Source organism: Paradesertivirga mongoliensis, assembly GCF_024436395.1.
GTDB classification, from domain to species: Bacteria; Bacteroidota; Bacteroidia; order Sphingobacteriales; family Sphingobacteriaceae; genus Paradesertivirga; species Paradesertivirga mongoliensis.
Genome location: NZ_JAFMZO010000001.1, coordinates 173014 through 230684 on the forward strand (window position 1 = coordinate 173014; position 57671 = coordinate 230684).

The 57671-nt window shown below is 42.9% G+C and carries 31 protein-coding genes (2 of these 31 only partly in view); all 31 read right to left on the reverse strand.

Translation table 11 applies throughout. The features are described 5' to 3' along the window. A protein-coding gene (locus tag J3P43_RS00525; RefSeq protein WP_255897802.1) for a family 43 glycosylhydrolase crosses the window boundary here: on the reverse strand, positions 1-385 show its 5' end (the start). The gene continues 626 nt to the left of window position 1, outside the view; the window shows 385 of its 1011 coding nt (coding positions 1-385); it begins with the start codon at positions 383-385; the stop codon falls past the left edge of the window. Position 386: 1 nt separating this feature from the next. After that, the gene (locus J3P43_RS00530; RefSeq protein ID WP_255897803.1) at positions 387-3311 is read right to left on the reverse strand and encodes a glycosyl hydrolase 115 family protein; all 2925 of its coding nucleotides are present in this window, start codon (positions 3309-3311) and stop codon (positions 387-389) included. A gap of 43 nt (positions 3312-3354) precedes the next feature. Beyond that, a complete protein-coding gene (locus J3P43_RS00535) occupies positions 3355-6192 on the reverse strand; it encodes a glycosyl hydrolase (RefSeq protein WP_255897804.1) in 2838 nt (945 codons plus the stop codon). Between the two features lie 30 nt (positions 6193-6222). Then, on the reverse strand, positions 6223-7758 hold the full coding sequence (locus J3P43_RS00540) for a rhamnogalacturonidase (RefSeq protein ID WP_255897805.1): 1536 nt from the start codon (positions 7756-7758) through the stop codon (positions 6223-6225). A gap of 1 nt (position 7759) precedes the next feature. After that, positions 7760-9070: a rhamnogalacturonan acetylesterase gene (locus J3P43_RS00545; protein WP_255897806.1), complete on the reverse strand. Its 1311-nt coding sequence runs from the start codon at positions 9068-9070 to the stop codon at positions 7760-7762. Positions 9071-9181: 111 nt separating this feature from the next. Beyond that, on the reverse strand, positions 9182-10528 hold the full coding sequence (locus J3P43_RS00550; protein WP_255897807.1) for a glycoside hydrolase family 88/105 protein: 1347 nt from the start codon (positions 10526-10528) through the stop codon (positions 9182-9184). Between the two features lie 445 nt (positions 10529-10973). Then, entirely contained in the window at positions 10974-12716 is a 1743-nt protein-coding gene (locus J3P43_RS00555) for a RagB/SusD family nutrient uptake outer membrane protein (RefSeq protein ID WP_255897808.1), read from the reverse strand. A 27-nt stretch (positions 12717-12743) separates the two neighbouring features. Then, the gene (locus J3P43_RS00560) at positions 12744-15959 is read right to left on the reverse strand and encodes a SusC/RagA family TonB-linked outer membrane protein (protein WP_255897809.1); all 3216 of its coding nucleotides are present in this window, start codon (positions 15957-15959) and stop codon (positions 12744-12746) included. A gap of 28 nt (positions 15960-15987) precedes the next feature. After that, complete coding sequence (locus J3P43_RS00565; RefSeq protein WP_255897810.1) at positions 15988-17505, reverse strand: fasciclin domain-containing protein; 1518 nt, start codon at positions 17503-17505, stop codon at positions 15988-15990. Between the two features lie 71 nt (positions 17506-17576). Further along, positions 17577-19388, reverse strand: coding sequence for a fasciclin domain-containing protein (locus tag J3P43_RS00570; RefSeq protein WP_255897811.1), 1812 nt, complete (start codon positions 19386-19388; stop codon positions 17577-17579). A gap of 17 nt (positions 19389-19405) precedes the next feature. Next, on the reverse strand, positions 19406-20890 hold the full coding sequence (locus J3P43_RS00575) for a RagB/SusD family nutrient uptake outer membrane protein (protein ID WP_255897812.1): 1485 nt from the start codon (positions 20888-20890) through the stop codon (positions 19406-19408). A gap of 19 nt (positions 20891-20909) precedes the next feature. Beyond that, on the reverse strand, positions 20910-24179 hold the full coding sequence (locus J3P43_RS00580; protein WP_255897813.1) for a SusC/RagA family TonB-linked outer membrane protein: 3270 nt from the start codon (positions 24177-24179) through the stop codon (positions 20910-20912). A 16-nt stretch (positions 24180-24195) separates the two neighbouring features. Beyond that, the gene (locus tag J3P43_RS00585) at positions 24196-26424 is read right to left on the reverse strand and encodes a fasciclin domain-containing protein (protein WP_255897814.1); all 2229 of its coding nucleotides are present in this window, start codon (positions 26422-26424) and stop codon (positions 24196-24198) included. Between the two features lie 667 nt (positions 26425-27091). Continuing rightward, complete coding sequence (locus tag J3P43_RS00590) at positions 27092-27430, reverse strand: hypothetical protein (protein ID WP_255897815.1); 339 nt, start codon at positions 27428-27430, stop codon at positions 27092-27094. 288 nt (positions 27431-27718) lie between these two features. Beyond that, the gene (locus J3P43_RS00595; protein WP_255897816.1) at positions 27719-29083 is read right to left on the reverse strand and encodes an ATP-binding protein; all 1365 of its coding nucleotides are present in this window, start codon (positions 29081-29083) and stop codon (positions 27719-27721) included. A 1-nt stretch (position 29084) separates the two neighbouring features. Next, positions 29085-29771: a response regulator transcription factor gene (locus J3P43_RS00600; protein ID WP_255897817.1), complete on the reverse strand. Its 687-nt coding sequence runs from the start codon at positions 29769-29771 to the stop codon at positions 29085-29087. 255 nt (positions 29772-30026) lie between these two features. Further along, positions 30027-31130: an SGBP N-terminal domain-containing protein gene (locus tag J3P43_RS00605; RefSeq protein ID WP_255897818.1), complete on the reverse strand. Its 1104-nt coding sequence runs from the start codon at positions 31128-31130 to the stop codon at positions 30027-30029. Positions 31131-31235: 105 nt separating this feature from the next. After that, entirely contained in the window at positions 31236-32981 is a 1746-nt protein-coding gene (locus J3P43_RS00610; protein WP_255897821.1) for a RagB/SusD family nutrient uptake outer membrane protein, read from the reverse strand. Positions 32982-33031: 50 nt separating this feature from the next. Beyond that, entirely contained in the window at positions 33032-36229 is a 3198-nt protein-coding gene (locus J3P43_RS00615; RefSeq protein ID WP_255897823.1) for a SusC/RagA family TonB-linked outer membrane protein, read from the reverse strand. Positions 36230-36259: 30 nt separating this feature from the next. Continuing rightward, positions 36260-37939 carry a fasciclin domain-containing protein gene (locus J3P43_RS00620; protein ID WP_255897824.1) on the reverse strand — a complete coding sequence of 560 codons (1680 nt, stop codon included), beginning with the start codon at positions 37937-37939 and terminating at the stop codon, positions 36260-36262. 64 nt (positions 37940-38003) lie between these two features. After that, complete coding sequence (locus tag J3P43_RS00625; RefSeq protein ID WP_255897825.1) at positions 38004-39875, reverse strand: fasciclin domain-containing protein; 1872 nt, start codon at positions 39873-39875, stop codon at positions 38004-38006. Positions 39876-39883: 8 nt separating this feature from the next. Continuing rightward, on the reverse strand, positions 39884-41413 hold the full coding sequence (locus J3P43_RS00630) for a RagB/SusD family nutrient uptake outer membrane protein (protein ID WP_255897826.1): 1530 nt from the start codon (positions 41411-41413) through the stop codon (positions 39884-39886). Positions 41414-41430: 17 nt separating this feature from the next. Beyond that, complete coding sequence (locus J3P43_RS00635; protein ID WP_255897828.1) at positions 41431-44703, reverse strand: SusC/RagA family TonB-linked outer membrane protein; 3273 nt, start codon at positions 44701-44703, stop codon at positions 41431-41433. An 8-nt stretch (positions 44704-44711) separates the two neighbouring features. Continuing rightward, positions 44712-46967, reverse strand: a complete 2256-nt coding sequence (locus J3P43_RS00640) for a fasciclin domain-containing protein (protein ID WP_255897830.1) — start codon at positions 46965-46967, stop codon at positions 44712-44714. Between the two features lie 424 nt (positions 46968-47391). Then, entirely contained in the window at positions 47392-49437 is a 2046-nt protein-coding gene (locus tag J3P43_RS00645; RefSeq protein ID WP_255897833.1) for a RagB/SusD family nutrient uptake outer membrane protein, read from the reverse strand. 19 nt (positions 49438-49456) lie between these two features. Further along, positions 49457-53047, reverse strand: a complete 3591-nt coding sequence (locus J3P43_RS00650; RefSeq protein ID WP_255897836.1) for a TonB-dependent receptor — start codon at positions 53045-53047, stop codon at positions 49457-49459. A 151-nt stretch (positions 53048-53198) separates the two neighbouring features. Then, positions 53199-54239, reverse strand: a complete 1041-nt coding sequence (locus tag J3P43_RS00655) for a FecR family protein (RefSeq protein ID WP_255897838.1) — start codon at positions 54237-54239, stop codon at positions 53199-53201. An 82-nt stretch (positions 54240-54321) separates the two neighbouring features. After that, positions 54322-54915, reverse strand: coding sequence for an RNA polymerase sigma-70 factor (locus J3P43_RS00660; protein WP_255897840.1), 594 nt, complete (start codon positions 54913-54915; stop codon positions 54322-54324). A gap of 102 nt (positions 54916-55017) precedes the next feature. After that, positions 55018-55599, reverse strand: a complete 582-nt coding sequence (locus J3P43_RS00665) for a LutC/YkgG family protein (RefSeq protein ID WP_255897842.1) — start codon at positions 55597-55599, stop codon at positions 55018-55020. Positions 55600-55617: 18 nt separating this feature from the next. Then, positions 55618-57000 (reverse strand): lactate utilization protein B, encoded by a 1383-nt coding sequence (locus J3P43_RS00670; RefSeq protein ID WP_255897844.1) that lies wholly within the window; start codon positions 56998-57000, stop codon positions 55618-55620. A gap of 34 nt (positions 57001-57034) precedes the next feature. After that, positions 57035-57671, reverse strand: the 3' portion of a protein-coding gene (locus tag J3P43_RS00675; protein ID WP_255897846.1) for a (Fe-S)-binding protein. The gene runs 98 nt beyond the window's last position; the window shows 637 of its 735 coding nt (coding positions 99-735); the start codon falls outside the window, past its right edge; the stop codon is at positions 57035-57037.

Below are 57671 nucleotides of genomic sequence, written 5' to 3' on the forward strand. Positions count from 1 at the left end.
TAAGATACATATGATACAAACCCTCATGTTCAAAAACATCGGGCGCCCAATGGGTATAATCTTTGGTAGGCCTGAAGTTAATATTAGCCGTGTCTCTGTATTTCCATTCCGACCCGTCTTTTGATTCTGCTATTCCTATTCTGGTACCATGCACCCAGGTAACCCCGGTTTCGTTTGCTGCATTTGCTCGGCGGTTGGTGTAAAACATAAACCATTTCTTCTCCTTCTTATTCCATACAATTACCGGGTCGGCTGCACCGTCATAAATCGGGTCTCGAAACAAGGGCTTATCCGCCAGTCTACCTTTTTCCTTCTGGGCAAATAGCCCGGTGGGTATAGTCAGCACTAAAGCGAAAAGAAGGAAGAGCGGCGTCAGTTTCTTCATTTTATTTTTTTGTTTCGGCTACTGTGCTATAGGCTTTTTTAAATCCCCCCAGGTCAATAATAATTCTGTCCAGAACTACTCCCGGGTCGATCATATATACTTTGAGCGTATGCTTACCGGGGCTTATAGCTTCTGTTTTGATTGACCGGATCGCACTATTTCTCAGCACATTCTGTTTCCATTCTTCGCTGCGCCCGACTGTGGTAAAATCTACTATTTTGATTGGGCCATTGTCTATTGACACAGCATAACGCATCTTATAATCTGTATTAATAGGATGAGTAGGCAGGGTATATACGTACAGCTGGGGCGTAGCAGGACTTAAAGCGTAGAAATCATACTCTACAAATGGCGCAGTACTTTTCAGATCTTCCGGGTTTTGAAGAGCCGGAATAATTACGCCTTCAAGCGGCGAAGCCATCAGGGCCTTATCTGTATGACCCAAACCATCAACTGCTGTCCAGCTAAGATTTTGCTTTTTGCTTTCGCGACTGAAATTTGAGGCATGCATGGAAACATAGCCATTGTCCTCTACAAAACCTTTAAAACTTGCTAGTTGAGAAGGGATAGAATTATTCGCACCAACATTAACTTCAAGCGTTTTACCGTCAGCGCTGAAGCTGATTTTTCCATTCTGTCTTCCGCTTCTCGGAATTTTGGTCCAATCAACGCTTACCCAAAGTCTGGCTTCACGCTTGCCGGTTTGCGGATTCAAGGTTCCTGACGATTGAGAAAGCTTTATCCAGTCGTCTTTTTGCGCGGTCCAGTTCAGTGTTTTATCATCACTGAGGAAGATATCAATAAAATATTTCTTATCGCTAAGGCGATTAAAAGCCGGCAATGAAAACGCAGAACCATTCCCGGTAAGCGAAGAGTCTTTAGTGACGAAGCCCTCCGGAGCGATGCCCCAAACCTGATTCTTATCGACGAATAATTCTGGCAAAACAGGCTCTTTGTACACTGGTAAATCCCTCGGCTCCATTGACATCATATGCTTCCACTTACCGCCTGCAAGCTGATTGTTATAGTACTCGGTTTCCTTAACAATATCGTCGTACGCTTGCTTAGACCAGGCGGCGTAATCGGACGCACTGGCACGGTTTTGTTTCGCATAAAGGAATGCTTTATCCCTGTAAAGGAACTTTTTATTCATCAGCGAAGCACCTACCACAGGGTAATAAACCAGCTGATAAAAGGCGTCTGCATCTTTTGAACTTATTTGCGGCCGTAAAGAACTTACCTCTGATACCAGCTGATTATAGCTGTCAATCCGGCGTTGTGCCTCATCGCCATAAAAGAAGTGGTTATAATCTGAATATTTGGTTTGAGTAGTTGGCTCTGTCTGGCTCCAGCCCATAAATTCGGGACGGCGTTCAAAGGCAAGTTGATAGTATTTCCACAGAATGTCTGCTACTTTATCCGCTTTGTCGGCGCCGAAAACCTCGCCTGCCCAGTTTTTTAAATGACTTCTGGTATAAGAGCTGTTCTTAAAGGGCTCCGCCTGGTAAGCCATATCCATAAACATTTGGATATTATATTCGAGCGGCTTAATATCGCCCACATTAAGTACCCATAAACGATCCGATTTAGTTTCGTAAGCTTTCATCATTTCCTCTCTCAAGAGGCCTGGATGTGTGGAACTTAGCCACAGATAGTCGTGCGGGCGCCCCCAGTAAGAAGCATGATAGTATACCCCTGATCCTCCCGAACGCTTATTTTCTTTTTCGCTGTTTAGCCGGTGGATATAACCATAATTATCGTCTGGCCATACAACAGTAATGTCATCAGCCAGCTTAATATTCTTATTGTAAATATCGAGCACCTCTTTGTAAACGGTAAAAGCCTGTGGTATAGAAGCTACATTTGCGTTGATATGCTTTTTCAGCATGCCCCTTTGTTCATCGATAATTCTTTCGAGCAATGGAACGGCTTCCTGTATGCTTTTAACTCCCTCCATGCCGCTATCATGTACACCACGCATACCAAGGGTGTAGATAGCGTCATTACCTTTGCTTTCTTTCACCCGGCTTTCCCAATAGTTATATATTTTTTCCTTATTGGTGATATAATTGAAAGCGCCCATTGATTTGTCCCATTCGCCAACATTGTTTCTAAGCATGGGTTCGGCATGAGATGAGCCCACAACAATGGCATAATCAGCTGCTACTTTCGGGTTACCCGCATAATGATAAAATGCTTTAGTGCTGGGATGCATGGCCGGCCATATCAGGTTTGCCTTAAGACGAAGGAGCAATTCAAAGATCTTAGCGTAGGTTTTCGGACCGATATCGCCGGTTTTCGGCTCAAAGGTTTTTGCCGCCCATGGCTGTAGTCCCCAATCTTCATCATTTAAGAATATGCCTCTGAACTTTACCGAGGGTTGTTTCGAAACATAGCTACCTTTAATGTAAATCTCCTTTTGTTGTTTGGGGTTTACATCGGCCCACCAATAAAAGGGCGAAACACCGATAAGTTTCGACAGCTCAAATACGCCAAAAGCAGTACCCCGGGGATCGCTGCCTGCTATTACTAAAGCCTGTTTCACATTAGGTGCAGGGTTATTAAGCAAGGAGATGCTAAAGGTTTCCCATTTCCCTTTGATGTTATCCACCCGGAGCTTTTTCGAAGATATCAGTTTGTCTATCCGGGGAGATTTTCCAATAGTTCCTATCCACACCTGAATGGAAGAAGTACTGGTTCGCGTACTAATCCCCGTAACCAACTTGATATCATCTTTAAGCGCTTGCGCAGCGATACGCACCACTTCAGCATCCGAGGCATCGCTTAAGACCTGAGAGACCGCCCCACTTGCTGCAACCAGGGGGAAGGCACCCACCAGAGCTTTATTTGAAATCTGAATCTGCCCATTTACAGTCAGGCAAATACAACTAAAAATTATAATAAGACTTAGCTTTTGTTTCTTCATCCTTCATTAAACATTAACGCCGCATACACTCTTTTATGTGCCATCAGGGCTTATTAACCTTTAATGGCGTAAGAGTTACGGGGCCAATCAGACCAGACGCCCTGGGCTCCCATTTCGCGGCGGTAAAGTTACCATCTGCCCCGCGATTTGCACCTAACCGGGCAGGCATATTCGTATTATAAAATTTTTTCCAGTAAATATTATTCCTGTCGAGGTAAGCAGCCCGGTTTGCCATGGAGTTTGAGACTGCGACAACCAGCGTATTTAACCGCTTTATTTTAGATGATGGAATTTCCAATTGGTAAACCGGTCCGATCACTGTTCCAATTTCTTCGCCGTTTAATATCACTCTTGCACTCTCCTGAACATCGCCCAGGTTTAAAAGCCAATTCGCAGCTTTTCCTTTCGGACGTTTAAATGTTGTAGTGTAGGTGGCCGTTCCTGAAAAATCTTTAACACCTTCGGATGTAAAACTAGTCCAGGACTCCAGCTTTGAAACGTTCACTGCTGCTGGCAAAGTTGGGCCACCATTCGTAAAGATAACCCGCCATTTTCCGGCAATTGGTTGAGCGTTTCCGGCCACTGCGGTATAAGGATAAACCGGGCCGGTAGAACTTACACCTGAAGCATCAAGAATGATACTCTCTCCCTTGGGCAACTGAAGATAAACTTCAGCCTTGCCACCGGCTTTTCTGAAGCTGCCATAACCGGTCTTTTCGGTCATGGGATTAAATATCGCGATTGAAGACGCCTGGGTTTGTAAAGGAATCCAGTCGTTGATATCTTTTCCACTAGAATTTACGATAAAGTAATAGGTTCCCTTATCGTGCTTTCGGCGGATAAGCTGTAAACCTTTATCAACTAATTCCTCACGGTTTATTTTAATGGAGCTTAATGTTTTGTCCAAGTCATCAGCGATAATCACGCTGCCGTTTCCAACCGCCGCCTTTTTCGACGAGGAGAAGTTTAATCCTGAAATAAGATTCTTAAGCTCAAGCTGTCTTTGTTCTAAATTCCCCAGCCCTGGCACATCGGCGGGTGTACCTTTATAGAATATAACCGTGGCGCCGTCCCGGGCCAGCGATATAAGCTTCTGGATGGTCGCCAGAGGAATGTGTTTTGTCTGAGGAACAACAATCGTCTTGTAATTTAACCCGCCGGTTTGGATTGATCCGTTTGCTGCCGAGGTATTTAAGATCTGTGCGTCCGAGATAAAATCAAAGCTATGTCCTTTACTCTGTAATAAAACCGCGCTTTCTTCCAGACTGGTACCCCTAAAACCGTGACTTATTCCGTCGAAATGTTGTAACAGGGAGCGGCCCCGGGTAGCATACGTGTCATAGATAGGCAGGTAAAGCAGAATATCGTTATCCGGTTTACCTTTCTGCAAAAACGACTGTGCCCGCGCCACATAGGTATTAAGTTTTGAGAAATCGGTCCAGAAAGTGTTGTTAGGTGTAAAGTGAACGGCGGCGTAAAATAACCAGCCCGGCCATGCTTCGTTTTGAGGGGTGTAGTTTGCTCCGTGATAAAAGGTATGATTGACGCCACCGAGTAAGAAAAGATCCATTGCCTTTTTAACATCCCCCAGCTTTGACAGAAAGTGTTCGTTCTCCCAGGTTGCAGACTCCGAAGAGGTTAATGGCTTACCGGTGACATGCGCTGCAGAAGATGCAAACTTCAGTCGTAGAATATCAGAGCCTTCCGTTTCCGGGATATCTGTTGCGGCGTATAGGTCTAAAATATTAGCCGGCGAACCATGTGCCTGATTACGGATGATAGCTCCGCGTTTCTTTGCCCAGTCGTGCCAGGTTTTGGTATAATTTTCAAGAAGCAGATCCGACAAAGTCTCCCGGTAATCTGTTAATACGCGGCTGCTTTTTTCCGGAGTGTCTTTACCAAATAACGCCGGAAGATGATTCTTTAAATCGTATCCGCGACGGGTTTTGAACTCCTCGAAAAAACGTGGCGTCCAGTTAGATTCGCCCTGCGCATCATCAACTTCATATGAATCGTTGAAAAAGCCTCTCAGATTTTTTAAATCAGCGCCTTTAAATGCATCATCAAAGTATTTAAGATAATTATCGGTAGCCGCTTTTGAGAAATGGTCGATGGCATACCCTTCCCCACCCGGACCAGCACGCTCTACCATTTTTCCATGCCATCCTGCGAAAGCGGCGTATAAGTTCCAGTTACCCGAAGGTGCGGTCCAATTTAAATTGCCGGAACCGTCAACTTTGTTAGTTAAGTCTACAATTTGCCCAGCTTCGGAATAAGCCATCAACGCCTGCAAAGGTAAAGGTTTTGGAAAGCGTACCTGGTCAAAGGCATGCAATTGCAAGTTAGGATTGGAAGCAATCGGTTCTTTCAGCTTCCCTATTTCAATCTTTTCGCCCACTGCCCGAACCATAGGCTCCTGTATGTATTGAACGGGCTCAATTAGCTTTTCTCCGCCTTTAAGCGAATAGTTCTTATAGGCGATATATTTACTGGCATCTTCGTTGGTTACCCAAGGGCCACCGAAAGGCCATCCCGAAGCCTGCGCCATATCCACGCCCAAACCTAATCGTCCTCCCTCTTTTAATGTATGATTAAGCATGCTTAACCATTTTGGCGACAGGAAGTCAATGAACTGCTTTTCATACCCTTTTACTCCATAAATGGGAGTAATCTCCACACCGCCTAAGCCCACTTTACGATACTCTTCCATCATCCACGTCAGGTCTTTCTCGTTTACAGCACTACCTTCCCACCACCAACGCGTCCATGGTTTGTTAATCTGAGTAATTTCAGGCCATGCGGGTGCTGTCTGGGCAAAAAGGCTTGGAGCGCTGGCAATACATGCAGCAACAAAAACAACCTTTACAATACTTCTTTTCATGTTGAATGTCAGATTAAATTTATCTCAAACTTAATAGCTCTTATTCTTAACAGCTTTAATTTTAGTGTCCTTTATTATGTTTCCTCCGCGCAATTCAAAGTCTGATACATCTCTCAACACCATAATAGGGGCCTTGGGAGCCTTTTGAGCCTTCACATTGTTAAAAAGAATTCCTTTTACGTCTGTTAGGATAAACGCCGGACGGGTTTCTTTACCCATAAAGCTGATTTCCACATTATTTAGCTCGAAATTTTTAGCATGGCGGATAAAGAAGCCATAAGCTGGAATAACGCCAAATTTTTGCGGTTCGGGATACGTCTTCTCATGCTCAGGAACTTCCTTTTGAATAACGGATTCCGCGGAATCAATAGGGCGGTAAAATATCCGGATATTACTGAGTTTTACATCTTCGATATCATTTCCAGGCAAGCCACTGATAAGGCAAGAAAAATGTGAATCGGCATTATAGACTACCAGGTTACTGATATTAATGCGTCGTAATTCACCAATTGGCACACCAGCCGGGCCACGCATACGGCCTCCAAGACGAAGAAAAATCGGGGAGTTCACAATATCCCGCATGGTAACGTTTGTAATAGAAACGTCTTCCAACAGGCCACCGTCGACGGTTTCAAGAGCAATTCCTCGGCAAAATTCAAATACGCAATTAGAGATCGTGATATTTTTAAAGCCTCCGTTAGATTCGGTGCCGAATTTAATCCGTCCCGTCGGGCCTTCTTTATCTGGTACCATCTTGTATTCATCCCGTTTGTAGGTTCCGTTAATGAATGTACCCCGGTCGAATCCGGATACCTGGCAGTTGGTTATCGTTACATTTTCTGTTGCACGTGCATATCCCAATGCAAAAGAGCTTTTTAAGCAGATAGCATCGTCAAAAGGCGAGTTGATGGTACAATTAGAAATGCGTACGTTGCGGCAGCAGTCAATATCCATACCGTCGCGGTTGGTGTCCATTTTCAGGTTGTCGATGGTCATATTATCAACTCCCGTAGCCAAAATACCAAAGTGCCCGCCATAGAGAATAGTGAAATCTTTCAGAATCACATTCCGGCATAGTTTAAGGGCGATAGCCTTGTTGCCCACAGGATTACGGGGAGATGCATTTCTTACTAACCCTTTCCCGTAAATTGTACCTGGCCCCAGAATGGAGATGTTTTCCAAATTTTCACCCCAGATCAAACTGTTGCGCCAATGGCTGTGGCCAAAATCCTGATAGCCATGCTTATCGCCCCATTCGTTAGGTTCGGGTGCGTCATAGCCCATTCCGTCTTTAGGACTGGCGGCTAAAATGGTTGATCCCTGCTCAAGATAGAGCGTAATATTACTTTTAAGCCGGATCGAGTAACTTAGATAAGTACCCGCCGGAAATATAACCGTGCCACCACCAGCACTAGCAGCGGCGTTTATGGCCTTATTAATGGCATCAGAATCCACTGTGGTTCCATTTCCGGTTGCGCCATAGGCTTTAACATCATAGTTGGCAGCAACAACTAATTGTGAAGCTGCAAATAACAAGGTTAAAATCGCAAATGTTAGTCGTTTCATATCAGTTCCCGTCGGGTTTAATTTTACTCGCTTTAGGACTTGGCGGCCAGTTGAAATTTGCGAATACATCTGGTTTTGAAGGATCGAAAGGCGGCATGCTTACCAAATATTTTGCGATGGGAAGTTTTTGATCTTTAATCGCGGTAGCCACAATTTTTGCAATTTGATACGCTCCATATGTATTAAAGTGCGTGTTATCGTTCAAATTTAATTCGGGATAAATCACAAAGGCCTTTTTTGAACCTTCGACACCCATGGCTTCGTACATGGTGGTGGTAGCGGTAGTAAGATCAATAAGCGGAACGTTGAATTCTGCGGCAACTTTCTTCGCCGCGTCCGGATAATCGCCGTGCGAATTTCTCATTTTTCCATCTTCGCCAAAGGAACGGCGCGCTGTAGGCGTAAGGATAACCAGATGGCCACCTTTGTTTTTTACCTGGTTAGCAAAAGTACGCAAACGCTCGCTGTATGATTTGTAAGCGCCGTCATTAGGCCCCTGTTCTTTCTCATCGTTATGACCAAACTCCACAAAAAGGTAGTCGCCTGGCTTCATAATGCTTAAAATTTTGGCCAATCTTCTGCTGCCGATGAAACTTCCTAACGATAAACCCGATTCCGCATGATTCGATATCGCAACCCCTGGTTTAAAGAATCGTGGAATCATCTGTCCCCATGAGGCCCATGGTTCTTCATCCTGGTTAACCACTGTAGAGTTTCCGGCCAGGAAGACCGTTACCTGATCTTCTACTTTTTGTATTTCGATTGCGTTAACAGCCGTTTTAAGATCAAACTCGAGGGTCAACTTATCATCCCAATCAAGCTTTGTAAGTTCACGGGGCTTTAAACCAACCGTTGTGTTCTCGTCAATTTTACGGTCTTTAATATTTACGATGAAGGTTTCGGTTTTAAATTCGCCCGGGGCTGTTTGCACATTTTCCAGCATTAATCTGCGCGACTCGGACTTTATGGTGGTGGCTGTTTTTTCATTGGCATCGCCGAGAGTTACGGTAACCTTGTAGTTTCCTTCCGGCACCTTTACCGAAAAGTAAAAAGGCGTTTCGGCACTCACGAAATCACCCTTTAAAACATCACCACCCCTGTCTATCGCCTCTGGCTTTGTTCCTAAGTCAAATCCGTATCCTTTCTCTGCAGAATAAATCGTTTCCGGACTTACGGCAATATACCCTTTAGCCGCTTTCCCGGTACCAAAGTCGAACTTTAACGTACCTTGATTAGTTACTCCTGGCTTTTGAGCCGTACATGCTGTTAATAATGCGAGTGATATACTGATAAAAGCTAATGTTCCCTTCATAATTGTGTTTTAACTTGCCCCAGATCAACTGTATCCAAGGCAGAAAGCCTGCCGCTATTATCTTCGCTCAATTGCCGACAGCCCTTTTAATTTTGACTTTTTAATTTTTAATTATTTCACCATCTGAACCGAGCTATCGTTGATTTCATACGGATGACTTAGCAGCATTCTGTACATTTCAGCACCAGCCAAAAGAACAGGACCATAACTGTGTGCCGCATAAACGTTTACCGGACGATAATAGTAAAATGCCGGATCGAAAGCCATACCTGTACCCACGCATGTTCCTTCAACCTGCCCTTGAGCATTAACTTTAGTACTTACTGCATTCCAGGCTAATAGTGCCATCGGTCCGTAAGCCTTAGCATCAAGCCATCCTTTGTTAATAGCACGGGCTATACAGTAAGCGTAAATCGCTGTAGCCGAAGTTTCCAGATAACTATCGTTTCTGTCTATCAGCTGATGCCAAAAACCCATTCCGCTTTGGCGGGATGCTAATCCATCAGCATGTTTTTTCAGCATGGCTAGGATTCCGGCTCTGCCGGGATGATTTACCGGAAGTGCGTCCAGAAGCTCGATCTTTGTCATAATAGCCCATCCGTTTGCACGCGCCCAGTGGAACTGAGGATGTGGGTTCATATCCTGTACCCAGCCGTGCATGTAAAGATTTTTTTCGTTGTTAAACATTCGTTTAGCGAACAGATTGTATTGCTTTACAGCTTCGTCGAAATACTTCTTTTCTTTAGTTAAGACACCCATTTGTGCCAGAGCAGGCAAACTCATATATAAATCGTCTAACCATAAAGTATTAGGCTGAGGCCTGTTGCGGGCCAGCGTTCCGTCTTTCAAACGAAACTCCTTGGTCATGATATAGTTGAGGTAATTATTGATCACCGGACGCAGATCAGATTTAATCTGACCAGTACGTTGTGCCTTAATCATTGCGGCGGCCATAGATCCTGCATCGTCTAAAGCATGCGGATCAATCACTGAACGAACCGGCGTATTTGCACCCGGATTAGCTTTTAAGAAATCTTTATAATGAGACACCACGTCGGCGATGTAATTAATCCGGTTGATAGTGTAATCGGTATACTTCTTATCCCCGGTTGCAAATCCAGCCTCCAGCATACCCGTATAAGTTACGCCCCACTCATAGCTGATTAGACGGTAATCTCCCTGCTTAAATATAGCGTCGGCATTTGCCGACTTTAGATCTACTTCTGCTTTGCTAGTTCTATTTACCAGTTGCATCGGTGTACCGGCGTCAAGGTAATTGTATACCCTGTCGAGCACTGCTTTGATATCTGCCGGCTTGGTTTCGCCGTAAGGGACGATATAATCAGGTTTTAATAAATGCAGAGGTGTTGTTACATCGTTTCCTTTCGCAGTGGTGTACTGGGCAAAAGAGGGCGCTGCCGCAAGCATCACACCGCAGGAAAGTATTGCCTTAAGCATAGTATTTTTTCTAAATGGGTTTAAAATGATCATGGGATAAATTTTTATAATGAGGATTTAATGGAGATTCTAGCTTTGAAACTGAGCTCATATGCCCTTATTTGGAAAGATACCTTCATTGTGTGGTAATATAAAATTGGTTTAAACTTAGGGAATCCGAAACTAAGGAGTTTTGGGCTTTTGCCTATCCTGCTGTATCCTGTTTAAGGCATCGTAAGTAGAAAATATGGGGATTGAAACAGAGATGTTACTGTATCTTCAGTGGTGGTGTGGTCTGGGTCGGGCCAACTCGCCACCATAGGAATAACTAAGAATACTCAAAACCTGATTAGATGGAAGCAAATTAAACTAGCGTGTCTAACTATTTTTCATAGATCAGCATTTTGTATAAAAAAAAACGCAGATGCGATCACATCTGCGTTGGCGGTTTATAAGGGTGAGGCTATTACATCTTAAACGGCAAATACCAGTTAGCTTCATTAGACAACCGTGCTCGAACAGCTGCAGCTCCCGCACCATCGCCTTTCGCTTCAAATTTTGCCGCAATTTTATTAGCAAGATAATTAGGGTCTGTAGTCTTCCTGCGTAAGGCAGTTCTTAATAGATCCGGCCAGCGGTTCCCCTCAAATGCAAGTTCTAAAGCAGCTTCTTCCAGCAATAAGTCCTCCATGGCTCTTCTGAAACCAGCCTCGTCCGTAAATGGCTTTTGTGGATCTCCAGGATTACTCATATCGAAGTAAGAGGCCGAATCTACTTTAGCAGGAAGCAGCCCATTTGAACCTCTTATTCCATCATTTCTATACCAGGGGGCGCGAAAGGTCGGTGCGTCGCCATTTCTTGCGTCGAAATAGAACGGCGAATTCACATCCTTAACCGTTTGCATAATGTTAGTACGGTTACTTGGCAGTGAAGCGGGACGAAAAGTATTTTGTATACCAATATTTAACAAGGCGTCCGAAATTGAGTCTAATCCAACCTGATTTGCGGCTTCGGCCATTCGTAGATGAAGTAGTGGGGCACGGTACAAAATCCATTTACCGGCAGTTTCAAATGGTTCTTGAGGATTGTAATTGGGAATGAGTTTTATGATCTCTGGTAGGGCCTTAGAGCGATAACTGTTTTGAGCTCCCCTGTTTACATCTACCAGCGAATTTCCTATACGAGTTTGATTATCCCAATTCTGTATAGCTAGATTCGAAGCCTTTATCTGGTATCCTTCTGATGCAGAATACAAAGCAATAAACGGGTTTTGAGGAGCAAAGCCTTTCGAAAAAGGAATTTGCCAAATTATATTATAATTAGAATAGCGCTCGTTGTAAGCCGCTGAAAACATATCGTCCCAATTTCCACCTACGAGCTGCGACCGCCAGCCGCTAACCTTATAAGTTTCATACCATTGCTCGGAATTTCTGTCCTGACGTTCTACATCGGCGTAATTCATCATTTTTTGATAATAAACTGCCGCCTGCTGCCAGTTTTGCTTCCAAAGGTATAAATCACCCAAAAGAAGATACTTGTTAACCATCATCTTACGGGTGTTGTTGCCGTCAAGTGTACGGAACAATGAGCCCGATGTAATTGGATCTTTATTGGGAAGTGCTTCTGCAAATTGCGTCAGATTAGTCAGCAACTGATCGAAAGAAATGCGAGGGTATTTAGACTCGTCCTGAACGTCTTTGATACTGGTTAGCGGGTCGGTTACATAAGGGATGGAACCGTAGTGAATACCTAATTGAAGATACACCCATGTACGTACGGCCCCAATCTCGGAATAACGGATATCATAATCTGCCTGGCTAAGGCGCGTATCAGCCAGCATCTTATCGAAGTTACTGAGAACGTCGTTACAGTTGATAATAATCTCATAGAAAGGCTTTGGATCAGCCCAGGGATTGTCGGCAGAGACATTATGATCATTAATCTCCCGAATGTACTTTGTAGACCTGAGTGTTACATCTTCCAGATCACCTCTAAGCTCATTCAACACCATATAGCGATCAGCGATTTGAACGAACTTGCCGTATATACCCCAAACCGCCGCATCTGCATCGTTAACATTCTGATAGTTCTTATCATATTCCAGGGCATCTTCCGGTGATATGTCGAACATTTTTTTACAGGACAGCGTGCTTAACACCAGCATTAGCGACAATACTCCGGTAAACAAACTTCTTATATTTCTTTTCATACTCATTATTATTAAACTCATATTCAATTATAACCCGATCCTAACCCCTAACTGCACGGTACGGAACTGAGGCTCAAGTCCTGTATCTATTCCTTGGGTAAAAACGCTGCTTGTCGCACTGAACTCCGGATCGTACCCGAGGTACTTACTAACAGTAAATAAGTTGTTTCCTGTGAGATACACCATGGCAGATTTTATACCTACATTCTTAACTGGAACATCGTAAGCTAAAGAAAGCGTCCTTAAGCGAATATAAGAGCCGTCTTCAATCCATCTGTCGGAGAACCGTGAGTTTTCGTTGGGATCCCCAAATGATGCCCTTGGTACGTCGGTCACCTGGCCTTCGGTTTTCCAACGGCCTACCATTTTCAGTGTTTGGTTTTGAGTTCCACTCATTGACTCAAGACCTCTGCGAACAGAATTGTAGATGTCATTTCCGGCGGTAAAAGTGAATATAGCATCGAACGAAAATCGTTTGTACGACAATACATTGCTAAGCATTCCACGGTATTTTGGATTAGGATTGCCAATCACCTCACGATCATCTGCGTCAATATAACCGTCGTGATTCAGGTCAACAAATCTAACATCACCCGCCTGAAACTGAGTGATAGTGCCGTCTGCTCTTCTGTTTTTAAGATTAGCTGAATTTACTTCTGCAGTACTGGTGTATATACCGTTCGTTCTGTATCCGTAGAACAAATTCGCATCCATTCCTTTTTGTGTGAGGATAGTAGCCCCCGCATATTCATTAAGCAACCTGTTGCCCGGAATACCGAGAATTTCCGTATTATAATTGGAAATGTTTAGTCCCATATCCCACTTAAGAGATTTGTTCATCAAACGTCCCATTACTCCAAGTTCAACGCCGCGTGAACTCATCGACCCATTGTTTGTGAAACCATAGTCGAAACCTGTTACAGTGCTAACCGGTTCAAGAACCAGCATTTTCGTGGTCTTATTGTGGAATACGTCGAAAGCAACGGTTAATCTCTCTTTCAGAAATGACACATCAATCCCGCCATTTAATTTAGTTACATTTTCCCACTGTAATGCTGTATTAGGAACGTTTCCTCTAACGAGTCCCTGAGTGTCGAAGAAATTCTGCGAAACATAAAATTGTTTGGCCGCATAATTTCCAATATCATCGTTGCCAACCCTACCGTAGCTTGCTCTTAACTTAAAAACATCTATTTTAGAATTTGCCATAAAATTTTCAGATGATACCAGCCAGGCAGCAGCGAGTGACGGCATCACTGCAAATTTATACCCATTGATATCTAAGCCCTGAGCGGCGTCTCTTCCGAACCTCGACGATCCGTCGACAGCCATATTAAACGACAGGAAATACTTGGTTAAGAAAGAATAATCTGCATTGGCATACATATTCAACCAACGCCAGTTTCCATTTTGCCCACTGATTCTTCTAAGCGCCGCGTCAGTTTGACCAACGGTTACATAATCATCCGTAGCCGAGTTATATCCCAACCCGTAGTCGGTTTCCATTTTATTGTCGTTAAACCGGAATCCCACATTGGTTGAAAGACTGTGTCGAAAATCGAAATTCTTAGTATAAGACAAACGGGTATCGGTAAACAATCCATATAAACGTTCCACATTGGAGCCCGACCTGTTGAACGCAATGCCTTGCATTAATGTATCAGCAACCACACCTCTCTCGGGCATGAATATGTTCTCCCGAACCTTGCTGAATGTAATTCCGCCCAGAACATGAAACTTTAGTGCCTTGTTAAAATCGTAATCAAAACCGAACGATCCCATGAAGCGATAGTTCTTATTGGTGCCGATCATGTTTTCAACCAAAGCTAGGGGATTGCTACGGCCAAAGTCATCTACATCCTCGAGGTTAGGAGATACTGATCCGTCGACCGCAATAATGTTGGAAGAGAGAAAAGGAGATTTTGTTAGCGCCACATAAATTGGGTTTGTATTGTTTGCAAATCCTTGATCCCTTAACTCATGATTGTTCGATACAAACGAGAGATTGGCATTACCCTTTAGTTTACTGGAAAGGTTCAAGTTCGCATTGAAACGCGTCTGATACCGTTCCATACCTGTATTGTTGGTTATTCCCCTGTTATTGAGATAACCCACGGATAATCCATACGTTGCAATATTATCCCCCCCAGTCACTCTCAAATAGTAGCTCTGATTGTAACTGGTGTTCATCACCTGATCTTGCCAATCGGTTTGGTTATTAAACTTATAATAGTTTGAATTGTCCGAATTAAGGTATGCCTGGCTGCTAACCAGTCCCTGCGCTTGTAATTCGTTTATTCCGCGCGCTCTAAGCATTGAATAAAGTCCATCCGAAAGATAAGAGCGGTACTGACCAGCACCCATAACAGGTATCGATGAGGGGGCCGAGTTAACCCCGCCATAGGCCGAAAAGTCTATCGAAGTAGCTTGCTCATCAGATTTATTAGTAGTGATAAGAATAACACCGTTACCTGCACGGGTACCATAAGTGCTGGCACTTGCATCCTTAATCACCGTGATATCATCTATATCCTTTAAATCGAGGTTAGCTATTGGATTATCAACGTGTCCTGCAATCAGCGAAACACCGTAATCTGTATTATCGTATATGATTCCGTCTACAATAATAAGAGGTTGATTGGATGTGTATAAGGAATTATATCCCCTTAAATTCAAATTTGCTCCGATGCCCGGTGTTCCTGAACGACGCACAGTATTTAATCCGGCTACGCGTCCCTGCAGGTAAGTGTCTGCAGTTTCCATATTCCTTTGCCAACGATCATTCACTTCTACCCCTTCAACAGCACCGGCAATACGGGAGCTGAATTTATGTGCGAAGGGAAGATTGACGTCTGCTGAAAGGGTACTATATCCCTCATTATAAAGTGCGGTTTTGATGGCTGTACGTCCTTTTAGTGGAACCTCCGTTGTGGCGTAGCCCAATCCAGAAACTACTAATACTGCATTATAATGGGGCACTGAAATGCTAAAAGTACCGTCGGCACTAGTAATAGCTGCAGAATATCCTTCAACACTAATACGAGCTCCATCCAGAGGCTTACCGGTTGAGGCATCCGTTAATGTTCCGGTAACTTTTAATTTGTTTGCATCCGCCCTGCGGAAAGAATCTTGAACTGCAGTGGTCAGAGAATCCTGCTGCCTTGCTTTTACATCAAGAGAGCCAAGCCCCAGTATTAATCCGGGGAGGAGTACTCGTGTTACCGCTTTTGTAAATATGTGCATATTTCAGGTATATTAATCGTTTAATCTTTTATTGAACTGGAACCATCTTGATATAATCTAACACCAAAGTGTTTAGACCGTTGGTAGTGATGTTTGGCCCCATCAGGAACACAGGTAACTGAAGGCTTTGGGTACTGCTGGAATACAGTTTGTCAAAAGTGTATTCCCCAAGATATACTTCGGAATAATCATCTAGCTCTACCGTCTTAGTAAATGCTCTTGGCTGGGTAATATTCTTAAAAGTGACAGACATCGGGAAGGTTGCCTCCTGAAAGTCGTTTACCGCTACCCAATACAACTTATACTTAATCGGATGCACCGTGCCGGGAGCGTTGTATCTTATCCAATAATTCGCCTTTCCGTGGTTCTCTGAAATAAAATCGGTATAAATCTGCTGGTTATTGGGATTTCTCCGAATCCGCGTCCTGCTGGCCCTATTGGCCGCGTTTAGATTATTCATATCACCTGCTAAATTCTCACCTTGTATTACAACAGGTTTAATTTTTGTATAACGATCGTAAACACCATTTACGCCAAGGTCATAGTCAATGCTGTTCATCACATACACTATTCCATTACTTACCCGATGAGTCTCAACAACGGCATCTGCCTTCAAATGGAATCTTACACTGTCTCCAGCAGAGTATACCGATTGAGGGAAATTGTCTTTGTTAAGCAATCCATGAAACACCAAGTCTTTTACCACATTAAGATTGGTAATACTGTCTGTACTGTCACCTGCAGCGTAATATTTTTCCAGTTTATTTTTTTCCACCATGAATGCTGCATCCGTCAACACGATATATGTGAACAAAGAATCCTCATCATTAATATCATGACGGCGCGTGCGTACTCCATTGGCATCAGCAAACAAAGCGTCACGGTACGAATTGGAGGTAACAAACCCGGTTCCAGGTTCATAAACAGGCTCACCGGTTGCCGGGTCAACCCCGGTCTGCACTGCTCTGTTTAAGTCACGGTAGGTATAGGTATATAAATCCAAAACTTGCTTTTGCAAGGTATTGGTCGACATCAGGTACTCCCAGGCATTTACTTTGGGCAAAAGGGCTGTACCAATCACATTCAACACCCCATTCCCAACATACCGATCCTTAGAAATCAGATTAATATCATCAACCGTTGTCTTGGTTAAAGTCACATTCTTTAAACTGAGTGTTTTTACGGCAACATAGGGTTTCTGGATAGCAGTAGTTAAAAAGGATTGGTGGGCGATATGCATACCCACAAACATCTTTAACTCTTCATCAGTATCAATAAGGGCGGGATCAACCGACTGCAAAGCAGCATTCGTTGGAGCCCAAACAGTAAAGGTCTTTGAAGAGGCCAACAACTTGTCGTAGCCGGTTTTACTCAGGTATTCGCTAAACTTACTCAGGTCAGGATTCTTAATAACCTCTTCCAAAAGCGTTTCCCCTGCAAGCGGATCAGCTACTGCATTGTGTTCATCCCACTTTTTATCGCAGGCAGAAAAAACTATACCTATGCATACTAGCCACAGGAGTAAATTAAGTCTTGGTATATTCATATATCTTTCTTGTTGTCCTATAAATTCCCTGCAAACAAGTTGCAGGGAATTAAAGCATGTGGGTACTTTAGTTAATGATCTCCAGGATAATCAGTGAAGTCTGGAGTGCCATCCGGCTTAAACCTTGGCAAAATTTGAGAATCCCATGTTACCGGAATAAAATGGATCATGTCGAGGTTATTTTGGCTCTGACTATCCTGAAGAGCCTCTAATAACATGGTATGAGTATCCGTCGTCTTAATTTCAATGACACCAATATTCTTCGCAACCCAAGGGCTATTGTCTGTCTGACCATCTGTACGAATACGTTGCTTTTCAAACGGGGCAGCTGCATTACCATTGCTGGTGTAATATTTCCAGCCCAATGCAGCCAATTCAACCGTATTTCCTGGAGGAGGTGGCTCTGCGAAGAAAAAAGGCTTTGGTAACGCTACATCATCAATCAAAATCCTGGCTTTAGTGCCTATACGGTTCGGCCATCTTCCTGACTGGTTTTGCCTGCGGTAGCATACCCATACATTGTACGTGCCGCGAACAATCAGTGGAGTTTTAGTACGCATCCAATCATTACGGGATTTGACGCCTAAAGGGAGATTTAGATAGTCTCCGTATACCCAGGCACCTGTCGCATTCACATAGTTAGGGCCATATATCTGAGTGGCCCAATCCCAGTCTTTTAAGGGTGACGGTGCAGTTTTGGATGTCTTTCGGAAATCGAAGCTTCCAGCACCAGGAGTACGGAACTTAGCAACATTTGCCCGGGTTTCAGGAAAATCAGCTACATCCCAGTATACAGGAAAAGGCTCGCGCTTTTTAATAGCAAAATGGCCTGTGGTCGCTGTCCCACTAACAGGTGTATAACCCGATACATTATGCAACACCCCATTGACTGCGGAATTATCGCTATTGGTACGTGTAAGTAAAACACCGGGCTCATATGTGCCATTAAACACCATATCATTGATTAATATCTGATCGTTAACGAAGTCAGTTTGAATAATCTCAGGTGAAGCTAAAGTCTGCTGAGCCTGTGTGGTTGCTATATCCGCGAAGTACTTGGCACCATAAAGAATATGGTAGGCAACATAAGCATGGAGGCCATTAGCTGGATCTTTTAAATCGGTCACACCTTTATTGTATTTCGCTTTCAAAAGTTCGTAGGTTCCCAATCCTTCGGCGCTAAGTGTTTGATCACTTTCTGCTAGGAGCGTTAAGAATTTCTGATCAGTGTTGGAATTACTTGCAGGCAAAATATTCAGTGTGTCATATAAACCCGTTTCCTTAAGCGCCTGAGTAAAGATCGTGTAGCCCGGCTTTGCCTCTAACATCTGGGCAACCGTAAGTTTTGCCTGACGCAAAACATTATCAATTACATGCACATATCCGTTCCCTAACCTGATATTTGAAGCTTCTAAATTAGCCTGCCGATTGATAGAAATACTTGTTTGACCTCCGCTGGTATTTACACCCGTAATTAGGTACTGACCCAGCATTGTGAGTGAGTTCAACTTACTATCACCAAAATGAACGGTAGAGATCGTATCTTCTAAAAGGTGAAATCTAACCATGTCTCTCAGTTCGTCTACACTGATCTGTTCTACTGAGGTTTTACCCATATCCGCGAGGTATTTTTTAATACCGTCATTTGTAGGAAGAAACAGTGTATAATTTCCGTAGGCCTGTAAAAAACCGTCTGTGTCGGTTATTTCGAGGATTTTTCGGAACTCTGAGAACTGATCTGGGTTTTTATCAAGATACCCTGTAATATTCACCTGATCACTTACCATCGATACTATAGGCTCCTTTTTACAGCCCACCATGGTAAGTAGTAAAAGAAGCACTCCCAATGCGTTCTTCCATGTGTACAACTTAATTTTTTTCATGATTTATAATGTTAAGTTTATTTATAAAAAGGATTCTGGTCTAACAGTTTATCTGCCTGAAGTTCATCCACATGAATAGGCATATAATGGAACCTCGGGTCGCTATATTTACCTATCATAAGAATCTTCCTATTCGCCGGTGCGATCTCATTAATTACATCAGTAATAATTCCGATATTCTCGTAGTTATTCCGTTTTGCATTTCTAAGGAGATCAAACCAACGTTTTCCTTCAAATGCGAATTCTCTGGCACGCTCTTGTAAAATATATTCGGTAACCTCCAATGGTTGTCCGGGGTCGGCAGACATTGCACTCTCGGGCAGAGCGCCGGCTCTGGTTCTTATAATCTCGATTAAATCCAATGCATCCTGGCCACGGTTAGTCCAGGCCAGGGCTTCTGCTTTTAATAGTAAAATATCGGCATAGCGGTATACAAACCAATGTCTGAAAGAATCTTCCTGTTTTAAAGATTCGGTTTCATTCGCCCCTACATGCTTCCAGACAGTGCCGTCGGAAGATTTAAACGAATAACCGTCAGCCCTTGCATCCTTTGTATTTACCGGATCAAGAGCATCCAGGCCATAAAGGTTAAGCATCGTTAAGGGATTGGCCGTATACCGTCGGGCACTACCTGTGAAGAAATTGAACCATGGGTTTGTAGCCTGGCGATGAAACTGGAACTCGAATATGCTTTCGTTCGAATTTCCCTGACGGAACACAGTATTAAACCATGTTCCCTGAGTAACTAAACCGAAGTTATTTGAGGTAATGATCTTATCGCAAGCAGCAATACACTTATCGTACTCCTCTCCCCATAAATAAACATCCGCCTGCATAGCATTGACTGTATACTTGGTAACACGCCCCTTATTTGAGGCCACATTACCATAGGTAACTAAGGCATTCGTTTCAGCAAAAGTTAAATCGTTAACAATCTGATTATAAACCTCTTCTTTGGAACTTTTTGGTAATTGTTCTACCTGCGAATCGCTCGAACTGGCCTTCAACTGTAGAGGAACTTCACCCCATACCCTCAACAAGTAGAAATACATAAATGCCCGTAATGCTCTCGCTTCTGCCAGATAGGCGTTAAGCTGCCCTTGAGTTAAGGTTTTATCACTTTCCATCACCGTTGGCCCAAACTGAATTATCGTGTTACAATAATTAATGGTCCGGTAAATCGAGCCCCATCGTGCCAGCGGATTCGTAGGAAGAATTTCCCCATTGGTAATATTTACCTCCTCAATCCGTGTGGCCGGAGTTGGCATAATCATGTCTGCACGCAACTCACCCCACAAAAACATATTGGTTACGAGCTCATTGTCGAGCAAAGACGAGTAGACTCCGATAACAGTGGATTCAAGCTGCTCTTTTGTTTGCCAGAAATCTTCCCTCACCAAACCATCCTGAGGCTTAAGTTCCAACCATTTATTACAAGAGGTGGTAGACCCGAGAATTACAAAAAGAATCAGGGCTGCCTTAAATTTTATATTTTTCATCATCTTAATTATCGCTTAACTGTTAAAAACCTACGGATAACCCCATTACAAAATTTCTCGAAGGAGGAGTCATTGAATCATCCTGTACGTAGCTAAATGGATTATTAAGTCCTCTCGAACTCACATCAGGATCCACTCCTTTATATTTCGTCCAGGTAACCAGGTTCTCTGCTGTAATGTAAATACCCGCTCTGCTCACTTTAAGCTTGCTAAGAATGGCTTTATTAAAGTCGTACCTGGCTGTGACCGACTTAAGTCTTACAAATGAAGCATCCGAGACATATCGGTCAGAGCCCAGCCAGTTATAGCCACTTCTGTATAAAGCGCGGGGAACATCTGTAATATCCCCTGGATTTCTCCATCTCCTTAATACAACGGTGCTTTGATTTTCGTAGGCATACATGTTAGTGGTGGTCATCAAAGTCCTGTTTATTAACTCGAAGCCAGACTTAAAGCTGAAAAAGGCCTGTAATTTAATATTACCTTTAAACGTGACAGAGGGCCCGAAACCGCCTGTTACTTTGGGGTTGCCATTCCCCAGGTAAACCAAATCATCTTCGTTAATATTTCCGTCTTTGTTGATGTCCTCATACATGGCATCCCCGGGTTGAAAAACATAATCGACATTAGGATAATTATACCTCATGTATACTTCCTGTCCGTTGGGGCCTTCGATTACATTACCTTCGGCGTCCCGTGCGCGGGTTTCATCCGCGTCCGTATATACACCTTTGTACCGGAAGCCATAGAACGAACCGAAAGGATTGCCTTCCTGCAAATACGACCGGTATACTCCGTTGTTGATAAGCCTTCCGTCGGTGCGCGGATAATATTCCGAGACCGTCTCTATGATGTTAAGATTCTGGGCAATATTAAAGTCAAATCCTACCAGCCAATTTTTTGAACGATATGGTACTGTATTTAATCCTACTTCAAAACCTTTATTCACCATCACACCTACGTTAGCTGAGATGCGGTTATAACCCGTGTAACTCGGAATAGTAAGGTTATCGAAGAATAGGTCCTTAATGCGGTTGTTATATACTTCGACATCCAGTTTCAAACGGTTCTTAAACGTCCAGAAATTAAATCCAAGGTTTCTTCCAACGTTTGTTTGCCAAACCAGATTGTCCAATCCAATACTACCAGGAAGAACACCAGATTTGCCCAGGTAAGTGGCATTAGAAGGTACATATGTATTATAAAAGCTATAGTTATATCGCGGTTGCTGGCCCGACGCGCCGTAACTGGCTCGTATACTCAAATCGTCTATCCATTCAACCCCATCCATAAAAGGCTCTCCTGAGATTCTCCAACGGGTAGATACCGAAGGAAATATACCATAACGGTTATTTGCACCAAACCTGGAATTTCCATCCAAACGAGCACCAACGTTGATAATATACCTGTCGAGGAGAGAATACTGGTTAGACAAAACTACCCCTAGAGTGCGTTGCTGCCCAAAGCCTGATTCCAACCTAAGCCCTGAGGCATTTACCCGGGCAGGATTCGAGGGATCCTGCAGGTAAGATGAAGCTGTGTTAGAAACCGTAATGCTTTGACTATTGGACTGATTATCCTCTGTTTGCAACGAAAGCAAAGTTTGCAGACTATGCTTCTCTCCCAGCTTCGGAGTGAAGATAAGGTTAAGCTTAGTGTTAACCGCGAAAGCATCACCATCATTATCGTCCGCCCGATTAACAGAAGTCTCTGTTGACGGACGTCCTGTGGCTACTTGAGGTAGGAAGCGTTTCGTTTTTGAATTATTAATATCGAACTGAAGGTCGAAAGTTGAGATAAGCAAATTATCTGGCAAAATATCATACTGTAGTTGAAATTTCGGAGTGATCCGTTCCCCGAACAAACGACTACTGGCTTCCTGAGCCATTGCCAATGGATTAAAGGTACTTGGATATTGACCCTGAATGTTGCTTACCGGAGATAAATAGTTTGGCGTTTGGTTACCAAATTCGTCATACTCGCGAATAGCCATGTTAGGCATCTTATTGTAAGCTACGTTCCGAATAGCACCGGTATAATTTAAGGTGTTATTAACATGCGTATAAGTGAAATCGGAACGAAAACGGATGCGGTTAGATACATTATAATCCAGATTGATTTTGGTTGTAATCCGGCTCAGATCGGTACCAATGGTAGTACCTGTAGAGTTCAGATAGCCAATAGACGCGTAATAGCGTGCCTTTTCACCGCCACCCTGCATCGAAACGTTATGATCCTGAGTATGTCCTGTCCGGGTAATAGCATCAACCCAATCGGTATTGTTACTATAATTGTAAAACTGATCTGGGATTAGAGGATCGTATAAAAACTCGGGATATGCCCCGATGTTAATTGGCAAACGCCCCATGTTGTTTACAGCTTCTGGAATCAGGTTCGAATACTGATCCCCGGAAAGCAAAGGAATCGGTTCCGGCTGATTCGACATGGTCCCGCGGAAATTATAATTAAGACTGGGTTTACTCACTATACCGCGTTTAGTATTAATAACCAACACTCCGTTCGCCGCTCTGGCGCCCCAGATTGCTGTGGATGCAGCATCCTTCAGAACAGTAATATCTTTAATATCTGAGGGTGCAATGTTCAGTAACTGAGCGTAACCCTGCTCATCGGCTGTACCGAAATTAAAGTCGTCGGGAATTTGCGTTTCATAAGGCATACCATCCATCACGATAAGTGGATCAGCCGATCCGTTTATAGAGGCAGTACCACGGATACGTATCGACATTCCCGCCCCCGGATCACCCGAGGACGCCCCGAAATCTACTCCGGGCATACGTCCCTGTAACGCCTGGTCTATAGATGCTGCCGACAACTCCTCTAAATCCTTGGTACTAACTGTAGAAGTTGCGACAGTAGAATTTCTGGCATCAATATTTAATCCAGAACCATTATTAATGGTACGCTGGCCAGTGATTACTACGTCTTCCAGCTGATTTATGGTGGACACAAGCGAAACGTTAATTACAGCCCTGCCATTAATGGGTAGTGATTGAGTTTTGTAACCGATAAAGGATACCTGGAGAACGCTCTCAGAACTAGAAACGAGTAGAGCGAAGTTTCCGTCGATATCAGTGGTCACCCCTCTTATTATACGCTTGTCCTTATCCAGCTCTACTACGGATGCACCTATAACCGGCTCCTTATCCTTCGAATCAATTACCTTGCCCCGCACTGTAAGTCGCTGTGCGTTTTGCGCTACAACGGTACTATAACAAGCTATGGTAGCACTAATTACCAATAAACAGAGAGCTTTATAGAATATCTTGTTCATATTTTACAGTTTATCATTAAAATTTCAAGACTTTGTTAATAGAGTGTATAAGTGCTCTGTTACTTATATTATTACTTACAGGCAAATTAACCGTCGCTACATTGGGAGTTGGCGTGTCATCTACCAGTTCCATTGTACCCGGTGCCTTGTTCGGGGCGTATCTTACTGTAAGAATGCGCGACTCATTTATAGCATTTTTTAATATGGTTGTAAATGCTCCCTCTTTCTTACCGTCGACTGCAACTGAAGAATTTATCGGCATATTCATAATGGAATATTTGATCATCCGCTCTACGGCGTCTTTCTGTGCAGCGGTTTGAGTCGAAGCATTAAAGTTAGGTGCTCCCGTGATTGGATCTCCTGGCAATCTTCCGGCCTTAACCGCCTCTTCAATTGCCGCATTGGTTGGAACAAATAATGTATAGAACCCACCTAGTTCAACGCCATCTATTATTGTTTTAGCGGCATCAATCCAAAGAGCCGATTTTTCTAAATACTTATAAAAGTGCGAGTAGCTGGAACTGATCGCCGGATCAGTAGAATTCGCCAAAGTCTTTAGTGTGTATCCGGGGTTGATATTGTCTTCCGCAAATTTCAGCATTCCGTCGGTCACGTAGGCGTTGCCATTCACTGCCGATCTGACTTCCTTAATCGCGACTTCAGTGCCCTCGGCAATATTGCCACTAGCATAAAGTTTCCCGTTATTGTATCTGATATATTCGCCATTAAATGCTTCAATGATACCCTCACCCGCAAAATTTTCCGCCTTTTCTGTAAGTACTGATGTACGAATCAGTCTGCTAATCAAAGCTCCGGCTTGTCCTCCGAACGAAGGATTAAGGCCAGAGCCGGGCTTGGCATAACCCCATTGGCTGGTATTCGGATCGTAGTCGAAGCCAGCAGCCATTAAGTCGGCATCAGACATAAGAAACATAGATGTTTGGGCATTAGGGGCAGTAACATAATCCTTAACATCTGCAGATCCATCTATAGCGCGGGTCATAAACGCATAGTCTGGGTTCAGATATGCATGGCCGTAAACAGTACGAAATACATCGGCCTCTTGCGGCTTATTCACACCAAAAAAGTTCCCGTTACTAAGTACCTTATTCTCTATGATGTTCGACTGAGTAAACGTGGCGACTTCTAATTGCGAGTTCTCAATATCTTGTAAGCCGGACGGCCACAGGGGCACAACCCACATATGCGAATTAATAAAATCCAGAAGAATGGATGCAGGTGCGTTATCAAAAGAACCTCCATAATATTTTAAAAGCTCTGCCACATATGTGTCTAATTCTGCATTCCTGGGAACCGCTATAGACCACGACATATTCTGACCATCGGTTTGTCCTCCTAAATAGCCTTCGTTGTTCGGAGCGAAAGCCAGCGACTGGTAAGCTTTTATAAATACCGAATCGGAGTTTCCTGTAACGGCGTGATAACGTTTAGTATAGTCGGCGTTAGGTACATATACTACATACTTGTCTAATAAGGCCTTGAATTTACTATAGTCCGGGTTGGAGGCAATATATTGATCAATATTGGGTAGAGCCTCTATCACTTCATCGATTTCATGTATAATTCCGTTCTCGGCCGGAATATCTGCTGCAACTACTTCGGCTTGTGCTACATGGAACCCCTTGAACGTTTTACCAGGATAGAATTTAGAATAGTCGCTGTGGTCAATATTATTGGCTGTCAGTTGCTCATCAATAAAATAAGGGATGTGTTTGTTATTGTTCTCGCCAGCCACATAGTTTATGCCATTACGACTACTGTTGACCACCTTTCTGCCATTCTCAGAGTATACAAAATCGTAGTATGCCGTTGTTCTTCTAAATGCGCCATTGGTATCGGGGCCTACAGGCGTCTGATAAAAACTTAACTGATCTTTACGATACGGATTATATATCAATCCGTACAAAGCAATTTTCTGGGCTGTCTCGACATTAATATCTGCTACGCTGGAGATGCCCTTTTCCTGAAAGTACTTTTCAAACGCCTGATCATTAGGAGCAAACATAGTCCATGACCCCGCTTTACCTAAAATCTCTTTGTAGCCAGATTTATCAATCACCGCCAGGAGATTCGTGAAATTTCCCCTCGCTTGTAACTGCTGATAAATAGGAGGCGCCAAATCTGCCGGTCTTCCATAATATTCATCCCAGTCTTTTTTCTGACAGGCAGAAAAAAATAGGATAAAGGACACAAAAAAGAATAGGCCATTTATAATTCTCTTCATATAAATTTTTGTTGAGTGTAAAAAAGTATTGAAAGCTCTCTTGGATTAAAATCCTTTGTCGGTTGTGAGCGAGAAAATAAAGAGAGAAAAAGAAGTAAGTAAAGGTTCTGCCATAGTTTAATATTAATGGTTAATTCTGGTTTGAAATTGATACTTAGTGTAAGAACACCGTGGTTATATTCCTGCAAGTTACCAGCATAAAAAAACGACAGCAACCTGTAGTGTCCTGATAAGGAGCCTATCGCATCCTGAACTGTCCTGCTCTATTTTTTGTACCTGTTGAAAAAAAAATAATCTTAAAAATAATCTATCGATACAGTCCAAAAAACGCCAAAACAATAACAAAACAGTCAAATTTTTAGTATTATTTAAAAACACCTGGCATTAAATCGAAAAATTCACCGCATAACACTCGTCTACAAATACCACCCTTCAAAATTGTCGGCTATACGAATCTCCCACAACATTGACGACGTATACCACCGAAAAATTTCGACAAAAAACGACCATAAAAATACACTTAGTGTATTATCCATGAACAGCACCGGAATAATGACTATTGTAAACGTAACGAACAACGCAGTCCCCCCTCTCAGCCCTCTGCTACATTAATTTTTTAAATAGTGGCTGACTTCACAAGCAACGTTGGAAGTACAACTATTAGCTGCTAATTATCGGTTATGTATAACGCTTCGTTGATAATGTGCATTAACTCATGAGAAAACGACGCATTTTGAACTTTCTCCTTTAAGGCTTCCAATTTTGCCAGATCATATCCACTCGCATTTCTTCGTATCAATCTGTCTAAAGCCGAATCAATATATTCACGCACCCGCTCTAGCTGTTCTACCCGTCGCATTTCTGCAGCAAGCAAATTTTCCATATTCGATCGGTGAATATGAAGTCGTTGATTATCGGACGCATTAAATGCCCGCTTCATTAAAACCTCATAAGAAAATGTTTTAGCAAAATTGTCTGGTGTAGTTACTTTAGTCTTAATCCTCATACTCGAATACGTTGAAACCCTTCTTTGTGAATGAAGGTTAATTGGTCGTTTGGAAGTATCGTCTCCCTAATTGGTGTCTCTTGTATCAAAGATGCTGGTGCAACATTAAAAACAGCTTAAAATAAAATCAGAAGTAAAGCAAGACCGTAATTTTTATCATTAAGCAACCCGCGGGTCGGGTAACTGAGGACTTTAAACCAACAAAGGGAGTACGTAAAGGTCTATTAAATCAATAAAAATGAGAATTGTTAAAAAGGGAGATTTGAAGATTAGGAGGTTGGCAGAAGGTTAAGGCCTTTTTATAAAACAGACCTTCAGTTGATTTAAATTCTTTTCAGGAACCAGATATTGGATAGTACCGTTGTGATATTGCAGAATGCGCTTAACGATGCTTAACCCCACTCCACTTCCGGTCTTATCGGTTACGTTGCTTCCCCGAACAAAGGTATTGAACAAGGCAGATGTGTCTGCGATTTCAGGAGTCTTTCCGGTATTGCTAATCACAACTTCAATATCTTCCGTGCCTAACCTTAAAATGCAGCTTACAAGCTTATTATCCGAATACATATAGGCATTTTTGAAAAGATTACGGAAAGCCAGCTTCAAAAGAATAGGATCTCCCTCGATAACCAGGTTCTCGTCTCTTTCCATATCGCCTTCAATTTCAAATTGGAATCTAAATCCCGCATCTGTGGCAGACAGCTGCGATGCCTGGTCAAAGATAACCTCGTCTAGCCGGATGCTTTCAAGCACTTTATCAGCATTATTGATCTGCGATAAAACCAATAGTGAGGTTACAATATCGGATAACTGGTACATATCTCCTGAAACGTTTTTAAGCCCGTTTCTAAGATCGCGATCTAAACCTGGTTGGCGGAGAATATTTTCCAACTGGGCGGTTGCCCTGGCTATTGGTGTCCTTAACTCGTGTGAAGCGTTTCCAGTGAACTCCTTTTGGCGGTGATAGGCGTTGTCGATCCTATCCATCATCTGATTAAAAGAACGTGATAATGCATCCACTTCATCATTCCCTTTTGAAAATGAAAGGCGCGTATTAAGATTCTTATCAGTGATCTCCTGGATTTGACTCCGAACTTCATCGAGCGGCTTCAAGCTTCTCTTACTCAAATGATAAGACACCGACCATACCACCGTCGCCCCGAAGACAAAAGCGCCTGCCAGAAGGTATTTAAGGTAATTCATGTAAGGATTATTATATACGTCCAGGGCCGAGGTAAGCACATAATAATATTCTCCGCCGTCTACGTATAGCATTCCAATTACATCGTAGTCTTCTTTTCTTTTGATAACAACTTTATGCTTCCTTAGCTGTTCAAAGTCTTTTGCTGTCCAGTTGAAAGTATAATTATCGTTGCTGGTATAAAGACGACGGAGCTTACTGTCGTATACCGTAGTTTTTTCATTATTCAACCGGGTAGTTCGGTTCCTGTCGAATAATTCCAAAGCCTTAATATCAATACCTTTAACGTCTACGAGCAACTTTACAGTAGTCTCCGCCCGCTTGATCAACCGGTTTTGAAATTCATTTCTTCTGAAATTTGAAAACAGTACAAACACTGCGCATAAAACAGATCCCAGCAGCACAGAAAACAGCAGACTAAAAATAAGGGAGAACCGCTGTTTTATGTTCATGCTAATCTATATGCTTTAGAAAATATCCATATCCCGGGCGGGTATGAATGAGCTTCGGATGAAAATCTTTATCGATCTTAGCCCTTAAAAAATTGATATAGACTTCAATGGTATTAGTCCCTGTTTCGAAGTTGGAGTCCCATACCCGCGATGCAATAACTTGCTTGGACACTATTCTTCCATTCGATTCGGCTAACACCTCGAGCAATTTGTACTCCTTTGGAGTAAGAGCTATGTTTTTGCCATCGCGATAAACAGTCATCTGCGTAGCATTGACCACCAGATCTGCTATTTTATATATCAGGTCGCCTTTATCCAGACCAGCACCTCTTCGTAATAAAGCTCGGATCCTTGCATTTAACTCATCGAAATGAAAGGGCTTAACCAGATAATCATCTGCACCGAATTCAAGGGCTTCTACTTTATCAGAAACAGCTCCATAAGCCGTGAGCATTAATACAGGAGTCTGTTTGTCCGTCTCTCTTAATTTACGACATACTTGCATGCCATTATATTCCGGTACATTAATATCGAGTAAAAAGAGGTTATAACTTCCCAGATCCGCCTTGAAAAAGCCGAGACCATCAGTCACGATATCGCATTCATAGCCCTGGTTGTTTAAAAAGAGCTTTATCTCTGAAGCCATCGTGTTGTCATCTTCCAAAAGCAGGATTCTTATATCAGACATAAACCACTCATTAAATTATTCTTACCTCTCAAAGTTGACCGCTAATTAACGATATTACTTTCCCCAAAATGGCTTTCACAAATAAAGATTAGACAATAGCTGAAGCTAAGGCTGATAATTTAGCAAAATTAATTATTATTTAGCAACCTGTGATATCCGTGTCGCTACGGCCACTTCCTATTATTGTCTGTATATCAACAATGTAGCAACCGATTCTTTTGATCAAATTATCCAAAGGACTACTCTAACGAAAAATCAATAACCAAAAGCTATACTAACCAATGTACCCAACTTAGGAATATAGCCGTCCTTCGGATCCGGAAAAGGTGGTTTATAATATGGCAAATACACCTCGTTACGCAGTATCTCTGTCGAAACGGCTTGCCTTTTATCGATAACGAACGCATAGGGCCATCCATTCGCCCTGAACAGTCCGTTTGTAACATAGGTAGCGGCATAATAACGGTTGCGCCCCTTGGGCTCGCCGTTGTCATACACTTCCGATTTTGAAAAAGGATCGTACGTTTCATAATACAATATTCCATCAACCTTCTTGTATCCTTTCACCAAAATCCAATGGCCGGTGGTGGAAATGGTTTTATCTAACAAAGGATAAAAGCGGTTGGTATATTGCTGCTCCAGCTCATTATATGGGATAACCGAAAAATCAGTCAGGAGAATCACTAAATTGCCTCTGTCGATATGCTCGGTCACATCCAGGGGGTCTTTACTGAGAGTAATCAACTTAAAAAAAATATTCCTGCTGGTAAACTGACGATCCACGGCTTCGGGGTCCACCGGCCCGGCGGGCCCGGTACCACGCATAGAGGCCACATCAATACTATTATACTTAAAGATATCTACCCATTTCAGCGCCATAGCAACACAAGCAAACGCACCGTTAACTTTAGATCCGCTTCCTGTACCATCCTGGGCCACATACCATTCATATTCTTTTACTAAGCGTTTCTCTTCTGTAACTACGTTTCCCAAACCAATCCGGCGGTTGTTTGATTGCATTCTTACTGTCCAGTCCGCACTTCTTCCATCAGAAGACGTAATTCTGTAAGTTACCGGATTTGTAAAGTCATTAGGGGTATCGCTGCTATACTGCCGTACACCATTTACAGTGGCTATTGCGCCTTCCGACAATTGAAATATCGCTATTAACGCCCTTCTGTCAATAAAATCGGCAATATCAACTACCACCTCCTTCCTCTCTGCGTTCAGCGCACTTACAGTTCCCTTATTAAAAACAAGAGAGATGATTTCGTTGCCGGCCGGCTGCTGTACCGGTGTTTCCTTACAGCTAACGAAAATGAGAGTGTACAGTAGACAGTATATCAGATTTCTCGGCATATCAGTTTTTCAGGTAATAAAACGCAATGAGCTTCAGTATAAACAACAAAACTGTTGGATACAAAAATAGTATCCAACAGCTCCAATTGCGTGTTACAGGTTTCCCTAAAAATTAAACGGCAAGTACCAGTTTTTTACATCGGTACCCAATGCATTAACGCCGGCAGGCACGGGTTTACCCGCAGCAATAAATTTATCTGCAATAACATCTCTAAGAAAAGCACGGCCACTTCCGGGTGTTTCTTTTTCCCTTCTAAGTGCATGACGAATAAGCGTCGGCCAGCGATGCCCTTCGAATGCTGATTCCAATGCCCACTCTGCAATCATGATGTCTTCCATTGCTGTCCTGAATGCAGCCTCCTTACCCGGCAAAAATGGCTTGTGATAGTTGATGTATGACTTCACTCCTGGAACGCTCATATCGAAAAACTGTGAAGAATCAACTTTTGTTTCTGCCAGGTTGGCGCGTAGGCGCACACCCAGTTGATATGACCATAATCTTCTATAGTTAGGAGAATCACCGAATCTTGCATCGAAATAATAATCCGGATTAGAATCGAAGCTTTGCATCTCGTTTGTTTTATTAACAACAGATGGCGCAACCACTCTGGCATACACATCTCTAATTCTAGAATTCACAAACGCATACGCCAAGCTGTCTCGTCCGTCGCGATTTGCAGATTCTGCAAATTTTAACGTAAGATCGCCCCCGCGGCTTATGATCCACTTTCCGGTAGTTTCAAATTGATTTACAGGATTGTAGTTGGGGATAATTTTTTTGATATAAGTATTGGTACCTACCCTGGTATAGCTCACGCCCTCGCCACGGGCATTATCAGATGGAGAACCGTCAGTCCTGGTTTGGTTACGCCAATTTTGGATAGCTTTATCTGAAGGTTTGATAAGGTAGCTGTTAGGTGCATATAATTTTATAAAAGGATTAACCGGGGCAAAGTTCCTGTCGAAAGGGATCTGGTTAATTATCTCGTTGTTCTGAACACGCTCGCCAAATCCCTGGGTAAATATCTTGTTCCAGCTTGATCCTGCAGTAGACAAATCCGAGCCGTTCGAACCAAGGGTTAATGCTGCATAAGCGTCGTTATTTTGAACCGGATCTCCTCCATTATAATTAAATAATTTTTTATAATAATGGCTTGCCTGAGGGTAATTGCCTTTCCACAAATATAAATCTCCCATCAGCTGCTCTTTATTAATAAATATTTTGGCAGGAGCATAACCGTCTATCGGCAATAACAAGGAAGTACCTGCAGGTATCCGTGTTAACGTCGGTAAGCCCTGCATCACATCGATCAGCTTGGTTAGTAGCTCATCAAAACTTAACTTAGGATATTTTGACTCGTCTTTGGCAGCTTCAATAGACTGCAACGGATCTGTGATATAAGGAACGGTTCCGTAATGTATCCCTAGTTGTAGATATAACCATGTGCGTAGGGCAGCTACCTCAGAATACCTGATATTGTAATCCGCCTGCAACAGTCTTTTGTTTGCAAGCATCAAATCAAAGTTGTGCATCACGTCATTACAATTAATAATGATTTCGTAATACGGCCTTGGATTTGCCCAGGGATTACTGGCAGATACATTATGATCGTTTATCTCCCTGAGATAGTTATCCGCCTGAGGAGTTACGTCTTCCAGATCTGCTCGCAGCTCATTCAACACAAGGTATTTGTCTGCTATTCTCGTCACTTTCCCATACAGCCCAAGAACCGCGGCATCGGCATCAAAAACATTCTGATATGCCTGAGAGTAATCCAGTGCATCCTCTGGCAACAGATCAAATGTCTTTTGGCAGGAAAAGGTGCTCATGCCCAGCAAGAGTAACATCATTCCTCTAAAAACTCTTTTATTGCTAATTTTCATATTTCAAGCTTAATTTCTTATAAACCTACTCTGATTCCTAATTGAATAGTTCTGAACTGCGGTTCAAGCCCTACATCTATTCCCTGCGAGAAGATACTTCCGGTAGCACTGAATTCGGGATCATATCCTAAATATTTACTGATCGTGAACACATTATTCCCGCTGAGGTACACTTTGGTGTACTTCAGAGATTGTGTTCTCAACGGCAGATCATAGGTAACAGAAACCGTGCGCAGACGCAAGTATGAACCATCTTCTATCCAGCGGTCCGAAAAACGCGAGTTTTCCGCAGGGTCGCCAAGTGACGCTTTTGGTACATTAGTTTCCTGTCCTTCATATCTCCAGCGATTCAATACATAAGGTGTCTGATTTTCAAAGCCATTCATTGATTCAAGCCTTCTTCGTGTGTAATTATATACGTCGTTTCCTACCGAGAATGTTAACATTGCATCAAAGGAAAATCTCTTCCATCCTACAGTATTGCTCAACATTCCGGTAAAATCAGGATTCGGATCACCAATAACTTGTCTGTCGTCAGCGTCAATAAATCCATCATCTTTACTGTCAACAAATCTCACATCGCCAGCTGTAAACGGCACAATAACACCGTTCTCGCGACGGCTTTGCGGGGCTGCTGCGGCTTCAGCGTCTGTAGTATAAACGCCATTGGTTTTATAGCCGTAGAACAAATTGCTAGCCATACCTTTTTGGGTAAGTATCGTTGCCCCGGCATATTGAGTCAATAATCTGTCTCCAGGAATCCTGGTTATCTCATTTTTAAACCTGGATATGTTCAGTCCCATATCCCATCTTACTTTTTTTCCAAGTAAACGTGCCGTCATACCTAGTTCTGCACCGGTGGTGCGCATTCCGCCGTTATTGGAATATGCAAAATCGAACCCGGTTAATGGAGAAACTTCTTCCTGAATCAGCATGTCGAAAGTTCTGTTCCTGAACACATCAAAACTCACGTTAAAACGCTCTTTGAATAAAGATGCATCCAATCCGAGGTTTAGTTTTTCAACAGTCTCCCACTTTAAGGCAGTGTTAGGAATATTTCCTCTTACCAGACCCTGAAGACCGAACAGGTTTTGTGCGCTGTAGTATTGACGGGCAGTGTAATTGCCGATGTCATTGTTCCCTACCGAACCGAAACTAGCTCTTAGTTTTAATACATCTACAAAATTGGCATTAGCCATAAACGACTCAGAAGAAACCAGCCAGCCTGCCGCTATAGAGGGCATTACAGCGATCTTATTTCCATTGAACGTTGTCGCATTTGGAATATCCCGTCCAAAACGAGATGAACCATCTAAAGCCACATTTAATGACAAGAAATACTTATGTCTGAAACCGTAGTCGGAGTTGAGGTATAAATTCGCTGTACGCCATAATCCGTTACTTCCGCTGACCTGTCTGAGAGCAGACTGCCCGTTTCCAACAGTTACATAATCATCTGTAGCCGCATTATATCCCAAGCCAAAATCTGATTCACTTTTATTATCGTCAAACCTGAACCCCAGATTTGAAGAGAGTGCATGAACATTGTTGAATGTCTTATTATATCCCAGACGGACATCGTTAAATAAAGAATAGAGACGCTCAACGTTGCTTCCGGAACGGTTTCTGGCTACAGCCCTGCTTAGGGTGTCAGCAACGATTCCATTTTCAGGAATGAACATATTCTCACGAACCTTACTGAAGGTTACGCCTGTAATGTTCTGTAAACTAAGATTTTTATTGAACTGATAAGTAAATCCGATTGAGCCCATGAAGCGGTAATTCCTGTTTATGCCAATCATATCATTTACTGCTACAACCGGGTTACTTATTTGAAAGGCATCCACATCAGAATACACCGGGGATAGAGAGCCGTCTTCCGAAGTAACATTAGGAGAAAGAATAGGCGCTTTAGCGAGTGCGAGATAGATAGGATTTGTATTAACAGCAATTCCCTGATCTCTCAAATTTTGCTGATTAGACACAAACGACAGATTTGCATTCCCTTTGAACTTGGTCGACAGGTTTAAGTCGGCATTAAAGCGGGTCTGATATCTTATCATATCGGTCATATTGGTAATACCTTCATTCTTAAGGTAACCTACCGCTAAACCATACGTGGCGATATTATCTCCACCTGTTACTTTCATGTAGTAGTTTTGATTGTAACTATTCCTGAGAACCTGGTCTTGCCAGCTTGTATTGTAACTATAAGAAGGAGAAGCCTGCATATAAGGCCTGGACTGTATGATAGTTTGCGACTGTGCAGGAGAAAATCCTTGCCTTAAATAAAAATCGCCAAGAGCATCTGTTAAATAAGACCGGTAGCTTTGAGCATCCAATACAGGTAATTTTGACGCCGACGAGTTAAATCCACCATAAGCTGCAAAATCAATTTTAGTCGCTTGCTCTTTAGCGCGGGCTGTTGTAATCAAAACGACGCCATTGGCAGCACGAGTACCATAAATAGACGCCGTTGCATCCTTTATCACTGTGATATTATCAATATCTTTCAGATCGATATTAGCCAATGGGTTTTCGACATGCCCCGATATCAAAGAACCGCCATAATCACCCGTATCATAGTAAATTCCGTCTATTATATAGAGGGGCTGATTGCTCGTAAATAAAGAGTTAACCCCTCTTAAAAATACACTTGCTCCGATACCCTGGGTTCCCGAACGTCTGATAGCGTTCAAGCCCGCTACACGGCCCTGTAGGTAAGTATCCGGACTCTCTGATATCCTTTGCCAGCTGTCTGATATGTTCAACGTCTTAACCGCACCCACCGTTGTATTAAACAACTTTCGGCTATTTGGGAGAGTTACTGCATCATACTGAGACGTAAATGTGTCCTCGTATAAAACCGCTGACACCGAATTACGGCCCCTCAATGCAATTTCCTTTGTATTAAAACCTGAACCGGAAATTACAAGGTAGGTGTTATAATCGGGTACAGAAACGCGGAATGTACCGTCCGCATTCGTGATTGCTGCAGAGTACCCCGGTACACTGATACTTATACCATCAAGTGGCTTGCCGGTAGCAGCATCTGTGATCGTTCCGGTTACCCGCTGTGTGCCGGTATTGACACTTTTAGTAGTATCTAAAACGGCATTCAGGGAATCCTGCCTGGCGTAAGTATTTGCAGCGGTTGCAGCTACAAACAGGCTCAGGAAGAGTAACCGCTTAATTATTGTTCTATTTATATGCATAATTCAGGTATTTTAAAACTAATCATTTAATCAGGGTACCGGCACTAGTTTAATATAATCCAGATACATGTCGTTTAGAGGAGCAGTTGTGGATGCCGCGCCAACCTGATATATAGCCAGCGTACGCTTTAACTCATCTTGAAATGGATCAATGCTTCTCGAATAGTAGCGGGAGGCAGTAAATTCTCCGAGGTATTTCTCGTCGTAATCTGTTTTATATAAATACTTACCCGAAATTGGATCAATCTGGTGAGCATTCGTAGCCGGATCCAGAACCGGCAGAACACCATGCATTACATAGGGGAATCCCGGAGTTTCTACCAGAGGATTACCAATAGCGAAACGCATCTGAGAAAAAACTATCGTTGAACCCGCCACCAGCGGGCTGGCTTTTGCTGCAGGCACTATATTAAAATCTTTTGGAACCCTCCAGTAAACTTTATACTTAACCTTATGAACCTCGTTAGGGCGATACCTCGAGAAATTTATATTCTGCGCATGGCCTACCCTGTATAAAAACGTGTAAAAGCTTCCGTCGGGATTCCTTCTTGAGCGCTTTTCAAAGGTTCCGTTTGTTGCTTTAACCATACTAAGATTCTGATCTGCAGTATTTACCGTATTATTAATGGATTCACCCTCAATAATGATAGGCTTTATTTTAGTGTACTTATCATAAGTTCCGCTCCCTAAGTCATAATTAATACTACTCATAACATACACCACACCGTTGCTTACCTGATGGGTCTCCACAACAGCATTTTTGTCAAGGTGGAACCTTACACTGTCGCCAACAGATAGCACAGAAGCAGGAAAGTTATCCTTATCAAGAAAGCCTTTAAAAGCAAGGTCTTTAATTACATTAAATCCGGTAAGGCTGTCCGTAGTATCTGCATTGCTCGTTTCAAAGTACTTTCTTAGCTTGGCCTTTTCCGCAGTAAATGCAGCATCTGTTAAAAGAATATACGTAAACGTGGAATCTTCGTGACTGATGTCAGACTGACGCAAGGCAGACTCCGCCGCTGACGGCCGATCGGAAAATTGGCGCTGCAAAAATCTGTTCTGGGTATAAAAGCCTGTCCCCGGTTTAAGTATTGGCTTTCCGGTTAGCGGATCAATCCCCGTAACTTCGGCTCTTGCCGGGTCATACCTGGTGAAAGTAATAGTTTCCAGCTCTTGTTTTTGCAACGAGTTTGTCGACATCACCAACTGCCAGGCACTTGGCTTAGGTGTGATTGCTGTACTTATTATGTGAAGTACCCCATTCCCCAGATATAGGTCTTTACTCGTCATCACCGATCCGTCTACCGTGGTAGGCGTAAAACTTACGCTCTTTTTATTTAAGGTCTTAACCCGCACCATGCCATTCTTGGCTGAAGCTGTCAAAAATGAGAGGTTCGATATATGATTTGCAACGAATAATTCAAGCTTGGCTTGAGTATTTATTACCTCAGGGTCAAGGGCCTGCAAAGCTGCATTAGTTGGAGCCCATACGGTATACGCTTTCCCGGTGCCCAGAGTATCATCGTAATTTGTTTGTACAAGGTACTCGGCAAATTTGCTCAGGTCGGGATTTGAATTGATCCTGTCAAGTAATTGAGAAGAGAAATTAGGCTCGGTTACCGCGGTATGATCATCCCATTTCTTTTCACAGGAACTCATAACTGCAGTGCACATTAAAAGCAATAGTATCTTTTGTTTCAATAAATTCATGTTTTTAAATTTAAAATCCTTTAAAGTTCCGCGGGGCCTCACCCGCAGGAAATTGTATGCTATCTTAATGTGTTCCCGGGTAATCAGTAAAGTCTGGAGTTCCATCAGGTCTGAACCTTGGTAAAATTTGCGACGGCCAGTCTTTCGGAATAAAATGAATCATATCCAGGTTATTCGCGTTCTGGCTGTTTCTGATTGCCTCCATCCTTAGCGTATGCTCGCCGGTGGTTTCAATTTTCATTAAGCCAAGGTTCTTAGCCTGCCAAGGTTGATTATAAGGAAATGCAATTTTATCCCACGGGTTGGCCGGATTACCTGTTGAAGTATAAAACTTCCAGCCCATTTGTTCTAACGTTTTGGTATCGCCAAAAGGAATTGGTTCTGCAAATGCAAAGGTCTTAGGCGAAGGGTCCCCCCCATCAATCCTTACCCTTGCAGTAGTTCCATCTGATGCGGGCCATGTCCCGGACTGGTTTTTTCTTCTCCAGCACACCCATACATAATACTCCCCGCGTACTATCACCGGAGTTTTCATATCAATCCAGGGCTGACGGGCATTAGACGCCACATTTCCCAAAAATAAATTCAAGTAATCTCTGAACACCCAAGCATGACCAGCGCTCTGACCACCGCTTACACCGTTTTGATACGTAAATCCGTCCCCTGTTTTAGGCCAATCCCAGCCTTTTACAGGACTTGGAGCCGTCGCGGAAGTCTTCCTAAACGCTGGAGGATTCGTGCTTCCTCCCGTTCTGAAAAATCCAGAGTTTCTTGTTTCCGGCATATCTGCAACATCCCAGTAAACCGGGAAGGGCACGCGTACTTTTATAGCAAAGTGACCATTAGTGGTACCTTGAGCGGTAACAACATCCCCATTCCCGTTAGTATAGGTATGGTTATACTGATATGGTCCAACTGTGTGCAACACCCCGTTAATCGCCGAAACATCACTTTTTGCTTTAACGATCTGGACGCCTGGTTCGTAGTTTCCATTAAACTCCATATCATCAAGTATAATCTCGCGGTTGCGAAACTTTGCCTGCACTATTTCCGGATACGTAAGAGTGATGTGAGATTGTGCAGAAGCGATATCCGCAAGATACTTGGCACCAAGAAGAATATGGTAAGCCAGATATTTATAAACTCCGTTCTCAGGATTTTTCAGGTCAGGGTTACCTGAATTATATTTAGTCTTCAGATCTTCAAAAGAGAGGATATTTGCGGCCTGCAGAACTGAATTAGGTTCTGCGATTACAGTAAGGAACCGCTCGTCTGGCTTTGGATTGTCTACAGGCGAAATATTAAGAGCATTGTATAAACCCGTAGCCTCCAATGCCTCAGTAAATATCGAAAACTCAGCAGGGTTAGCCTTTAACATTTCTGCTACCGTCAACTTTGCAGGTCTCAATACGTTATCTATAACATGAAGGTAACCGTTACCCAAACGCACATTAAACAGATCTACATTGGCCTGACGGTTAATAACGACATTTGTCTGTCCGGATGTACCTGAGTTTGAAGATCCTGTAATCAGATACTGCCCTAGCATTGTTAATGTATTTAGTTTACCATCTCCAAACTGTCTTGAGCTGATTGTATCCTCAAGTAAATGGAAACGTACCACACGTCTTAACTCTTCAACATCCAATTGCTCGACAGAGGTTTTGCCCATGTCTGCAAGATATCTTTTGACACCTTCGTTTGTTGGCGCGAACATGGTATAGTCACCGTAGGCCTGCAGAAAACCAGAATTTCCGGTTATCTCCAATATTTTAGTCCATTCTGAAAATTTTTCAGGATCCTTCTCCAGGTACCCGGTAATATTAACTTGACTACTGGTTGTTGATACAAACGGTTCTTTTTTGCAACCAACCATAGCCAGGATCATTACGCATAATGCGAGTACTGAGATCCGATGTATATTAATCTTTTTCATAAAATATTTTAATTGGTTTTATAAAATGGGTTTTGCTCCAGCAGCTTATCCGCCTGTAGTTCCGATGTCGCGATTGGTAAATAATGACTCCGGTAATCGCGTAGCTTATTAGTAATCGCTTCAATCCTGTCACTCGGAGCCACTGCAGCTACCGCATCAATAAGCACCTGAGCCTTTCGCTCATAATTATTACGCTTAGCATGTCTCAACAGATCAAACCACCGCTTGCCCTCAAAAGCAAACTCACGCGCACGTTCATTCAAAATATAGTCAGAAACTTCGTATGCAGAACTTGGGTCAGCAGGTTCGGCGGTAATAGCCAATGCACCAGCCCTGTTACGAATAACATTCACAATATCCAATGCTTCTTGTCCCCTGTTTGTCCACGCAAGCGCTTCAGCTTTCATTAATAAAACATCCGCATATCGGTAAACTATCCAGTTCTTATCTGAAGTGTTGGCGCTAACAAGTCCTGTCCCTTCATACGAGGTACCGGCATGCTTCCATAGCTTTCCTCCAGCACCCAAACTATAAGAGCCGCCGTTTGCACGTATATCCTGAACAGTCGGGGTAGCGGGATCTGGTATACCGAAAATCGCATCCATGCGTACTATTTGGGCTGAATATCTGTAAGTATCTCCTGCAAGTACCGCAAACCACGGATTGGTAGTCTGCCGGTCAAACTGGATCTCAAAAATTCCTTCTACCGAATTACCATCAACATAGAGTGTACGGAACCAGTTTATCGGATCGGAACCATCAATCAGTCCGAACTTCCCAGAATTTTCGATCCTTTCACATGCTTCAATACATTTAGCATACTCTTCACCCCATAGGTAAACATCGGCTTGCAATGCGCTTACCGAATACTGCGTCAACCTGCCTTTATCCTTGCTCAGATTTCCCGCACCATAGGATTCAGGCGCATATTGTATTGCAAAATCTAGATCTGCTACTATTTGTTTATACACCTCTTCCTTAGAGCTTTTAGGTAATTGCTCAATTTGCGAATCGGATGAGCTGGCTTTTAACTGTAAAGGTACTTCACCCCACAAACGAAGTAGATAAAAGTACATCATCGCACGCAAGCCATGCATTTCTGCCAGATAAGCATTAAGTTGTTCCTGACTCAGGGTGTTATCATTCCCGGGGACCTGGGGAGCAAACTGAATTACCGTATTACACGCGTTTATAGTGGTATACAACGAAGCCCAGTTAACCAGGTTACTGTTCGGAAGGATTTCATGGTACCAAAAGTCAAGTTCATTGTTACTCGTTAGCATACCCACTCCCATCATATCCGCCCTAAGTTCGCCCCACACCAGCATCCGCCATACCAATCCCGGGTTTCCTGAAGTACCGGCAGGCAACAACGTAGAGTATGCTCCGATTACAGCGGAATTGAGCTGCTCCTTGGTCTTCCAGAAATCCTCGCGGATAATACCGTCCTGGGGCTTCAAGTCAAGCCATTTATTGCATGATGAGGCCGAAAAAACCATCATCATTAACAGAAGTTTAAGTTTTATATTTTTAATCATCTTAGTACAATTATCGGTTAGAATCCTACTTGTAAGCCCATCAGTATATTTTTGGATGGTGGGGTCATCGCATCATCCTGTATAAAGCTGAAAGGTTTGTTAGGTCCTCTCGCAGACACATCCGGATCTACTCCTTTATATTTCGTCCAGGTTGCAAGGTTCTCTGCGGTTACAAATATGCTGGTGTTTTTCACCTTCAGTTTGTTAGACAGATTCTTACCAAGGTTATAGCGGGCAGTAATTGACCTCAATCTCAAAAACGAGGCATCAGACACATAGCGGTCTGAACCCAGCCAGTTGAAACCATCGCCATACAATGCTCTTGGAACATCTGTGACATCACCTGGGTTACGCCACCTTCTCAATACCACGGTACTCTGGTTTCCGTAACCATACATATTAGTGGTATTCATTAATGTGGTGTTAATCAAGTCATGTCCAACTTTATAAGTAAAGAATCCCTGAAGCTTCAAATTGCCCTTGAATGTAAACGATGGCGCGAACCCGCCGGTAAACAGAGGGTTACCATTTCCCAGATAAACAATATCATCCTCGTTGATATTACCATCTTTGTTAATGTCTTCATATATCGCATCACCAGCTTTGAAAACATAAGTATTCAAAGGATAATTATATCTCATATACTTCACCTGACCGTTAGGGCCAATAATCTGATTACCTGCCCTGTCTCGGGCAATTGTAGCATCGTCATTAGTATAAACGCCTTTGTATCTAAATCCATAAAACGATCCGAATGGATTGCCTTCCTGAAGGTATGACCTGTAAACTCCATTCGATATGGCTTTACCGTCTGTACGCGGGTAGTACTCAGAAACTGTATTAATTACGTTTATATTTTGGGCGATATTAAAATCAAATCCAATCATTAAATTTTTGGAGCGGTAAGGAATAGTATTGATTAATACTTCAAATCCCTTATTAGTCATCGTACCGACATTTACAGACAGCTTAGTATAACCTGTATAGGCAGGGATCTGAAGATCATCAAAGAAAAGGTCGTCGATTCTGTTACTATAAACGTCGAACTCCACTCGAAGTCTGGATTTAAAGGCCCCCAGGGTTAGACCAAGGTTCCGTCCAGTGTTAGTTTCCCATTTTAGATTATCCAGGCCAATAGCGTCAGGCAGAACTCCAGAAACACCATCGTAAGCAGCGCCTGGTCTGTAAGTATTATAAAATGTATAATTCTTACCCGGTTGTTTCCCACTTTGTCCATAACTGGCCCGCAGCCTCAAATCATCAATCCAGGCGGCATCCCGCATAAACGGTTCACCAGATATACGCCATGCAGCAGAAAGTGAAGGGAAGAGTCCATAACGATTCTCTTTCCCGAACCGTGAATTACCATCTAGCCGTACGCCTGCGTTGAAGATATAGCGGTCTAGCAAAATATACTGATGGGTTGTAACAATGCCCAGGGTCCGCTGCTGACCAGCGCCTGCTTCGAGCTTCAAATCACCATTTTGAGTCCTGCCAGGATTTGAGGGATCACGAAGAGCGGAAGATGCAGTATTTGCAGTTAAGATATTTTGATTAATCCCCTGGTTATCTTCTGTCTGCACAGACAACAAACTCTGCAGGGTCATTTTTTCGCCCAGTTTCGGCGTATAAATAAGGTTCAATTTTGTATTTACAGCGAAGGCATCTCCATCACTATCAGACGTTCTGTTAACATTAGTCTCTGTAACCGGGCGTCCCGTAGCAATTTGGGGAAGGAACGATTTAGACTTTGAGTTATTGATATCGAATTGAAGATCAAAAGTAGAGAGCAACAGTCCGGGCAAAACGTCATACTGCAATTGGAACTTAGGTGTTATACGCTCACCATACAGGCGGCTATTTCCTTCGTTAGCCATTGCAAGAGGGTTAAATGTATGGCGCGACCCTTTAGGATCATCTATATAAGATCCTTGGATATTAGATAATGGTGAATTATAGTTCGGCGTAATATTACCATATTCGTCGTATTCATAAATAGACATGTTTGGCATTTTACTGTAAGCTATATTACGTATAGCACCAGTATAATTTAACGTGTTGTTAACATGTGTATACATAAAATCCGACCTGAAGCGGATCCGGTTTGAAACCGAATAATCGAGATTTACCTTGGTAGTAACCCGGTTAAGATCCGTTCCGACAGTAGTACCCTTGGTATTAAGATAGCCAACCGAAGCATAATACCTTGCTTTTTCTCCACCACCCTGCATCGAAATATTCTGGTCTATAGTATGGCCGATCTGGGTAATGGAGTTTATCCAATCATTATTTCCGCTATAGTTGTAAAAAGTACTTAAAGTTTGCGGATCGTATAAGAACTCCTGGTTGGTTGCAATGTTGAGTGGGGTACCCCGGTTGTTCCAGGCCTCAGGGATCAGATTAGAATACTGATCTCCGTTAAGCAAAGGAATTGCTTCTGGTTGTTTCATCCTGGTTAAGCGCATATTATAAGCAAAACTAGGCCTGCCAACTACTCCGCGCTTAGTATTAATTACCAGTACTCCATTTGCTGCTCGGGCACCCCATACAGCGGTGGATGCCGCATCCTTTAATACTGTAATATCCTTAATATCAGAGGGTGCAATGTTTAATAGTTGTGCATAGCCTTGCTCGTCAGCAGTTCCGAAGTTGAAATCATCAGGAATCTGAGTTTCATAGGGCATACCGTCTAATATAATCAGTGGTTCAGCAGAACCATTAATAGAGGAAGTACCGCGTATACGGATTGACATGCCGGCACCAGGGTCACCCGAAGTAGCTCCGAAATCTACCCCCGGCATACGTCCCTGTAATGCCTGGTCAATAGATTGAGCCGACAGTTCTTCAAGATCCTTGGCGTTGACGGTAACGGTAGCATGAGTATTATCCCGGGCATTAACATTTAATCCCGTGCCTGAAGAAACTACAGCTCTACCAGTAACAACCACTTCATCCAGTTGCCTGTCAGATACCAGAGAAAAATTGATAACCGTCCTGTTATTAATGGATTGAACTACTGTTCTGTAGCCGATATAAGATACTTGTATCGAATTACGTGGATCAGAAACAGGCAAAGCGTAATTACCGTCTATGTCTGTAACAGCTCCCCTTACCGTACGCTTATCCTTATCTAGCTCAACTACCGAAGCCCCTGGAAGGCCTTCTTTATCTTTTGCATCGGTTACTTTACCCCTCACAATAATTCTTTGGGTACCCTGAGCCTGAACACTGGCACTAAATATAAATAGAGCAGCTGCTATAACCCAGAATATTTTTAGATATGGCTTCATATATTTAGCTATTTGAATTTTAATACTTTATTTATAGAATGAATCAGGGCTCTGTTTGCTAAATTATTACTGAATGTATAATTCGCAGTAGCTGTTACCGGACTGGCAGCAGCATCGTCTGTCGCATTCATAAGTGTAGGATCAGCACTTGGATAAGAGACAGTAACTAATCGGGATTCTCCATTACCTTTTTTAAGTAACGTAGGATAAGTTCCTGCCTTTTTTCCGTCTACTGCAAATGTTGTTTTAGCCACTATGCTGTACATAATAAAATCTACCACTGAAGCCTTTTCAGCCTCAGTTTGGGATGCCTGAGTAAATCTTGGCACACCGGTAGCCGGAGTACCGGGAAGGATACCTGCCCTCACGGCGTCTTCAATCGCTGCATTTGTCGGTATAAGAGCTGTATGAAAAACCCCATCGTCAACACCCGCAATTTTCTTTATTGAATTATCCCATACACTGGTTGGAGTATTTCTAAGATAATCCCAGAAGTGACTGAACTTATTCTTGATGTTTGGGTCTGAATGGGTACCTAATAACTCGATGCTCCTTCCTAAAGTAAAATCATCCTCCGCAATTTTTAAAGCGCCAGCTGCCTGATACGCAGTGCCGTTAACAGAATTTTTCTTGGCCGTTACCGTTACAAAACTTCCGTCGGCTACGTTTCCTGCGGCGAAAATCTTACCGTCTTTATATTTAACATATTCGCCATGAATAGTCTCGGCAATACCTTCTCCCGTAGCTACATTGTCGAATTCGCCATTTGGAGTAAGCAGTACATGCATTTGAACCATCCGGTTGACCCGGGTGGTAGCTATAGCTTGTAAATTTGGAGTAGTGGTATTAGGAGCTGTATATCCCCATGCCGGTTGGTCCGGATACCAGTCATAACCACTAGCTTTGAAAGCAGCATCGTTGGCTAAAATGACGGTTTGCTTTAAATTAACACTCATCAATGACGTTCTTGCATCTGTACCGTCAATAGCGCGGGTCATTAGCAAATAGTCCGGATTAAGATAAGCGTGCCTGTAAAGTGACCGGAAAATATCTGCCTGCTGTACAGCGTTGATACCATAAAAATTGGCATTACTCAACACTTTATTTTCAATAACATTTGATGCATTAAAAGTAGCGGCCTGGAACTGAAAATTAGGCTGATCTACTATTGATTCTGGCCATACAGTGCCGACCCACAGATGTGAGTTAATAAAATTTTCAAGAACGGAAGGAGGAGCAGCCTCAAAAGTCTTATAATATTCCAGCAGATCGTCCGTATACGCTTTTAGCTGTTGGTTGGTAGGGATTGCGACAGAAAATGATTGGTACTGACCTGTAATACCCGGGGATAAGAAGTTTTCATTATTAGGGGCGAAAGCCATCCCTGGATAAGTCTTTAAAAATACAGGCTCACTAGAGCCCGTTAGTACATTGTACCTGCGAGTTAACTCAGGGCTTTCAGTATAAAATGCAAGTTTATCTAACAGCGCCTTAAATTCGCTGTATTCTGGCTTGGAGGCTAGATATTGCTCCACATTAGGGAGAGGGGTAAGAACTTTATCCACTACGTGGATAATGCCATTTTCTGCAGGAATATCTGCCTCTAATACTGTGGCATCCGCCACATTAAAACCAGAGAATGGAACTCCGGGGTATAGCTTATTATAATCCCCTGGAGTCAATCCATTGTAATCCATAAATGAAGTAATAAAATAAGGTATATACTTATTATTATCAATTTTTGGATTATACACAAATGGTATAGATGCGGTACCATGAGGTTGTCCTGCAGCCATTACCTTTTTACCGTTTTCATCATAGACGAAATCATAATACGCTGTTTGACGCCTGTAAGCGATGTTTGCATATTCCGGCAATGGCGCTCCTCCTGTCTGTAGTGCAGTTAACTGACTTTTTCTATAAGGATTAAATACCAAACCGTATAACGCTAGCTTTCTGGCTTGATCTTTTGTTAAAACCTCAGGCCCCGAAATACCTTGTTCCTGAAAATACTTCTGGAACGCTGCATCGGTAGGTGCAAAAAGAGTCCAGGAACCGGCAGTTCCTAAAATATCTTTATAGCCAGCTTTCTCAATTACAGCCAGGAGGGTGTTGAAATTTCCTTTAGCCTGCAATTGCTGATAAATAGGAGGCGCCAAATCTGCAGGTCTTCCATAATACTCATCCCAGTCTTTTTTCTGGCAAGCAGAAAACAAGAGGACAAATGATAAAAAGCTTAATAGCCCTTGTATCGATCTCTTCATATATATATAATGTTAAGTATGTACTAGTGAATGATTCTTTATGAGTATGCGGAGACTACAAAACGAGTATTACGCTACACATAAGAAAAGAATGAGGAAGTAAAATTTTCACCATAGTCGAGCTTTAATAGTTATAAAAAGACGCCATCTGTTAGAAGGCTTAATTGGTTACAAGTACTAATTTATGGAGAGTATTTAGGCGTTGCAACCTGTAGTGTCCTGTTATATTAGCGACACAATAAAGAAGAAAAAGAATTGAGTACCTCTTTTTAATCCATATGGCAATTTTACAGAAGGGCGATTGAGAGTATCGCAATAAACTGTGGGTCCTTCTGAAAAAATAGAAAAAGAAAAAGTTTTTTGTTTTTAAAAAATATCAATCGCTGCGCATGGCAGCGATTGATATTTTAACATTATCCGGGTACTAATTACTATACCCGGGATTTTGATAGGTTTTCTTTTGATCTGCAGTAAGTGCCGATCCACCCGAAGTTGTCAATTCAATTTGCTGCTGCGGAATTGGGCGCAACTTGTGATGTGGTTGAATACCAGTAGCATCAGGATTGTACTTATAGGTGATACCATCCTTAACATAAGTTCCATTATTCTGATTCACTCTTTGATACAGGGTTTCAGTCCTCACTAAATCTTCCCAGCGATACAATTCGCCGCAAAGCTCTCGGGTTCTTTCGTTAAGCATAAAATGAATGAACCTTTCTTCGGTAGTTGTTACCGTAACTGGATACAATTCGCTCGGCGCGTTTGTAGTGAATAAGTCCATGGTTGCCTCAAAGGCAGGGTAAGTTCCTACTGCGTTGCTTGGGGTCCCTCCATCAAATTTCCAGGTCTGAGGATTTTTAAACTCGCCCGGTTTGTAGGCTGCACGCTCTCTTACTTTGTTAATATTGATCAAAGCATCGCCATAAAGACCTTTTCTTCCCTGAGCTTCTGCCAGAATCAGATATGTCTCGCCCAGGCGTGCATAAATTCCATTTCTCACTCCCGACTCTTCGTTAACAACCGCATTAACACGTACCGGAGAAAGGTGCTTTACCAGGGTAAGATATTTAGCCGCAGTGTATCCCCGTGTTGCTTCGGCAGTAGGCGAAGTTTTCACCCATCTCGCGAACGCCAAGAATCTGTACTTGGCGAGATCACTCGTCAAAATAGGATTAGTTCTGTCGTTCACGATAAAATAGGCCGCTGTGTCCCCAACTCCGAACTTAGTTTTACCTACCAGCGACATATCCCCATTTGGCACATTAGCGGCAGTAAATACATTACCGGTTATAGCAGTATTTGAATAATAAGCAGTTCTGAAGCTTTTGTAAAAACGGGAATCATTTTTTCTGTCGAATAGATCTATTGTATAATCAGATGGGCCCAACCTTCTAAATGGACGGCCGTTGAACTGATCCCGTACAAGACCCGGAATCTTATCGTCATATTGCATGATAAAATATTCATGAACACGATTACCGATATTAGTCCCCCCTTCGTTCTGCCCGTTTGCAACCGGATTATTGATAAACTGGGCCGCAAAAATGATTTCTTTACTAGAGTTAGACAGTTTGATTTTAGAGTAGTCTCCAACTGGTGCTGCTCCTTGTTCTCCGATGGCAGGCGTTATGGTGTTTGGATATCCGTTAGGATAAACTCCATTCCATAAATTCATGTAATCTGGTTCGAGGGTATACGGACCCGCAATGACCGCTTTTGCATGAAGAATTGTGCTGTCCATATCGGTAGGCTGGGTTCCGCGCTCGGCTTTCGCTTCTGCACTTGTTGCACTTCCACGGGTTAAATAGGCTTTTGCAAGAAAATGCTGAGCAGCGCCCTTTGTTGCACGCCCCAACAGCGTTGTATTTGGCGAAAGATTATCCTTGGCATAAATCAAATCAGCTATGATCGCTTTATATACGTCAGCAGTGCTTGCCCTCGGAAAATCTGTACGGACTTCATTGCTGGAATTCAGCACCAATGGCACCCCTCCGAATTGCTGAACGAGAGTAAAATAATAGAAGGCGCGTAAAAAGCGAAGCTCGCCAATCCTTTGTCTGCGCTTGTCATATGTACCCAGCAAGGTAGATGCAGGATCGTTAAATGCACCGATAAGATCAATACCTATATTACACCGGTTGATAGCGTTGTAATGGTTAATCCATAATCCATTTAAAAGTGCTTCGTTAGGATCTAAACGATTTGAATATTGCAGATAGTGGCTGTTGTTAAACTGGTCGCCCAGAATGAATTCATCATCTCCAAAATTAAAGAGAGCATAAGACTGTTCGCCATTAAATTTCCAGCGCAATGGCACATAAGCTGACTCGACGAGATCCTCCAGACCTACATCTGTTTTGTAATGATCGAAGGTCAGGGTACTCACCAACTCTTCTTCAACAAATTTCTTACATGAAACGCTACCTATAACCAGGAAAAAAGCTAGGGCGGCTGTATAATATCTTTTCATTGTCTTTATTTTTAATTAATTACAATCCCATTCTTACACCAAACACAAAACTTCTCGAACTAAAAGAGGTTGGTGATGGACTATTTGTACTATTCTGAGGCCAGGTAGAGTTATAGGGAACCGATTCAGGATCGTATCTCTTAAATTTACTGAACAGAAATGGATTGACCGCATTTACGGATACCGTTATATGATTAAGCTTTAATCTTTCAATAAAAGATGCCGGTACATGGTAAGCTAACATTATATTTCTAACACGTACAAAAGAACCATCTCTGAAACTGAGCGACTGCCAGTATGTGGGAATATCGCTTAACCTGCTGGGCTGCTGATATTCATTTGACGGATTGGTAGGTGTCCAGTAGTTAACCTTCGGACCCGGATAACGCCCCACTAAGCCTGGTCTGAAATCTCTTACCAAAGATCCCTGGCTTATATAAACGAAACTCGATAAATCGAAGCCCTTGTATGAAAATGTATTATTGATACTGCCGGTCCATTTTGGATTCGGGCTTCCCAGGTGTATCCGGTCAGCATCGGTAATATTTCCATCATTATTGATATCGGCAACTCTGATTCTTCCGGGCTTAAAGAGGTCGCTTGATTTGTTGGCCGGATTTTTCCAGAAGTGCTCTTTTAAGATTCCTCCCGAAAGAGTATCTGCATTTTGAAAAATACCTTCGCTTTTATAATCCCAGTATGTTCTTATAGGGCGTCCGTAGAACCACTGCTGCGCTATCTGGTCAGAGCCCCGTTCATTTAGCTCGGTGATCTCCTCTTTATTGGTAGCAAAAGTAAAATCAGATGCCCATCTAAATCCACCTTTTTTGCTTGATTTGTCGATGTTGATGGTAGATAATGCTATTTCCAATCCACGATTCCGAACGTTTCCGAGATTAACCAGTGCAAATTGGATTCCGCCCGCTGCAGGCAGCTCCTTACTCTGAATATTATTCGTATTCGATTCGTAAACGTCAATAGCTCCTGATATTTTGCCTTTCAAAAACCCGAAATCGACCCCAACATTTGATGTATTTGTTCTTTCCCAGGTAACATCCGAGCGTAACATCAAAGGCGTATATCCAATAGCTACATTATCGCCAAAGTTATAATAAGCTGGTCTGTCCAACACACCGGCTGTCCGGTAAGGATCTATACCGCTATTTCCTACCGCGCCAAACCCGATGCGAAGCTTTAATTGGTCGATAGCTTCGATGTCCTGAATGAACGATTCGCGGTCTAAGCGCCACGCCACAGAAGCCGATGGAAATAACTGGCTATTGTTTTCCGGTGAAAGTACCGATGCCGCGTCATGGCGTAACGCCGCACTTAGGATATATTTATTATCGTATGAGTAATTAATACGTCCAAGGTGTGAGGCCAGCTGGTCTTGTAAATAATTACCGCTTACATTAAATGTTCCGCTTGAATTATTCTGCAAAGCGTACCACTTCTGACTTTCGTAGGTTAAGCCTGTGGCTCCCGAATTCGATATCTCATCTCTGCGCTTACGTAATTCCTGAACTGCTGTAAAAGTCAGTTCATGCTTTTGGGCGAAAGTTGTCATATAATTCAGTTGATTTTGAAGCGTCCAAACGAAACCCAATCGCGTATCGTAGTTTGCATTTGCCGCGGCTCCACGTTGCACAGATGATAAGGCTCCTGTAAATCTGCCTCTTCGCTCGTTATTATAATCAGCACCGAAGGCTATTCTGTAACTCAGTCCCTTAACAATGGTTGCCTGTGCAAACACGTTTGCCAGCAAGCGGTTAACCCTGTATTCATCTATAATTGTATTCGGATCGTTCAGCGGATTAAACACCTGGTCATCCGATCCGGGGTTTAGAATGATCTTACCATCGCTATCATAAGGATGTGCAAGTGGAAATTGACCCAGGGCTGCACCATAAAGGTCGGTGCCATTGTTTCTAAGTGAATTAGAATAATTTACACTCATCCCAAAATTCAAGAACTCTTTAGGCCTGAAATTACTGTTATTCGACAGCGTGAACCGGGTAAAATCCTGGCTCTTGACAATTCCTGTCTGCTTAAAGAATCCGCCACCGAAAGAACTGCTAAACTTATCTGAGCCACCAGACACAGAAATGTTGTGATTCTGGGTAATTCCGGTTCTTAGTGCATCATTGCCCCAATCGTATGTAGTTATTTTGGATGGGTCATAAAGAGCGATCTCATTTAAAACCGGGTATCCTAAACCTGCCATAACATCCCGCTCTTCCTGGGTGGTAGGACGAGTTTTCGCAACAAACCTCTTTGGAGTACTTGTGATGTCCAGATCAATCCATTCGTAAGCATTCTTCACATTATCCCAAAGCATATTATCGTTGCTGGAGAAGATTGCATAGTCTGCAGCTGGATCCGGATAGTATCTCCGGCTATTACCGGGCGCAACATATTGTCCCGACACACCAGAGGCAGTTGTTCCGATGAAAGCATCGCGTCTGAACTGCGCGAATTCAGCCCCGTCATATACTTCTAATTCTCTGACGATATTATCGGTCGAAGTGTTTCCGCTGTAATCAATACTCAATTTCCCTGCCTTACCTCTTTTGGTAGTCACCTGAATTACGCCGTTTGCTCCTCTCGAACCATAGATCGCCGTAGCCGCTGCGTCTTTAAGGACATCAATTGACTCTATATCCAGCGGATTGATATCGTCGATACTATAATTAATTGGGATTCCATCCACTACATAGAGCGGATTATTTCCTGCGGTTAATGATCTGCTTCCTCTTAAGCGAATGGTGGATTCTGCTCCGGGTCTGAAATTGTTTGGAGTCGCAACCAACCCTGGAATTCGCCCCTGGAGAGCTTGAGTTACGTTTGTAACCGGTACTTCGCGCAAATTCTGCATATCCACAGATGCAATTGCCTGGGAAACATCTCCCCGTCTCTGAGTACCGTATCCAACCACAACCACTTCCTGCAGGGTTTTAACATCCTCAACTAGTTGCACATTAATAGAAGTCCGGCCATTAACCGCTATTTCCTGTGTGGTAAATCCCAGATAGGAAAAAACTAATATCGGATTAGAGGTTCCATCGGGGATGGTGATCGAATAATTTCCGGTGACATTAGTTGCCGAGCCCGCAGTTGAGCCTTTCAGCTTAACGGTAACTCCGATTAATGGTTCGCCCGAAGGATCTGTAACTCGTCCGGTTACCACCACATCGGCCCTTTCCTGACCCATTGCCGGTGTTTCATCACCAGCGGTAGCAACGGACGATTTCAATGGGCTTAACACGATTTGCCGGTTCACCACTTCGTAGCTGATGCCGCGACTCTGCAATAAATCGTTTAATAATACTGAAAGTTTCTGCTTATCTGCCGATACAGACACCATTTGATCGGCGTTGATTCTGTCTTTACTATAGACAAATTTTACCTGTGCAGCTTTCTCTATTTTCCGCAACACTTGGTTTAATGTAGTTGTTGTTTGACCGAGGTCCACCGGATTGTTTAAAATCCCCTGCGCACTAGTTTCGCCAGCATATGAAACTCCTGTTAAGACAAAAAATATAATTAACTGGCTTAAGGTAATTCTCATAATATAACGCAAGTCATTAGAGAGTTGTAAATAAAAATTCATACTTTTATTTGTTTTATTTCCAAAAAATGAGACAATAAAAACCCCTTGCATTCTAAATGCACTATTTGCCGATAGTTGAGGTTTTGGGTTAAGAAGTGCCACAAACACTTCTTAGCTTTTTTAAAGATGTATACTATTCGTTTCTTTTCATTCAGTCGGTCGTTAGGTTTGATTGGTTATTAAATTCAGGTTTTTCATACAGTCTAATTTCGTTGTCTTCCTGTATGTGGTAAGCAATATTCAATGACTTGGAGAGCAGTTCCATTATATTAGGAAGATTTACATCCGTAAAATCAGCTCTTAAAGTATAATGGCCGATCTTCCCGCCGGCAATCGTAATTCGGCAATCAAAAGCCCTATTTAAGGTTCGAACTACGTTACTTACAGGTACATTATCAAACGACAAGGTATTTTTCTTCCACATGTTGAGAGCAGGCTCTCGTGCCATATCAACTTTGAGCAGCTGATCTTGACTTTTCACGTAAGTAACTTTCTGCTCGGGAAGAAGAAAAACACTTTTTATTTTCTTTTTGCTTGATGCAGGGGTATAAACTAAAACTTTCCCACTAACAACAGATACTTCTGTGGTATTGTTCGTTTCTAAAGCCTTAACATTAAAACTTGTCCCTATCACCCTGGTGATCACTCCGCCACTGTGAATCAAAAATGGATGGGCACTATCTTTCTCAACCTCGAAAAACGCTTCTCCACGTAATGTAACCTCTCTCTTTATAAAGGCTCTGTTATAGCTCAATGTTGCTCCTGGCTTTAACCAAACTGAGCTATTGTCTGGCAACACGTGTTTATTAAGCAGATTTGTCCGATTGACAAAGTTTACAAGTGCTGTTTCATGCTTCGATTTAGCCGGAACCGATACTTCCGTATTTCCCTGGCTAAAAAATTGCAACACGATCAAACACGCGGCGGCAATGCTCGCCGCGGCATAACCGTAAAGCCGGCGAAAGGATCTGGTGTGTTTAGCGGCGCTGCTTTCAGTTGTATAAGCCGTCTCACGGATCCTGGCAAGCATTTTCATTCTCAATCTCTCCCTCTGCTCGTCGTTCAGCATAGAAACCGGATCGCTATCCCGTGAAAACGAGCTATACCATTCCAGTAACTGAGCCTCTTCCTCAGCCGAGCAAGCGCCATTCAGATACTTATCAATTAATTGCGATGGAACAGGTTCTTTCATCAAGTTGACCAGGAAAATAATAATCGGTTTAAGTGTAAGTTCGGTAAGTGCCTTACATCCCCTACTCGAGCATGAATTTTTTTTAGAAAAAATGATTTACCAGCGGGACCAGTACAATCGTTATGAAATGCCGCACACTTAAGCGCAACACTTTAAGAGCTTTGGTAATATGATTTTCAACCGTTTTCTCGGATATCTGCAGAATATGAGCAATTTCTTTATTGCTTTTAAATTGCTGGCGGCTAAGTTGGTATACTCCGCGGCATTTTGGCGGCAGCAAGTCCACCTCCTTCTCAACAGTTCGTATTAAGTCTTTATACGTTATTTCTTCTTCAGTGGAGCTGTCATAGACTTCCGCAGGCACAAGTTCCTGGTACTTTTTATGGGAATACTCCTTTTGAAAAAACTTAAAAACCAGGTTTCTTACTGCGCGATGCATGTAATTATTAAAGGAAGAATGGATAACCAGAGTTTCGCGATTAATCCATAAACTGGTAAAGAAATCCTGCACAATTTCCTCGGCCACTTCAGCTTTTGACACCCGCTTGAAGGCACTTGAATACAACCTGGACCAATAGCGGTTATACAGCTCTTCGAAGGGCGCCACCTGTCCGCTCCTTAATAGCTCAAGGAGTTCTTCGTCGCTAAGATCTTTTAAAATACTATGCAGACTCACAGGATAATTGGTTTATACAGGCTTACTGAACCTTGTAATATGTTTGATATATAAACGTAGCATTTATTTCGATAAATGCCAACCCGCACTATCCTGAAACTGCTATTTCAATAAGAAAACAGTCATAGATCTGGGGCCGTGAGCGCCAAGAACCAGCGATTGCTCAATATCGGCAGTCTTTGAGGGGCCAGCAATAAAAGCTGCATAACCATAATCTCTGTCGCCTATCACTTCGTATGCCTGATGCATAGTCGGCACCAGGGAAGATTTGGAGATCACCAGCGCGAGGTGCTGGGTTATAAATGGCAAAACCCGCTGCATGGCATTCGACTCAGGAACCCAGGCCGCCGCATTCTCTGCTATGCCGATTTCGGCCTTTAAAATGGCCAGACCTACGTTCTCAAGCGAATGAGGATCAAACTGCGCGATATCTGTCTCTGCAATATCCTGCATTTCAGGCAATGAAGATATAATTCTTGATGATGAGTTAAATTGTGCCGATACGATAGCTTTAATCTCTTCCAGGTCGCTTATTTCATAAACCTTACTTCCAATCGCAGTGGCAACCGTGGTAAATCTTTCTGCCAGACCTTCCGCAGATTGGGGAATGGTAACCTTCGGAAGTTCTGTTAACTGAGGCTGGCTGGCTTTCACCGCCGCTAATATCTTATCTCTGCTAGACATGCTCGATCTGCGTATATTCTACTTCTTATTTTTTTCGCGCTTGGCGTACCACTCTCTAAACGACTCTTTAGGCGGAGCAGGCATTTCACGCTCTTTGTACCATGGATTAAGCTTGTTATTGACCATAAATGGAAAATACTTCATAAACCATCTACCCGACTTACCCGCGATATTGAAAAACGCAGGGAATGAAAACATCCAGGCCATACCCCGCATACCTGCGGCTTTAACCGGACTTACATGCCCTTCTTTAACTAAAACCTGGCGCCACTTGTAAAGCTGGTCGTGGATGTCAATTTTAACCGGACAAACATTTGAGCAAGAACCACAAAGTGTTGATGCAAACGGCAGATCCGCGTGTTTCTTCATATCAAGGTTCGGAGCCAGGATGGAGCCAATTGGGCCGGAAATAGCATATTGATAGCTATGCCCTCCGCTTCGGCGGTATACCGGACAAGTATTCATGCAGGCGCCACAGCGAATACATTTCAATGAGTTTCTAAAATCTTCCCTGCCCAACTGCCTGCTTCTGCCATTGTCTACCAGAACAATATGCATTTCCTGGCCTGGTCGCGGCTTTTTAAAATGGCTCGAATAGGTGGTAATAGGCTGACCGGTCGCACTTCTGGTTAATAACCTCAGAAAAAAGCCTAAATGTTTCCTTTCCGGAATGAGCTTTTCGATTCCCATCGAGGCTATATGTACGTCGGCAAGATGCACACCCATATCTGCGTTTCCTTCGTTTGTACAAACCACTATTTCACCGGTTTCTGCTACTGCGAAATTTACTCCGGTCAAGGCCGCCCTTCGGGTAAGGAAAGCGCTTCTAAGATCCTGTCTTGCTGCCTCGGTTAACACCTGAGGGTCGGCTTCTCCTGCTGCCGTACCCAAATGAATATGAAAAAGGTCGCCAATTTCTTCTTTCTTCTTATGAATACAGGGAAGTACTATGTGGCTCGGCGGTTCGTCGGCAAGCTGCACAATTCGTTCTCCAAGGTCAGTATCCACTACTTCAATACCATTTTCTGCCAGATAGTCGTTCAAATGGCATTCCTCGGTTAACATCGACTTACTTTTAACCATCCGGTTCACCGCATGCTTCTTTAAAATCGAATGCACAATTTCATTGTGTTCTTTTGCATCGGCCGCCCAGTGCACTTGTACACCATTAGCTATGGCATTTGCTTCAAACTGCTCCAGATAGCTGCTCAGATTCGATAGCACATTATGCTTGATCTGCGATGCGGTTTCTCTAAGTAGCTCCCATTCGGGGATAGTGTTTACAGCTCTGTCGCGTTTGGTTCGAACAAACCAGAGCGTTTCATCGTGCCAGTTAACCCGGGGTTCATCCTGGTTAAATATATCTGATAGTGCCGCGTGGTCTTGAAGTGTTTCTTTCATAAAATATTCCTCGCATCGCGAAGATGTTAAGATGCTATTCTGCGTTTAGGATCTCGGCAATATGAATTACTTTGACGTTACTTTTCTGTCTCTTTAAAATGCCTTCCATATGCATCAGGCAAGACAAATCAGCTCCCGTGATATATTCTGCTCCGTTATTAACATGGTCGGCTACACGATCTTTCCCCATTTTTGAGGATACCGCTTCTTCAGCAACGCAGAAGGTCCCGCCAAATCCGCAGCACTCGTCTACACGGGTAAGGTTAATAAGCTCCAAACCATCAACCATGTTCAATAAGGCTTCCGGCTTTGAAAATTCTGGTGCGACCAGCTCGCTCATTTGCGAAAGCTTCAAGCCCCGCAAACCGTGGCAGCTTTGATGTATTCCCACTTTATGTGGAAACTTAGCCTTCAGTTCCTTAACCTCAAGAACGTCTGTCAGAAACTCAACTAATTCGTAAACCCTTGTACGTATCTCTTTAGCCTTTTCGGGATGTTTGGCAGAATGCAAATGATCTTTAACATGCAATACACAACTTCCTGAAGGACAAACGATGTAATCGAACTCCGCGAAATTCTCGACGAAAAGCTCATCGCAATCTCCTGTTAAATGCGAAAAACCTGAATTGGCCATCGGCTGGCCGCAACAGGTTTGTTTTTTTGGAAACACC

Excerpts from the sequence above, each read along its gene's own strand:
- J3P43_RS00535 (WP_255897804.1), bottom strand. The coding sequence starts at position 6,192 with ATGAAAAGAAGTATTGTAAAGGTTGTTTTTGTTGCTGCATGTATTGCC.
- J3P43_RS00595 (WP_255897816.1), bottom strand. The coding sequence starts at position 29,083 with ATGAACATAAAACAGCGGTTCTCCCTTATTTTTAGTCTGCTGTTTTCT.
- J3P43_RS00575 (WP_255897812.1), bottom strand. The coding sequence starts at position 20,890 with ATGATGAAAAATATAAAATTTAAGGCAGCCCTGATTCTTTTTGTAATT.
- J3P43_RS00555 (WP_255897808.1), bottom strand. The coding sequence starts at position 12,716 with ATGAAAAGAAATATAAGAAGTTTGTTTACCGGAGTATTGTCGCTAATG.
- J3P43_RS00590 (WP_255897815.1), bottom strand. The coding sequence starts at position 27,430 with ATGAGGATTAAGACTAAAGTAACTACACCAGACAATTTTGCTAAAACA.
- J3P43_RS00640 (WP_255897830.1), bottom strand. The coding sequence starts at position 46,967 with ATGAAGAGATCGATACAAGGGCTATTAAGCTTTTTATCATTTGTCCTC.
- J3P43_RS00650 (WP_255897836.1), bottom strand. The coding sequence starts at position 53,047 with ATGAATTTTTATTTACAACTCTCTAATGACTTGCGTTATATTATGAGA.
- J3P43_RS00615 (WP_255897823.1), bottom strand. The coding sequence starts at position 36,229 with ATGCATATAAATAGAACAATAATTAAGCGGTTACTCTTCCTGAGCCTG.
- J3P43_RS00635 (WP_255897828.1), bottom strand. The coding sequence starts at position 44,703 with ATGAAGCCATATCTAAAAATATTCTGGGTTATAGCAGCTGCTCTATTT.
- J3P43_RS00550 (WP_255897807.1), bottom strand. The coding sequence starts at position 10,528 with ATGCTTAAGGCAATACTTTCCTGCGGTGTGATGCTTGCGGCAGCGCCC.
- J3P43_RS00530 (WP_255897803.1), bottom strand. The coding sequence starts at position 3,311 with ATGAAGAAACAAAAGCTAAGTCTTATTATAATTTTTAGTTGTATTTGC.
- J3P43_RS00565 (WP_255897810.1), bottom strand. The coding sequence starts at position 17,505 with ATGAATATACCAAGACTTAATTTACTCCTGTGGCTAGTATGCATAGGT.
- J3P43_RS00625 (WP_255897825.1), bottom strand. The coding sequence starts at position 39,875 with ATGAAAAAGATTAATATACATCGGATCTCAGTACTCGCATTATGCGTA.
- J3P43_RS00560 (WP_255897809.1), bottom strand. The coding sequence starts at position 15,959 with ATGCACATATTTACAAAAGCGGTAACACGAGTACTCCTCCCCGGATTA.
- J3P43_RS00645 (WP_255897833.1), bottom strand. The coding sequence starts at position 49,437 with ATGAAAAGATATTATACAGCCGCCCTAGCTTTTTTCCTGGTTATAGGT.
- J3P43_RS00605 (WP_255897818.1), bottom strand. The coding sequence starts at position 31,130 with ATGCCGAGAAATCTGATATACTGTCTACTGTACACTCTCATTTTCGTT.
- J3P43_RS00620 (WP_255897824.1), bottom strand. The coding sequence starts at position 37,939 with ATGAATTTATTGAAACAAAAGATACTATTGCTTTTAATGTGCACTGCA.
- J3P43_RS00610 (WP_255897821.1), bottom strand. The coding sequence starts at position 32,981 with ATGATGTTACTCTTGCTGGGCATGAGCACCTTTTCCTGCCAAAAGACA.
- J3P43_RS00600 (WP_255897817.1), bottom strand. The coding sequence starts at position 29,771 with ATGTCTGATATAAGAATCCTGCTTTTGGAAGATGACAACACGATGGCT.
- J3P43_RS00655 (WP_255897838.1), bottom strand. The coding sequence starts at position 54,239 with ATGAAAGAACCTGTTCCATCGCAATTAATTGATAAGTATCTGAATGGC.
- J3P43_RS00630 (WP_255897826.1), bottom strand. The coding sequence starts at position 41,413 with ATGATTAAAAATATAAAACTTAAACTTCTGTTAATGATGATGGTTTTT.
- J3P43_RS00540 (WP_255897805.1), bottom strand. The coding sequence starts at position 7,758 with ATGAAACGACTAACATTTGCGATTTTAACCTTGTTATTTGCAGCTTCA.
- J3P43_RS00665 (WP_255897842.1), bottom strand. The coding sequence starts at position 55,599 with ATGTCTAGCAGAGATAAGATATTAGCGGCGGTGAAAGCCAGCCAGCCT.
- J3P43_RS00570 (WP_255897811.1), bottom strand. The coding sequence starts at position 19,388 with ATGAAAAAAATTAAGTTGTACACATGGAAGAACGCATTGGGAGTGCTT.
- J3P43_RS00585 (WP_255897814.1), bottom strand. The coding sequence starts at position 26,424 with ATGAAGAGAATTATAAATGGCCTATTCTTTTTTGTGTCCTTTATCCTA.
- J3P43_RS00545 (WP_255897806.1), bottom strand. The coding sequence starts at position 9,070 with ATGAAGGGAACATTAGCTTTTATCAGTATATCACTCGCATTATTAACA.
- J3P43_RS00670 (WP_255897844.1), bottom strand. The coding sequence starts at position 57,000 with ATGAAAGAAACACTTCAAGACCACGCGGCACTATCAGATATATTTAAC.
- J3P43_RS00580 (WP_255897813.1), bottom strand. The coding sequence starts at position 24,179 with ATGAACAAGATATTCTATAAAGCTCTCTGTTTATTGGTAATTAGTGCT.